The 56,383-nt window shown below is 65.4% G+C and carries 58 protein-coding genes, 1 tRNA gene and 1 pseudogene (1 of these 60 cut by a window edge); 26 read left to right on the top strand and 34 right to left on the bottom strand.

Annotation, left to right across the window (positions count from 1 at the left end; translation table 11 throughout):
- Positions 1–68: 68 nt before the first annotated feature.
- From pth to M0534_RS13815, 8 genes and pseudogenes are all read right to left on the bottom strand, one after another.
- Complete coding sequence (gene pth, locus M0534_RS09295; RefSeq protein ID WP_428348658.1) at positions 69–653, bottom strand: aminoacyl-tRNA hydrolase; 585 nt, start codon at positions 651–653, stop codon at positions 69–71.
- 12 nt (positions 654–665) lie between these two features.
- A complete protein-coding gene (locus tag M0534_RS09300) occupies positions 666–1,355 on the bottom strand; it encodes a 50S ribosomal protein L25/general stress protein Ctc (RefSeq protein ID WP_248568157.1) in 690 nt (229 codons plus the stop codon).
- 168 nt (positions 1,356–1,523) lie between these two features.
- Positions 1,524–2,462 carry a ribose-phosphate pyrophosphokinase gene (locus M0534_RS09305; protein ID WP_248568158.1) on the bottom strand — a complete coding sequence of 313 codons (939 nt, stop codon included), beginning with the start codon at positions 2,460–2,462 and terminating at the stop codon, positions 1,524–1,526.
- A gap of 68 nt (positions 2,463–2,530) precedes the next feature.
- Positions 2,531–2,605, bottom strand: a tRNA-Gln gene (locus M0534_RS09310).
- A 30-nt stretch (positions 2,606–2,635) separates the two neighbouring features.
- Positions 2,636–3,529, bottom strand: a complete 894-nt coding sequence (gene ispE / locus M0534_RS09315) for a 4-(cytidine 5'-diphospho)-2-C-methyl-D-erythritol kinase (RefSeq protein ID WP_248568159.1) — start codon at positions 3,527–3,529, stop codon at positions 2,636–2,638.
- On the bottom strand, positions 3,522–4,118 hold the full coding sequence (gene lolB / locus M0534_RS09320) for a lipoprotein insertase outer membrane protein LolB (protein ID WP_248568160.1): 597 nt from the start codon (positions 4,116–4,118) through the stop codon (positions 3,522–3,524). The genes ispE and lolB overlap by 8 nt, the downstream gene beginning before the upstream one ends.
- Positions 4,118–4,828, bottom strand: coding sequence for a tetratricopeptide repeat protein (locus M0534_RS13810; protein WP_428348735.1), 711 nt, complete (start codon positions 4,826–4,828; stop codon positions 4,118–4,120). The genes lolB and M0534_RS13810 overlap by 1 nt, the downstream gene beginning before the upstream one ends.
- 54 nt (positions 4,829–4,882) lie before the next feature.
- Positions 4,883–5,830: pseudogene (locus M0534_RS13815) on the bottom strand (tetratricopeptide repeat protein); the annotation flags it as partial.
- Positions 5,831–6,230: 400 nt separating this feature from the next.
- On the opposite strand from M0534_RS13815, the gene hemA reads away from it, so the two are divergent.
- A complete protein-coding gene (hemA, locus tag M0534_RS09330) occupies positions 6,231–7,502 on the top strand; it encodes a glutamyl-tRNA reductase (protein ID WP_248568162.1) in 1,272 nt (423 codons plus the stop codon).
- Positions 7,503–7,509: 7 nt separating this feature from the next.
- Entirely contained in the window at positions 7,510–8,595 is a 1,086-nt protein-coding gene (gene prfA / locus M0534_RS09335) for a peptide chain release factor 1 (protein ID WP_248568163.1), read from the top strand.
- A gap of 79 nt (positions 8,596–8,674) precedes the next feature.
- Here prfA and M0534_RS09340 read toward each other — a convergent pair whose 3' ends face one another.
- From M0534_RS09340 to M0534_RS09360, 5 genes are all read right to left on the bottom strand, one after another.
- Positions 8,675–9,508, bottom strand: coding sequence for a metal ABC transporter permease (locus tag M0534_RS09340; RefSeq protein WP_248568164.1), 834 nt, complete (start codon positions 9,506–9,508; stop codon positions 8,675–8,677).
- Positions 9,501–10,256: a metal ABC transporter ATP-binding protein gene (locus M0534_RS09345; protein ID WP_248568165.1), complete on the bottom strand. Its 756-nt coding sequence runs from the start codon at positions 10,254–10,256 to the stop codon at positions 9,501–9,503. Before M0534_RS09345 ends, M0534_RS09340 begins: the two co-directional genes overlap by 8 nt.
- Before the next feature lie 2 nt (positions 10,257–10,258).
- On the bottom strand, positions 10,259–11,146 hold the full coding sequence (locus M0534_RS09350) for a metal ABC transporter solute-binding protein, Zn/Mn family (protein ID WP_248568166.1): 888 nt from the start codon (positions 11,144–11,146) through the stop codon (positions 10,259–10,261).
- A gap of 188 nt (positions 11,147–11,334) precedes the next feature.
- The gene (dksA, locus tag M0534_RS09355; RefSeq protein WP_248568167.1) at positions 11,335–11,766 is read right to left on the bottom strand and encodes an RNA polymerase-binding protein DksA; all 432 of its coding nucleotides are present in this window, start codon (positions 11,764–11,766) and stop codon (positions 11,335–11,337) included.
- 138 nt (positions 11,767–11,904) lie between these two features.
- Entirely contained in the window at positions 11,905–13,002 is a 1,098-nt protein-coding gene (locus M0534_RS09360) for a 3-deoxy-7-phosphoheptulonate synthase (RefSeq protein ID WP_428348664.1), read from the bottom strand.
- Positions 13,003–13,212: 210 nt separating this feature from the next.
- Here M0534_RS09360 and M0534_RS09365 point away from each other — a divergent pair, with 210 nt between their 5' ends.
- Both M0534_RS09365 and prmC read left to right on the top strand, forming a co-directional pair.
- Positions 13,213–13,482, top strand: a complete 270-nt coding sequence (locus tag M0534_RS09365) for a Trm112 family protein (protein WP_248568168.1) — start codon at positions 13,213–13,215, stop codon at positions 13,480–13,482.
- Between the two features lie 43 nt (positions 13,483–13,525).
- Complete coding sequence (prmC, locus tag M0534_RS09370) at positions 13,526–14,338, top strand: peptide chain release factor N(5)-glutamine methyltransferase (protein ID WP_282571381.1); 813 nt, start codon at positions 13,526–13,528, stop codon at positions 14,336–14,338.
- 355 nt (positions 14,339–14,693) lie between these two features.
- On the opposite strand, the gene M0534_RS09375 is transcribed toward prmC, so the two are convergent.
- From M0534_RS09375 to gatC, 5 genes are all read right to left on the bottom strand, one after another.
- Positions 14,694–15,461, bottom strand: coding sequence for a HesA/MoeB/ThiF family protein (locus M0534_RS09375; protein WP_248568170.1), 768 nt, complete (start codon positions 15,459–15,461; stop codon positions 14,694–14,696).
- 101 nt (positions 15,462–15,562) lie between these two features.
- Positions 15,563–16,603, bottom strand: a complete 1,041-nt coding sequence (hslO, locus tag M0534_RS09380) for an Hsp33 family molecular chaperone HslO (protein WP_345894717.1) — start codon at positions 16,601–16,603, stop codon at positions 15,563–15,565.
- 283 nt (positions 16,604–16,886) lie between these two features.
- Complete coding sequence (gene gatB, locus M0534_RS09385; RefSeq protein ID WP_248568347.1) at positions 16,887–18,323, bottom strand: Asp-tRNA(Asn)/Glu-tRNA(Gln) amidotransferase subunit GatB; 1,437 nt, start codon at positions 18,321–18,323, stop codon at positions 16,887–16,889.
- 52 nt (positions 18,324–18,375) lie between these two features.
- A complete protein-coding gene (gene gatA / locus M0534_RS09390; protein WP_248568348.1) occupies positions 18,376–19,830 on the bottom strand; it encodes an Asp-tRNA(Asn)/Glu-tRNA(Gln) amidotransferase subunit GatA in 1,455 nt (484 codons plus the stop codon).
- 94 nt (positions 19,831–19,924) lie between these two features.
- Positions 19,925–20,212, bottom strand: a complete 288-nt coding sequence (gatC, locus tag M0534_RS09395; protein ID WP_248568171.1) for an Asp-tRNA(Asn)/Glu-tRNA(Gln) amidotransferase subunit GatC — start codon at positions 20,210–20,212, stop codon at positions 19,925–19,927.
- 238 nt (positions 20,213–20,450) lie between these two features.
- Between gatC and M0534_RS09400 the strand changes: the two genes are divergently transcribed.
- From M0534_RS09400 to lipB, 10 genes are all read left to right on the top strand, one after another.
- Entirely contained in the window at positions 20,451–21,494 is a 1,044-nt protein-coding gene (locus M0534_RS09400) for a rod shape-determining protein (RefSeq protein ID WP_248568172.1), read from the top strand.
- Between the two features lie 180 nt (positions 21,495–21,674).
- A complete protein-coding gene (gene mreC / locus M0534_RS09405) occupies positions 21,675–22,685 on the top strand; it encodes a rod shape-determining protein MreC (protein WP_345894719.1) in 1,011 nt (336 codons plus the stop codon).
- Positions 22,682–23,170: a rod shape-determining protein MreD gene (gene mreD, locus M0534_RS09410; protein ID WP_248568173.1), complete on the top strand. Its 489-nt coding sequence runs from the start codon at positions 22,682–22,684 to the stop codon at positions 23,168–23,170. The genes mreC and mreD overlap by 4 nt, the downstream gene beginning before the upstream one ends.
- A gap of 36 nt (positions 23,171–23,206) precedes the next feature.
- Positions 23,207–25,132: a penicillin-binding protein 2 gene (gene mrdA, locus M0534_RS09415; protein ID WP_248568174.1), complete on the top strand. Its 1,926-nt coding sequence runs from the start codon at positions 23,207–23,209 to the stop codon at positions 25,130–25,132.
- Complete coding sequence (rodA, locus tag M0534_RS09420; protein WP_248568175.1) at positions 25,125–26,243, top strand: rod shape-determining protein RodA; 1,119 nt, start codon at positions 25,125–25,127, stop codon at positions 26,241–26,243. The genes mrdA and rodA overlap by 8 nt, the downstream gene beginning before the upstream one ends.
- A gap of 79 nt (positions 26,244–26,322) precedes the next feature.
- Positions 26,323–27,321: a lytic murein transglycosylase B gene (gene mltB / locus M0534_RS09425; RefSeq protein ID WP_248568176.1), complete on the top strand. Its 999-nt coding sequence runs from the start codon at positions 26,323–26,325 to the stop codon at positions 27,319–27,321.
- The gene (locus tag M0534_RS09430; RefSeq protein ID WP_248568177.1) at positions 27,318–28,217 is read left to right on the top strand and encodes a septal ring lytic transglycosylase RlpA family protein; all 900 of its coding nucleotides are present in this window, start codon (positions 27,318–27,320) and stop codon (positions 28,215–28,217) included. The genes mltB and M0534_RS09430 overlap by 4 nt, the downstream gene beginning before the upstream one ends.
- 7 nt (positions 28,218–28,224) lie before the next feature.
- The gene (locus tag M0534_RS09435) at positions 28,225–29,439 is read left to right on the top strand and encodes a D-alanyl-D-alanine carboxypeptidase family protein (protein ID WP_428348739.1); all 1,215 of its coding nucleotides are present in this window, start codon (positions 28,225–28,227) and stop codon (positions 29,437–29,439) included.
- 12 nt (positions 29,440–29,451) lie between these two features.
- Entirely contained in the window at positions 29,452–29,721 is a 270-nt protein-coding gene (locus M0534_RS09440) for a YbeD family protein (RefSeq protein WP_248568179.1), read from the top strand.
- 214 nt (positions 29,722–29,935) lie between these two features.
- Complete coding sequence (gene lipB / locus M0534_RS09445) at positions 29,936–30,595, top strand: lipoyl(octanoyl) transferase LipB (RefSeq protein ID WP_248568180.1); 660 nt, start codon at positions 29,936–29,938, stop codon at positions 30,593–30,595.
- Here lipB and M0534_RS09450 read toward each other — a convergent pair whose 3' ends face one another.
- From M0534_RS09450 to M0534_RS09465, 4 genes are read right to left on the bottom strand one after another with little or no spacing between them, the layout of a single operon-like run.
- Complete coding sequence (locus M0534_RS09450; protein WP_248568181.1) at positions 30,596–31,654, bottom strand: M14 family metallopeptidase; 1,059 nt, start codon at positions 31,652–31,654, stop codon at positions 30,596–30,598.
- A gap of 4 nt (positions 31,655–31,658) precedes the next feature.
- Positions 31,659–33,095, bottom strand: coding sequence for a glutamate-cysteine ligase family protein (locus M0534_RS09455; RefSeq protein ID WP_248568182.1), 1,437 nt, complete (start codon positions 33,093–33,095; stop codon positions 31,659–31,661).
- Entirely contained in the window at positions 33,085–33,759 is a 675-nt protein-coding gene (gene murU, locus M0534_RS09460; RefSeq protein WP_248568183.1) for an N-acetylmuramate alpha-1-phosphate uridylyltransferase MurU, read from the bottom strand. The genes M0534_RS09455 and murU overlap by 11 nt, the downstream gene beginning before the upstream one ends.
- The gene (locus M0534_RS09465) at positions 33,747–34,736 is read right to left on the bottom strand and encodes an aminoglycoside phosphotransferase family protein (RefSeq protein WP_486875122.1); all 990 of its coding nucleotides are present in this window, start codon (positions 34,734–34,736) and stop codon (positions 33,747–33,749) included. Before M0534_RS09465 ends, murU begins: the two co-directional genes overlap by 13 nt.
- Before the next feature lie 274 nt (positions 34,737–35,010).
- Here M0534_RS09465 and M0534_RS09470 point away from each other — a divergent pair, with 274 nt between their 5' ends.
- The 4 genes from M0534_RS09470 to M0534_RS09485 all read left to right on the top strand — a co-directional run bounded on the left by M0534_RS09470 (position 35,011) and on the right by M0534_RS09485 (position 41,124).
- Positions 35,011–37,326, top strand: coding sequence for an LPS-assembly protein LptD (locus M0534_RS09470; RefSeq protein WP_248568184.1), 2,316 nt, complete (start codon positions 35,011–35,013; stop codon positions 37,324–37,326).
- A 10-nt stretch (positions 37,327–37,336) separates the two neighbouring features.
- Positions 37,337–38,620, top strand: coding sequence for a peptidylprolyl isomerase (locus M0534_RS09475; RefSeq protein WP_248568185.1), 1,284 nt, complete (start codon positions 37,337–37,339; stop codon positions 38,618–38,620).
- Between the two features lie 5 nt (positions 38,621–38,625).
- On the top strand, positions 38,626–39,603 hold the full coding sequence (pdxA, locus tag M0534_RS09480; protein WP_248568186.1) for a 4-hydroxythreonine-4-phosphate dehydrogenase PdxA: 978 nt from the start codon (positions 38,626–38,628) through the stop codon (positions 39,601–39,603).
- A gap of 288 nt (positions 39,604–39,891) precedes the next feature.
- Entirely contained in the window at positions 39,892–41,124 is a 1,233-nt protein-coding gene (locus tag M0534_RS09485; RefSeq protein ID WP_248568187.1) for a pyridoxal phosphate-dependent aminotransferase, read from the top strand.
- Positions 41,125–41,147: 23 nt separating this feature from the next.
- Here the strand turns inward: M0534_RS09485 and M0534_RS09490 are convergent, their stop codons facing one another.
- Positions 41,148–41,888, bottom strand: coding sequence for an anti-sigma factor (locus M0534_RS09490; protein ID WP_248568188.1), 741 nt, complete (start codon positions 41,886–41,888; stop codon positions 41,148–41,150).
- Positions 41,885–42,430, bottom strand: coding sequence for a sigma-70 family RNA polymerase sigma factor (locus tag M0534_RS09495; RefSeq protein ID WP_248568189.1), 546 nt, complete (start codon positions 42,428–42,430; stop codon positions 41,885–41,887). The genes M0534_RS09490 and M0534_RS09495 overlap by 4 nt, the downstream gene beginning before the upstream one ends.
- A gap of 329 nt (positions 42,431–42,759) precedes the next feature.
- Here M0534_RS09495 and M0534_RS09500 point away from each other — a divergent pair, with 329 nt between their 5' ends.
- The 3 genes from M0534_RS09500 to M0534_RS09510 all read left to right on the top strand — a co-directional run bounded on the left by M0534_RS09500 (position 42,760) and on the right by M0534_RS09510 (position 45,646).
- Complete coding sequence (locus M0534_RS09500) at positions 42,760–44,709, top strand: transglycosylase SLT domain-containing protein (RefSeq protein WP_248568190.1); 1,950 nt, start codon at positions 42,760–42,762, stop codon at positions 44,707–44,709.
- Positions 44,710–44,867: 158 nt separating this feature from the next.
- Positions 44,868–45,083 (top strand): DUF1289 domain-containing protein, encoded by a 216-nt coding sequence (locus M0534_RS09505; protein WP_248568191.1) that lies wholly within the window; start codon positions 44,868–44,870, stop codon positions 45,081–45,083.
- Positions 45,083–45,646 (top strand): cob(I)yrinic acid a,c-diamide adenosyltransferase, encoded by a 564-nt coding sequence (locus M0534_RS09510; protein WP_248568192.1) that lies wholly within the window; start codon positions 45,083–45,085, stop codon positions 45,644–45,646. The genes M0534_RS09505 and M0534_RS09510 overlap by 1 nt, the downstream gene beginning before the upstream one ends.
- Positions 45,647–45,723: 77 nt before the next feature.
- On the opposite strand, the gene M0534_RS09515 is transcribed toward M0534_RS09510, so the two are convergent.
- Complete coding sequence (locus tag M0534_RS09515; RefSeq protein ID WP_248568193.1) at positions 45,724–46,104, bottom strand: hypothetical protein; 381 nt, start codon at positions 46,102–46,104, stop codon at positions 45,724–45,726.
- Between the two features lie 173 nt (positions 46,105–46,277).
- On the opposite strand from M0534_RS09515, the gene purU reads away from it, so the two are divergent.
- Positions 46,278–47,150 carry a formyltetrahydrofolate deformylase gene (gene purU, locus M0534_RS09520; protein ID WP_248568194.1) on the top strand — a complete coding sequence of 291 codons (873 nt, stop codon included), beginning with the start codon at positions 46,278–46,280 and terminating at the stop codon, positions 47,148–47,150.
- An 87-nt stretch (positions 47,151–47,237) separates the two neighbouring features.
- Here the strand turns inward: purU and phaP are convergent, their stop codons facing one another.
- The 3 genes from phaP to M0534_RS09535 all read right to left on the bottom strand — a co-directional run bounded on the left by phaP (position 47,238) and on the right by M0534_RS09535 (position 48,735).
- Complete coding sequence (gene phaP, locus M0534_RS09525; RefSeq protein WP_248568195.1) at positions 47,238–47,600, bottom strand: TIGR01841 family phasin; 363 nt, start codon at positions 47,598–47,600, stop codon at positions 47,238–47,240.
- 108 nt (positions 47,601–47,708) lie between these two features.
- Positions 47,709–48,167 (bottom strand): hypothetical protein, encoded by a 459-nt coding sequence (locus M0534_RS13820; RefSeq protein WP_428348675.1) that lies wholly within the window; start codon positions 48,165–48,167, stop codon positions 47,709–47,711.
- A complete protein-coding gene (locus M0534_RS09535; RefSeq protein ID WP_248568196.1) occupies positions 48,142–48,735 on the bottom strand; it encodes a hypothetical protein in 594 nt (197 codons plus the stop codon). Before M0534_RS09535 ends, M0534_RS13820 begins: the two co-directional genes overlap by 26 nt.
- Before the next feature lie 41 nt (positions 48,736–48,776).
- On the opposite strand from M0534_RS09535, the gene M0534_RS09540 reads away from it, so the two are divergent.
- From M0534_RS09540 to M0534_RS09555, 4 genes are all read left to right on the top strand, one after another.
- A complete protein-coding gene (locus M0534_RS09540; protein WP_248568197.1) occupies positions 48,777–49,862 on the top strand; it encodes a DEAD/DEAH box helicase in 1,086 nt (361 codons plus the stop codon).
- Positions 49,863–50,102: 240 nt separating this feature from the next.
- Positions 50,103–50,663, top strand: coding sequence for a 1,6-anhydro-N-acetylmuramyl-L-alanine amidase AmpD (gene ampD / locus M0534_RS09545; protein ID WP_248568350.1), 561 nt, complete (start codon positions 50,103–50,105; stop codon positions 50,661–50,663).
- Entirely contained in the window at positions 50,663–51,502 is an 840-nt protein-coding gene (ampE, locus tag M0534_RS09550; protein WP_248568198.1) for a regulatory signaling modulator protein AmpE, read from the top strand. The genes ampD and ampE overlap by 1 nt, the downstream gene beginning before the upstream one ends.
- A gap of 1 nt (position 51,503) precedes the next feature.
- Positions 51,504–52,391: an ROK family protein gene (locus M0534_RS09555; protein WP_248568199.1), complete on the top strand. Its 888-nt coding sequence runs from the start codon at positions 51,504–51,506 to the stop codon at positions 52,389–52,391.
- Positions 52,392–52,427: 36 nt separating this feature from the next.
- On the opposite strand, the gene M0534_RS09560 is transcribed toward M0534_RS09555, so the two are convergent.
- The 6 genes from M0534_RS09560 to M0534_RS09585 all read right to left on the bottom strand — a co-directional run.
- A complete protein-coding gene (locus M0534_RS09560; RefSeq protein WP_248568200.1) occupies positions 52,428–53,261 on the bottom strand; it encodes a symmetrical bis(5'-nucleosyl)-tetraphosphatase in 834 nt (277 codons plus the stop codon).
- A gap of 18 nt (positions 53,262–53,279) precedes the next feature.
- Positions 53,280–53,681: a Co2+/Mg2+ efflux protein ApaG gene (gene apaG / locus M0534_RS09565; RefSeq protein WP_248568201.1), complete on the bottom strand. Its 402-nt coding sequence runs from the start codon at positions 53,679–53,681 to the stop codon at positions 53,280–53,282.
- 100 nt (positions 53,682–53,781) lie between these two features.
- Positions 53,782–54,606 (bottom strand): 16S rRNA (adenine(1518)-N(6)/adenine(1519)-N(6))-dimethyltransferase RsmA, encoded by an 825-nt coding sequence (gene rsmA, locus M0534_RS09570; RefSeq protein ID WP_248568202.1) that lies wholly within the window; start codon positions 54,604–54,606, stop codon positions 53,782–53,784.
- Positions 54,603–55,169: a phosphoribosyltransferase family protein gene (locus M0534_RS09575; RefSeq protein ID WP_248568203.1), complete on the bottom strand. Its 567-nt coding sequence runs from the start codon at positions 55,167–55,169 to the stop codon at positions 54,603–54,605. Before M0534_RS09575 ends, rsmA begins: the two co-directional genes overlap by 4 nt.
- A gap of 1 nt (position 55,170) precedes the next feature.
- Positions 55,171–55,527 (bottom strand): metallophosphoesterase family protein, encoded by a 357-nt coding sequence (locus M0534_RS09580; RefSeq protein WP_248568204.1) that lies wholly within the window; start codon positions 55,525–55,527, stop codon positions 55,171–55,173.
- Positions 55,524–56,383: the 3' portion of a carbohydrate kinase family protein gene (locus M0534_RS09585; protein ID WP_248568205.1), read on the bottom strand. It continues 91 nt past the right edge of the window; 860 of the gene's 951 nt are visible here — the last part of the coding sequence; the start codon falls outside the window, past its right edge — the gene reads right to left on this strand; it ends in the stop codon at positions 55,524–55,526. Before M0534_RS09585 ends, M0534_RS09580 begins: the two co-directional genes overlap by 4 nt.

Raw genomic sequence — 56,383 nt, forward strand, 5'->3', positions numbered from 1 at the left:
TTTAGGTTTTAGGACAACGTCATTTTTTTTCGTAAAACATTAAACATTAAACGTAAAACTTAAACCGGTCATTTCGCGTGGAGCTCATTCATCACCCGCTCCAGGTCGCCGGCGATAAGTCTGGGCATGGCGTCGGCGGCGCGGTCGATGGCCTGTTCGATGGCGACGCGGTCATCCGCGGCGGGCTTGCCCAGGACCCAGGGCGTGACCAGCCTGGCGTCGCCCGGGTGGCCGATTCCGAGCCGCAGGCGCAGGTAGTCGCGGCCGCCTAGCGCGCGTTCGGTATCGCGCAGGCCATTGTGTCCACCGTGACCGCCGCCACGTTTGAGACGCGCGGTTCCGGGTGCCAGATCCAATTCATCATGCGCCAGCAGGATGGCGGAGGTCGGCAGCTTGAAAAAGTTGGCCAGCGCGGCCACCGCCTGGCCGCTGCGGTTCATAAAGGTCATCGGCTTGAGCAGATGCACATCGCGGCCTTCGACAGTGATGCGGCCGGCCTCGCCAAAGAATTTCGCCTCGGAACGCAGCGACCCGCCATGGCGCCGGGTCAGTTCATCCAGGAACCAGAACCCCGCGTTATGACGGGTCGCCGTGTACTTCTCACCAGGATTGCCGAGTCCGACAATAAGCTGTATCGCGTCGGCCATCGGCATCCGGAAGGACGATTACTCTTCGCCCTTTTCCTCCGCGTCGCCGGCGTCCTTCGTGTCCTCGGCGGCCGGTTCCTCGGCTTCACCTTCGGCTTCGTCCTCGTCTTCCTCACGGGCGATGCGCGGCATCACGATGCTGACCACCGGATGGTCGTGATCGTGCACGTCGCCGCCGTGGCTGAAGGCCTCGAGTTCGACACCTTCCGGCACGTTCAACTCGGACAGGTGGACGGCCTCGCCCACATCCAGGTCGGCCAGATCCACTTCCAGGTATTCCGGCAGGTCCTTCGGCAGGGCGATGATCGCCACTTCAATCATGTCGCGATGGACCACGCCACCGGCCTTGACGCCCTTGCACTTCTCTTCGTTGACGAAGTGGATCGGCAGGCCGACGTGCAGCTTCTCGCCCGCCTTGACGCGCTGGAAGTCGATATGCAGCACGCGATCCTTGTACGGGTGGCGCTGCAGGTCCTTGACCACCGTCTGCTGCTTCTTGTTGCCGACACTGAGGTCGATGATCTGCGAGTAGAACGCCTCAAGCTCCATCAGACGGGCCAGCTCGAAGGCGCTGAGTTCGATCATTTCCGGTTCCTTGCCGGCACCGTACACGATACCAGGAACCGCCTTCGCACGACGCAGGCGGCGGCTCGCACCTTTCCCCGTGTCCGTGCGCTTCTGCGCGGTCAGTTTCATTTCCACAGACATTGTCGATTACTCCGATGGTTAACCGGAACCCCCCGCGACCAGAGCGGTTCCAGAGTTGGCATCGCTCGTGTGAGGGATGCAAATAAGGTTGAAGTTTTCAGTGTTCAGTTTTCAGACAAGACGAGGGCACCGGCTGTCTGAAAACTGAACACTGAAACCTGAAAACTTTTACTCAACGAATAATTCGCTTACAGATTCATCCGAGCTGATCCGGCGCATGCTTTCGCCGAGGATCTCCGCCATGCTGACGACGCGGATCTGCTTGCAGGCGGTGGCGGCTTCGGTGAGCGGGATGGTGTCGGTCACCACCAGTTCGTCCAGCGCCGAACCGCTTATCCGTTCTATGGCGTTTCCGGACAGCACGGCGTGGGTGATGTACGCCACCACCCGCTCGGCACCGGCATCCTTCAGCGCGGTGGCCGCCTGGCACAGGGTACCCGCGGTGTCGACGATGTCGTCGACGATGATGCAGGTCTTGCCGCGCACATCACCGATGATGTTCATCACCCGCGCCTCGTTGGCCTTCGGCCGGCGCTTGTCGATGATCGCCAGTTCGGCGTCGCCCAGACGCTTGGCGATGGCCCGGGCCCGGACCACGCCGCCGACATCCGGCGAGACCACGATCTTGTTCGGATAGACCTGGCGCCAGATGTCGCCGAGCAGGATCGGCGAGGCATAGACATTGTCCACCGGGATATTGAAGAACCCCTGGATCTGGTCGGCGTGCAGGTCGACGGTCAGGACCCGGTTGATGCCGGCTGCCTGGATCATGTCGGCGACCAGCTTGGCGGTGATCGGCACCCGCTGCGAACGCGGCCGCCGATCCTGCCGAGCGTAGCCGTAATACGGGATCACCGCCGTGATACGTGCGGCCGAGGAACGGCGCAGCGCATCGGCGATGATCAGCAGTTCCATGATGTTGTCATTGGTGGGCAGGCAGGTGCTCTGCACGATAAACACGTCCTTGCCGCGGACATGCTCGTCAATTTCCACCATGATCTCGCCGTCGCTGAACTTGCTGACGACCGCATAGCCGGGGCGACTTCGGAGATGGTCGGTGATCGCGGTAGCCAGTTGCGGGTTGGCGTTACCCGCAAATACCATCATGCGTCCGTTTTCGCTCACGCTGATCCCGCTATGCTGCGCCCGGCCCCTGTTCGGACCGGTCAAGAATGTGGCTGGGGTGCCAGGATTCGAACCTGGGAATGACGGGATCAAAACCCGTTGCCTTACCGCTTGGCTACACCCCAGTAGATTGAATGCCTAATTGACTGAACGTATTACCCGACATCGTGCGCCGTCGCACCAGCCTCGGCATCAATGCGGGCGTGCACATCGGAGCGATCACGGCCCCGCGCCACACGCACCGGCCATCCCGCCTGCCGCGCGGACTCGGCAACGCTGCACGCCTGCTCCTGATCAACACAGGCCAGGAACACGCAGGCGCCGGTACCACTCATGCGGGCCGAACCGAACCCGCCAAGCCACTCAAGCGCTTGCGCGACTTCCGCATGCTTTCGGCTCACCACCGGCTCGCAGACATTCCGACCACCGCCGGCCAGAAAGGCCGGTATTCTGATTGGCGCACTATCTCTTGTCAATTCAGGGTCGGCAAAGACTTCGGCGGTACTGACAGGGCATTCGGGGCACAGCACCACATACCATGACGGCGCCAGATCGAGCGGCTGCAGTCGCTCGCCAACGCCCTCGGCCCAGCTGCTCCGGCCATGCACGAAAACCGGAACGTCGGCACCCAGACCGAGGCCGATTTCGGCCAGTTCCTGCAGCGACAGACCGGTGCGCCAGAGGTGGTTCAATGCCAGCAGGGTGGTGGCGGCGTCGGAACTGCCACCACCCAGGCCGCCACCCATGGGCAGTTGCTTGTGGAGCCGGATGCACGCGCCCCGGGATGTGCCGGTGGCGTCACGCAGGGCCTGCGCGGCGCGCACGGTCAGATCCTGCTGCTCGGCGATGCCGGGCAGCGGCACGGCCCGCCGGATACGACCGTCATCGCTAACCGCGAAGTCCAGCAGGTCGGCCATGTCCAGCAGGCGGAACACGGTCTGCAGCTCGTGGTAACCGTCGACGCGGCGGCCGGTGATATGCAGGAACAGGTTGAGCTTGGCCGGCGCCGGCCAGCCCCGCGACCAGACGTCGGCGGTCGGCTCAGTCACGGCCGAGCTCCCAGCTACGCAGCGAGGCCCGCAGATTAATATCCGGCCCGTCCAGGGTCATGCGCGACGGCAACTGCAGGCCGTCGGATTCGGTCCAGCCGGTGTAGCGAATGCTCCAGCCAAGCTGGTCCAGGCTTTGCGGGCGGCCATGGTCGTCGAGTTCCATCTCATGGTCGTGGTCGGCGGCCGGCAGGCCGCGCACCCAGTCCCGCAACACGGCCATCGGCAACTGGTAGCCGGTGTAGTGGTAAAGGAGTTCACCGGCGTCGACGGCAAAGTCCTCGCGGCCGTCGGCGGTCCGCAGCGTCACGCCCTGGGCATTGCCCTGCAGCTGGACGGCGCCGCTGCCGAACGGGCCACGCATGTCCAGCCGCCAGGACTCACCGGTTTCACGCCAGTCCAGCGACACTGTGACATTGTCGGACGGGGTATTGATGGCCATACGGCCACTGGTTTGCCAGCGGTCCTTGGCCGCCAGTGCCTGCACACGCTCGGCGAACAGTTCATCCGCTGGCCTGTCCGGCGGCGGTGGTTGCGTGGCGCAACCGGCGAGCACGATCGCCAGCAACAGGAACAGCAGAATTCGCATCAGGGATCCAGCCGCTCCAGCGTCTCGCGCAGCGTGCGGTGCTCGGCATCCAGCTCTTCCCCGCGGCGCCAGATCTCGCGCGCCTCGTCGCGGCGATCCATGGTCCAGAGCACCTCGCCCAGATGCGCGGCCACCTCGGCATCGGGCATGCGCTCGAAGGCACGCTCCAGGTAGTCCAGCGCCTCTTCGTAGTTACCCAGCCGGAAGTGGGCCCAGCCCATGCTGTCGAGTATCGCGGCGTTCTCGGGTTCCAGCGCATGGGCGCGGCGCACCAGGTCGAAGCCTTCCTCGTAACGGTCGGTCAGGTCCACCAGCGTGTAGCCAAGTGCATTCAGCGCATTGGCGTTGTCCGGTTCATCCTCGAGCACGCGGCGCAGATCGCGTTCGGCGGTCTCCACGTCACCGCGGTAGACGGCGATCAGGGCACGGCCGTATAGCAGGTCGACGTTGCCGGGATGGCGGCCGATGGCTTCATTATAGAGATCGCGCGCTGCGTCGAATTCCTCGTTCCGCCGCAGCACCTCGCCCTCGATCAGGTAACTGCGCACGGCTTCCTCGGGAAATTCCTCGCGCAGTTGACGGACTTCATCACGGGCCGCGGCAACCCGCCCCATGTCACCGAGCAGAATCGCCCGGCGCACGCTGGCGGCGACGAAATTGTCGCCCTCGACCTTTTCGTACCAGTCCAGCGCCTCACCGGACTGGTCCATGTCCTCGGCAATCTGTCCCAGCAGAAAGCGGGCGTCATCCAGCCGCCTGCCCTGCTCGTTGAGCTGCAGGAAATACTGCCGGGCATCCCGCACATTGCCCGTCTCCAGGGTCAGGATGCCGGTGGCGTAGAGCAGATCGGGGTTTTCGGGATCGTTGCGCAGGGCGCGCCGGAATTCACTGAGGGCTTCGACACTGCGCCCGGCCCGAACCAGGGTCCGCGCCAGATACAGACGCAGGTCATGGTCGTCCGGGTCCGCCTCGCTCAATGCCCGCAGGGCGGACACACCGGCCTCGACACGACCCGCCTCGACCAGGGCCTGGGCGCGCAGCATCGCCAGTTCGCGCGAATCCGGTATCCGCTTGAGTCCGGCCTCGGCGGCGTCAATCGCGCGCCGGGCGTTGCCGGTGCGCAGCGCCAGCTGTGCGTAGGACAGATGCGCCTCCGGCACGTCACGGTAACCCTCAACCAGGCTCTGCAGCGTATCCAGCGCCCGACGGCGATTGCTCTCGCCCGCCAGTACGGTCCCCAGTTGGGCGAAGGCCATGCCCGGGTCGTCCATCAGGATGATGACCTGCCGGAACGCGTCCTCGGCGCCCTTGCTGTCATCATCGCGGAGCCGGAACACGCCCACCGCCTGCCAGGCCGCAACGGTCTCCGAATCCAGGGCAACCCAGCGTTCCGCCGCCTGCAGGCCCTTGGCATCCTGGTTTGCGTACATGGTGATGCGGGTCGCACGGGCGGCGATCTGCGGATCGTCGGTCAGGTGCATGGCCTTGAGGTAGGCGTCCAGTGCCGTGGAGACCTGGCCGCGGGAGCCGGCAAATTCGGCCAGCAATACCTGGTAGATAAGGTCCTCGTCCTCGGCGATGCGGGGCTGCATCTCAAGGATGCGCGGCCGGTCCTCGGCGCTGGCGGCACCGTCAGCCGAGCGCTCCTGGACAACGGCACAGCCCGCCAGCAGCAGGCCGAACAGACTGACCGGAACCGCCCATTTCCACATGCTATCTACTCTGAGAACCCGTTCGCGTGTGCTGTCTCCGACCGCGCACGGAAGACCCCGTTCCCGGATCTTCCCGGTGCGCGGCGCACCAACACACACAGTACAATAATCCGGTCCCGTCGTGGCGCCCTTCCTTGTATTCGGAACGACGATTCCCGACAATTCACGGCCTTGTGGGCCGATGACCGCAGAAATGCTGTCATTGGCGAGCCATGCCGGGCGCGTCAGGATGTCCGGCAGCGACGCGGAACAGGGCCACGTCAACAGGATTCGGCCGGAGCCGTGAACGCGGGGGGTTCCGAACGAGTCTGACGCGGGCGTTCATGATGTGCCGGGAGTGCCGGTCGTACAGCCGGTAACCGAATCCTCCGCCATTGCAGCGTGCCAGCCAACAGCAAAAATGCTCCTGTGTGCCCTCGGTCTCAATCACATGACCGCACCTGTCGAGGTGCGGGAACGCGTGGTCTTTCCGCTGGAGACCCTGCAGGAGTCCCTGCGGACACTCACCGCGCGCTCGTCCGTGCGCGAGGCTGCGGTGATCTCGACCTGCAACCGGACCGAGGTCTATGCGGTGTTGCAGACCGACGGCGATCCGGACCAGGTGCGCCGCTGGCTTGCCGGCTCGCACGGGGTGGATCCCGACTGGCTGGCACCATTCCTCTACCAGCACACCGGCCGCGACGTGGTGCGTCATCTGCTGCGGGTTACACCGGGGCTGGACTCGCTGGTGCTCGGCGAACCGCAGATCGCCGGACAGACCAAGACCGCCTATCTGGAGGCGGCATCCGCCGGCACCATCGGCCCGGTGCTGGACCGCTTGTTCCAGCATGCCTTCACGGTGTCCAAGCAGGTTCGCACCGAAACCGAAATCGGCGCACACCCGGTGTCGGTGGCCTTTGCCGCGGTCTCGCTGGCGCGGCAGATCTTCGGCGCCCTGGACGATTCCACCGCCCTGCTGGTCGGTGCCGGCGAGACCATCGACCTGACCGCGCGGCATTTGTACCAGCAGGGCGTGCGCCACTTCATCGTCGCCAACCGCACCCAGGCGCGGGCCGAGGAGCTGGCCGGTCTGTACCAGGGTCGAGCCATCGCCCTTGGCCAGCTGCCCGACACGCTGGTGGAGGCGGATATCGTCGTCTCGTCCACCGCCGCGCCGCTGCCGATCCTGGGCAAGGGCTCGGTGGAACGGGCCCTGCGCAAACGGCGCCACCAGCCCATCTTCATGGTCGATATCGCCGTGCCCCGCGACATCGAGCCCGAGGTCGGTCAACTGGACGACATCTACCTGTATACCGTCGACGACCTGCGGGGCGTCATCGAGGCGAACCTGCGGTCCCGCAACCATGCCGCGACGGAGGCCGAGGAAATCATCGAGCTGCAGGTCGAGCGTTTCATGAGCTGGCTGCGCAGCCTGGAATCGGTGCCCACGATCAGGGGATTCCGGCAGCGCGCCGGCGCCCACCGTGACGAGGTCCTGGAGCGGGCACGGCGGCGCCTGGCGAACGGCGAATCCGCCGAGGAAGTACTCGAGTATCTGGCGCATACACTGACCAACCGCCTGCTGCATCTGCCGACCACCCGGTTGCGCGATGCGGCGGCCGAGGGCGAGCGGGCCCTGCTTGAGGCTGCACAGCGATTGCTCGACGTGGGCGAGGAACAGGACCGGGAATGAGTCGACGATGAACGCATCCATACGCGCCAAGCTGGAACGGCTGATCGATCGCTTCGAGGAAGTCAGCGCCCTGCTGTCGGATCCGGACACCATCGGTGACCAGAACCGGTTCCGGGACCTGTCCCGGGAATACGCCAAACTCGAGGCGGTGGTCAGCACCTTCAACCGCTACCGTCAAGCGGAAGAGGACCTGGCAGCGGCACGCGGCATGGCCGAGGACAGCGATGCGGAGATGCGCGAACTGGCAGATGAGGAAGCCAGTGCCGCCGGGGAAACGCTGGAAACGCTGGAACGTGAGCTGGAACTGCTGTTGCTGCCGGAAGACCCGTTCGACGAGTCCAACATCTATCTGGAGATCCGCGCCGGTACCGGCGGCGACGAGGCGGCGCTGTTCGCCGGCGATCTGTTCCGGATGTACGGCCGCTATGCCGAACAGCAGGGCTGGCGGCTGGAGACCATCAGCGAAAGCGAAGGCGAGCACGGCGGTTACAAGGAAATTGTCAGCCGGGTGGTTGGCCAGGGTGCCTATTCCCGGCTCAAGTTCGAATCCGGCACCCATCGCGTGCAACGCGTGCCGGAAACCGAATCCCAGGGGAGGATCCATACCTCCGCCTGCACCGTGGCCGTGCTGCCGGAAGTCTCGGAGGTCGACGCAATCACGATCAACCCCAGCGAACTGAAGGTCGATACCTTCCGTGCCTCCGGCGCCGGTGGCCAGCACGTCAACAAGACCGACTCGGCGATCCGCATCACCCACCTGCCCAGCGGCGTGGTGGTGGAATGTCAGGATGAGCGCTCGCAGCACAAGAACCGGGCCAAGGCCATGTCGCTGCTACAGGCCAAGCTGCTGGGCGCGGAACGTGATCGCCAGGCCGCCGAGCAGAGCGCCCAGCGTAAGCTCCAGGTGGGCAGCGGCGACCGCTCGGAACGCATCCGCACCTACAACTTCCCCCAGGGCCGCCTGACCGACCACCGCATCAACCTGACCCTTTATCGACTGGACGAGGTAATGGCCGGCAGCCTTGACCAGGTGATCGGCCCACTGGTGCAGGAACATCAGGCGGAAGAGCTGGCGAGGATGGCGGAGGCGTAATTCGACGTTTTACGTTTTACGTTTTACGTTTTACGTTTTACGTCAACAGCTTAAAACCTAAAACGTTAAACTTTAAACGTTAACTGTTACCCCGAAACCTGAAACGCAAGGCTTTAACCCCCCAAACCCCCACCCCGATAACAATCCCGGTCAGGACGATCGCCGGGCCCGTCGGCAGGTCCATGGTCCAGGAGGCGGCGATGCCACCGGCGGTCATCAGCATGCCCACCAGAACGGCCGCCAGCAGGACCAGGCCGAAGCTGCGGCTGACCAGCATCAGGCCGATCATCGGCGGCAGCGTGAACAGGGCCAGCAGCAGGACGATGCCGACCACCTGAATCAGCAGGATAACCGCCAGCGCCACCAGCACCAGCAGCAACAGGGTCAGCACGCGCACCGGCACGCCTTGGACCCGGGCGAAGGTCTCGTCGAAGGCAACCGCGACCAGACCGCGATGCAGCACCGCAAGCAGGACCAGGGTTATCGCGGTGAGGATGGCCAGCAACACCACATCGCGGGGCGCGACGGTGAGGATGTCGCCGAACAGATAGGTCATCAGATTGGGCGCATAGCCGGGCGTCATGTGGATGAACAGCACGCCGACCGCCATGCCGCCGGCCCACAGTACACCGATCATCGCGTCCTGCGACCGGGCCTGGCCCTCGCTGAAGAGCCCCAGGAACAGCGCCGCGGCAACAGCCACAAGCACGGCGCCAATCAAGGGGTCATGGCCCAGCCAGTAGAAGAAACCCAGGCCGGCGAACGCCGCATGGCTGATGCCACCGGCGATGAAAACCAGCCGCTTGACCACGACGAAGGTCCCCAGCACCCCACCGAGAACGCTGGCAAGCAGCCCCGCCACCAGGGCCAGCAACGTGAACTCGTAGCTGAAGAACAGCGCGAGTTCACTCATTCCCGCACTCGTCATGGGCGTGCAGCAGCCGGTGCGGTACACCGTGGGCGATCAGTTCCACCGGGCAGCCGTAGGCCTCCTCGAGCTGCGAATGACTGAGCTGCCCGCTGCCATGGTAGAACAACCGACGATTGACGCAGGCGATCTGTTTTACGTGCACGGCCATGGCCGTCACGTCATGCGTGACCACGACCACCGGGATTTGCCGGTTCAGTTCGGCCAGCAGATTGGCCAGGGTGCCGCGGGTCTCGGCGTCCACCGAGGCGGTGGGTTCGTCCAGGAACAGGATTTCCGGTTCGCAGACCATGGCCCGCGCGATCAGGGCGCGCTGCAACTGGCCCCCGGACAGGTCCGCAATCGGCTGTTCGGCGAACGCCGCGAGGCCGAGATCCGTCAGCACCCGGTCGACCGCCTCGCCATCGGCACGTGTTCGGCGCCGCAACCAGCCGCGATGGCCGATGCGCCCCATCATCACGGTCTCGCGCAGGCGCAGCGGAAAGTTGCGATCAAAGGTGGAGAACTGCGGCACATAACCGATACGCGGCAGGCCGCCGCCGGCCCAGTGGACCCGTCCGCTCCAGGGGGTTTCCAGGCCGAGGATTAGGCGCAACAGGGTCGTCTTGCCACCACCATTGGGGCCGATGATGGCCAGGAAGTCGCAGTCGTGGATCTGCAGGTTCACGTCGCGCAGTACCGGCTCGCGATCGTAACCGAAGGTGACGTCCTGCAACTGCAGCAAAGGCACCATGCTCAACTGTCCTGCTCCGCCAGCGCCCGGGCCAGCTTGCGCAGGGACTCCGGCCAGTCCGGTGCCAGCGGATCCACCTCGACGCTGCGGGTATCCAGTTCGCGGGCAATCAGGTCGGCACCGCGGCTGGAGAAGCCCGGCTGGACGATTACCGTGCGAATGCCGGCCTCGCGTACTTCCTCGATCAGTCGCGCGAGCTGCGCCGGCGACGGGTCCTTGCCCTCGTGCTCGATGGCGCGCTGGGTCAGTGCATACTCGTCGGCAAAATAACCCCAGGCCGGATGGTTGACCAGGAAGCGGCGCTGCTGCAGCGGCTCCAGCGTGGCGGTCAATTCCTGATCCAGGGCATCGATGTCGAGCAGCAGTTGCGCCAGGTTGCGCTCGTAGTGGCCACGGCCGTCTGGGTCCAGCCCGATCAGCGCTTCGGCGATCGCCTCGGCGCTGCGGCGCATGACCCGCGGCGAAACCCAGAGGTGCGGGTCAGTATCACCGTGGGCGTGATCGTGGTCGTGGCCGTGTCCATGATGGTGATCCTCCAACCCCCGCAACTCGGCGTGGTCGGCCATGCTGACCACCTGGACGTCGCCGTTGCCGTCCTGCAGCCGGCCGAGGAAACGGCGTTCATAACTGTATTCCGGATGCCCGACCTTGACGTACAGGCGCGTGTCGGAGAGCGCACTGATCCGCCGCGGCGACGGCGAAAAGGTGTGACTGGACTGCCCCGGATCGACCATCACCGAAACCCGCACCCGGTCACCACCGATGGCCTCAACCAGTTGTCCCTGGGGCGCGACGCTGACCGTCACCGGGATTTCGGCAGTCATGACCGGCGAGGCGCTGGCCAGCAACATGGCGGCCAGGCTGGATAGCATCAGCCGACAATTGATCATGTTCGGTATTCCATGTAACGCCGTTTCGGCACCGCAGGTCTGCAACGTTACAGGATAACATTACCTGCAAGGTCGCGGACCCGGCGGCGTGGAAATCGATCAGTGTTTCCGCAAACGTCGGGGTTCAAACAGAACGGGCCCGCACTGGCAGCGGGCCCGGATCATAGGCAAGGCGGGGCGTGGTGGAATCAGGCGACGCGCTGCTTCTCGCGGATTTCTTCCAGCGTCTTGCAGTCGATGCACAGGGTCGCGGTGGGGCGCGCCTCCAGCCTGCGCAGGCCGATCTCGACCCCACACTGTTCGCAGAAGCCGTAATCGTCCTTGCGGATTGCCTCCAGCGTCTGGTCAATCTTCCGGATCAGCTTCCGCTCGCGATCCCGCGTACGCAATTCCAGCGCGAACTCTTCTTCCTGAGTCGCACGGTCGGCGGGATCGGCGTAGTTGGTGGCATCGTCGCGCATGTGATGCACCGTGCGCTCCACCTCCTCCTGCAATTGCCGTTTCCAGGCCAGCAACAGGTCCCGAAAGTGGGCAAGCTGGTCCTCGCTCATGTACTCCTCGCCCTTTTTCTCCTTGTACGGCGTGAAGTCTTTCACCGGGAGCGCGTGCTTCTGTTCCATGGTCCTTCTCCTTCAAAACCGATCGGCAAACGCGATCAAGCACTCCTTATAGCAGCGTCGTTCACTGAAGGCAAAACGGCAAACCAGAGTCCGCATCAGGGCAATCTGTCCGAGGATTGAACAGCCGGCAATCGGGGTTCAGGCCGGCGCCTTGGACCGTTCCGGTAGCGCCTCCCGAACCTGCTCGGCGAACTCGCGCACGCATTTCTCGGTGGTCTCCCAGTCGATGCAGGCATCGGTGATCGAGACGCCATACTGCAGCTCGGCCGGGTTCGCGGTCAGCTTCTGGTTACCCCAGCCGAGGTTGCTCTCCACCATCAGGCCGACGATGGATTCGTTGCCCTCGCGAACCTGGCGCGCAATATCTTCCAGCACCAACGGCTGCAGCGCCGGATCCTTGTTCGAATTGCCATGGCTGCAGTCCACCATGATGTTGGCCGGCAGCCCCGCATCGGCCAGCGCCTTCTCGCACAAGGCAATGCTGACCGAATCATAGTTCGGCTTGCCGCCGCCACCGCGCAGCACGACATGACCGTAACGGTTGCCCCGGGTCCGCGTGATCGCGCACTGCCCCTGGCCGTTGATGCCGAGGAAACTGTGCGGATTGGCGGCCGACTGCAATGCATTGATCGCCACATCGAGGCTGCCATCGGTGCCGTTCTTGAACCCCACGGCCGTGGACAGGCCGCTGGACATTTCGCGGTGGGTCTGCGATTCGGTAGTGCGCGCACCGATCGCGGTCCAGCTGATCAAGTCCTGCAGGTACTGCGGCATGATCGGGTCCAGCGCCTCGGTTCCCGCAGGCAGCCCCATTTCCGCGATATCCAGGAGCAGCTTGCGTCCCAAATGCAGGCCTCGCTGGATCTGGAACGAGTCGTCCATGCCCGGATCGTTGATCAGGCCCTTCCAGCCGACCGTGGTCCGCGGCTTTTCGAAATAAACGCGCATGACCACGAAAACGCTGTCCTGCACCTCGTCGGCCAGCGCCTTCAGCCGGCGTGCATAATCCAGCGCCTGGTCCGGGTCATGGATCGAGCACGGACCGATCACCAGGAAGATGCGCGGATCCCGACGATCCAGGATGTCTTCGATGACCTGGCGCCCATGGAGCACGGTTTCACGCGCGACACCGTCGACCGGCAGTTCGCGGTGCACCTCCTCGGGCGTGGGAAGTAGCTCCTGGGTCAGGATATTCAGGTTGTCCAAGGTTTTCTGATCCGCCATTGCGTTCGCCATGTTCGCTCCCACTGATTCACCCGGTTATCACGCCCGCCGGAATGGCGGCGGACAGCGCGATGTGCGGGTGCAGCATAAATCGCGCGTTCGAGTGCGGCAATGGTATAGGCAGAGCGGTTTCGATTCACCTCCGGCGGGCCGGAACAGCAGTCGGCTCGCAGGACGGGTATCATCACGCCGCATACCTCGTTGCACTCGGAGTAAGCCGATATGTCCGTCGACCGCCACCTGCTGCAGGTTCTTTGCTGCCCGATCACGCACCAGCCGGTCAGGCCACTGCGCCGGGACGAATTGCGCCTGTTGAACGAACGCATCGACACCGGCGAACTGCTCTACCAGGACGACACGCCGGTCAGCGGCCCCGTACGCGATGGATTGATCACCGAAAACGGGGAACGCATCTACCTGGTCGAGGACGATATCCCGGTGATGCTGGAGGAGCGCTGCATCAGCGCCCGCGCGGCCGGCCTGAAAACCTGAGGACAGCGTCACGGTGTCGGAAGGTGTCACTCTCGGACAGGGCCTGCATGCTGCCATTCGGCGACTGGCCGGCAAGTCACCGAGCCCGCGCGTCGATGCCGAGATGCTGTTCTGCCATGTTCTGCACTGCTCGACCGTGCGCCTGCGCCTCGATTCGGAGCAGCCGCTTGACCGGGCGACCTGGCAGCGCATCGACCACCTGGTCGCGCGACGCCTGGCCGGTGAACCGGTCGCCTACCTGATCGGCGAGCGCGGTTTCTGGACGCTGGACCTGAGCGTCGACCCCCGCGCGCTGATCCCCCGGCCGGAAACGGAATTGCTGGTCGACCGCGCGTTGCACCGGGTGCCCCGCCCCAGCGCACGCGTGGCGGATCTCGGCACCGGCACGGGGGCCATAGCCCTGGCCCTGGCCAGCGAGCGTCCGGGCTGGCAGATCACTGGCATCGAACGGGATCCGGACACCCTGGCCCTGGCCCGCCGCAACAGTATCCGCCTGCAATTCAGTGTCGACTGGCGCGAGGGTGACTGGCTGAAACCGCTGGCCGGCGAACGCATGGACCTGATCGTCTCCAACCCGCCCTACATCGCCGACGGAGACCGCCATCTGGAACAAGGCGACCTGCGCTTCGAACCGCGCCACGCCCTGGTCTCCGGGCCGGACGGCCTGGACGCCCTGCGCATCATCATCCGCGACGCCCCGCGACACCTGCGGCCAGGCGGATGGCTGCTGCTCGAGCATGGCTACGACCAGCAGGCAGCGGTCCAGGAGCTGATGCGCCGAGAGCGATTCCGCGACATCACCAGCCACAAGGATCTGGGCGACCAGCCGCGCGTCACCGAGGGCCGAATCGCGTAGTCCAATCCCTTTGCCGGGGGCCGGGACCTCAGCCCAAAAACATTGATGACTGGAATAGGAATCTCTCGCTCCTATGCCGAGCCCCGTGCCGGGGAGGACAAGCTTTTCCCCGGACTGACCTACCTTCGGCCCAACAGGTCCGGCAAAAACCTTTTCCTCCCCCGGCACTCGGCGGCAACCGGATTGAGGCTTCCTGACCGAACCGCTTCGTATCTCAAGGCCCTATCCGATCGGAGCCACACCATCCGCAGCCTGGCAGGGGCAGTGGAAGTTTTCGGCTGGCCCTGTTGAACGGAACGTTCGTCAGGCCAGACGAAACCTTGCACTGGCCCCGAAACTTCCGGATAGAGACCGATCAGCCCGACACTGACAAACCAGAACCACAAACCGGACAGGCCGGATCACGATCGAACTTTACCGTCTGCCAGACACCATCCAGTGCCGACCACAGGGTCAGGCGGCGGCCATCGGCCTCGGAAAAGCCGGTCAGCAGGCGGATCACCTCCACGGCCTGAAGACTGCCGACCACCCCCACCACCGGCGCCAGCACACCGGACTCCGAGCAGCTCAGGCGGGCATCGGCGCCGTCGGCCGGCGGATACAGGCAGGCATAGCAGGGGCGATTTCCCAGATCGGGACGGAGCACCGCGAGCTGGCCCTCCAGCCGAATCGCCGCGCCGGAAACCAGCGGTGTGCGGGCCTCCACGCAGGCGGCATTGACCGCGAACCGGGTGCTGAAATTGTCGCTGCCATCGACCACCACATCCGCTGCCCGCACCTCGCGCAGCAGCGCTTCCGGATCGAGCCGCTCGGACAATGCCGTGAGCTGAACCTCGGGGTTGAGGTCGCCAAGCCGCGCCGCGGCCGAAGCCACCTTGGTCTGCCCGATCGACCCGGTGCCGTGGACGATCTGGCGCTGCAGGTTACTGATTTCGACCACATCGTCGTCCACCAACACCAGATGCCCGACCCCCGCCGCCGCCAGATACATGGCCGAGGCCGACCCCAGCCCCCCCAGGCCGATAATAAGCACCCGCCCCGCCAGCAACCGCTCCTGCCCGGCGTAATCCACCTCGGGCAGCATCAAATGGCGGGAGTAACGGAGAAGTTGGGAGTTGTTCATAAAACCCGCTGTTTTAGGTTTAAAGTGTTAGGTTTTAGGTGGTTATGTACTCACGTAAAACGTAATACCTAAAACGTAAAACGCCGCGAAAGCTCGCGGCCTCAATGCCTCGTCCTTCCGGGCGGCGTGGTGTCGCCTTCGCCGCTGAACAACTGCTCCACATCGACTGGGTCGAACACATAGGACTGGCCGCAGAAGTCGCAGTGGGTTTCGATTTCCCCCTGTTCGGCAACGATCGACTCCGACTCGGCGCGGCCCAGTGAAAACAGCGCCTCGGCGACCCGTTCGCGGGAACAGGGGCAGTGGAAGCGCATGGGCTCCGGGGCATAGAGGCGGATGTCTTCCTCGTGAAACAGGCGGTGCAGGATGTCGGGGATCGGCAACTGCAGCAGTTCCTCGGGCCGAATGGTCCCGGCCAGGTGCTCGGCACGATCCCAGGCGTCCGCGTCGGGGTTCGGCGCATCCGGCAGGCGTTGCAGCAGCAGTCCGGCGGCCGATTCGCCGTCACAGGCCAGCCAGATGCGGGTCGGCAATTGTTCGCTCTGGGCGAAGTAGCCGTCCACCGCCTCGGCCAGGCTCTCGGATTTCAGTGGCACGATGCCTTGATAGCGGTCGTTGGATTCATCGGGGTCGATGGTAATCGCCAGATAGCCCTCGCCACAGAGCTCAGCCAAGGGACCATCCGCCACATCCGGCTCGCCATGCCGGGCGACCGCGCGCAGTTCCGATGCGTGACTGGCACTGGCCACCGCCATCGTCACCGGCCCCTCGCCCTGGATCTGCAGGATCAACGAGCCCTGGAACTTGACCGTCGCGGCAAGCAAACCGGCTGCGGCCATGGCCTCGCCCAGCAGCCGCGCCACCGGCGCCGGGTAGTCGTGCCGACGGAGTACTTCCTGATAGCTGTGATCCAGATGAATCAGTTCCCCTCGCACATTGGCGTGCTCGAAAATGAAACGGCGGCGTTGATCGGGATCGGCGGACAAGGACACACCTCGCATTATGAATTGCGGCTCGACACTGCCAAGGAGACTGCCGCCAGCGCTCGCGGTCAAGCCGGGGCTCCGACGCCATTCGTGAAAAAAGCGGTGCCGGGTCGGGCCGGGGTCTTCCCGCTCCGGGATCGCTACAAGTTCATCCATGAACGCTCGACGGCCGCATCCCTGCGGCCGACGTCCCTGCGCGGGAACACCCCGACCCGACTCCACTGCATTTCAGGATTTCCCCCTGGGCGATTATCGCCGCGATGACCCAAAGCGAAGCCGTCACGGTGACGCACCGAAAGGCCCAAGGCGGGCGGGCGGAGGACGGCGGAGGAATGTCGATCGCAAGGATGCGATCGTCAAGGCCCCACGGATGGGTTAACGCCGCTTCCTCCGCCGTCCTCCGCCCGCCCGCCGTCGAAGCCACAAACCCAACGCGCACTTAGCCGGACAGCTTCTTCTTCAGCAGTTCGTTGACCTGCGCCGGATTGGCCTTGCCCTTGGAGGCCTTCATCACCTGACCGACGAAGAAGCCCAGCAGCTTGTCCTTGCCGGCGCGGTACTGTTCGACCTGGCCCGGATTGGCGGCGATGACCTCGTCGATCATGGCCTCGATGGCACCGGTGTCGGTGACCTGCTTCAGGCCCTTGGCCTCAATCACGGCGTCGGCATCGCCCTCGTCGTTCCACATGGCCTCGAACACGTCCTTCGCGATCTTGCCGGAGATGGTGTTGTCGCTGATGCGCTTCAGCATTCCGCCGAGCATGGCCGGCGTAACCGGACTGTCGCCGACTTCGCGGCCGTCGCGGTTCAGCGCACCGGACAGATCGCCCATGACCCAGTTGGCGGCCAGCTTGGCCTCGCCGCCGGCTGCCTCGACCACCGCTTCAAAGTAGTCGGCCTGGTCGCGGCTGGCGGTGAGTACGCCGGCATCGTAGGCGGACAGGCCGTAGTCGGCCATGAACCGCTGCTTCTTCGCGTCCGGCAGTTCCGGCAGCGTGGCGCGGATCCGTTCCACCTCTTCGCTGGTGATCTCCAGCGGCAGCAGGTCCGGGTCCGGGAAGTAGCGGTAGTCGTTGGCTTCTTCCTTGGTCCGCATGGAGCGGGTCTCGCCCTTCACCGAGTCATACAGGCGGGTTTCCTGGACCACGGTGCCGCCCGACTCGACCAGATCGATCTGGCGTTCGATCTCGTGGTTGATGGCCTTCTCGACGAAGCGGAACGAGTTCAGGTTCTTGATTTCGGCACGGGTACCGAACTCGGCCTGCCCCTTCGGCCTGATCGAGACGTTGGCGTCGCAGCGGAACGAGCCTTCCTGCATGTTGCCGTCGCAGATCTCCAGGTAGCGCACCAGCGAGTGGATCTTCTTCATGTAGGCGACGGCCTGCCTGGCCGAGCGCAAGTCGGGTTCGGACACGATCTCCAGCAACGGCGTGCCGGCGCGGTTGAGGTCGATGCCGGTGACGCCCTCGAAACCCTCGTGCAGCGATTTGCCCGCATCCTCTTCGAGATGCGCGCGGGTCAGGCCCACCCGCATCGTCTCGCCGTCATCCAGCTCGATCGTGACCTCGCCGTCGTGCACCACGGGCAGCTCGTACTGGCTGATCTGGTAGCCCTTGGGAAGATCGGGATAGAAGTAGTTCTTGCGCGCGAACACCGAATGCGGGGCGATGCTGCAACCGGTGGCCAGGCCGAAGCGGACCGCCATGTTCACGGCCTCGCCGTTGAGCACCGGCAACACGCCCGGTAGCCCCAGGTCCACGGCACAGGCCTGGGTGTTGGGGTCCGCGCCGTAGGCGGTGGAGGCGCCGGAGAAGATCTTGCTGCGGGTGGCGAGCTGGGCGTGAATCTCCAGCCCGATGACCGTTTCCCATTCCATCATCATTACCTTCTTGTCAGTCCATCGCGCGCGATGGCGTTGAACAGCAGCCTCAGGCGAACGCCTCCGGCACCCGGGTGTGCCAGTCGGTGACCTGCTGGTAGGCATGGGCGGCGCCCAGCAGGCGCGCCTCATCGAAGTAATTGCCGATCAGTTGCAGCCCCACCGGACGTCCGCCGGCGAATCCGGCGGGCACGGAAATTCCCGGCAAGCCAGCCAGGTTGACCGCGATGGTGTAAATGTCCGACAGATACATGCTGACCGGATCGTCGCTGCGTTCACCGATATTGAAGGCCGCGGTCGGCGAGGTCGGGCCGAGGATCAGGTCCACGTCCTCGAAGGCACTGAGGAAATCGTCGCGAATCAGGCGCCGGACCTGCTGCGCCTTCAGGTAATAGGCGTCGTAGTAGCCGGCAGACAAGGCGTAGGTGCCGACCATGATCCGCCGCTGCACTTCGTCGCCGAAGCCCTCGCCACGGGAGCGTTTGTACAGGTCCTCGAGATCCTTCGGTGCGTCACAGCGGTGTCCGAAGCGCACGCCATCGAAACGCGACAGATTGGACGAGCATTCAGCCGGCGCAATGACGTAATAGGCCGGCACTGCCAGGTGGGTATTGGCCAGGCTGATCTCGCGGAATTCGGCCCCCAGCTTACGGTATTCGGTGACAGCCGCGTCGATTGCCGAGGCCACGGTCGGATCGAGTCCTTCGCCGAAGTATTCCTTCGGCAGACCGATCGTCAGGCCGTTCAGATCGGTCGCCAGGTGCTGGCTGTACCGCGGCACCTCGCGCTCGACACAGGTGGAATCCCGCATGTCGAAACCGGCCATGGCCTCGAGCAGCAACGCACAATCCTCGGCGGTGCGGGCCATCGGCCCGGCCTGATCCAGGCTGGAGGCGAAGGCGATCATGCCGTAGCGGGAGACGCGACCGTAGGTGGGCTTCAGTCCGGTAATGCCGCACAGGGCCGCCGGCTGCCGGATCGAGCCACCGGTGTCCGTGCCTGTGGCCGCCGGTGCCAGGCCGCCGGCCACGGCGGCTGCTGACCCGCCCGACGAACCACCGGGTACGGCGTCCGTGTCCCAAGGGTTCTTCACCGGACCATAGAAACTGGTTTCGTTGGACGAGCCCATCGCGAACTCGTCCATGTTTGCCTTGCCCAGGCAAACCATGCCGGCCGCCGACAATCGGTCGACCACATGAGCGTTGTACGGCGAGATAAAGTTATCCAGCATCCGCGAACCGCAGCTGGTGCGCACGCCCCGGGTGCAGAAAATATCCTTGTGCACCATCGGCACACCGGTCAACGGCCCGGCCTCGCCGTCGGCTCGCGCCCGGTCGGCTGCATCGGCCGCCGCCAGGGCCTGCTCCGCGGTCACGGTAACCAGAGCATTGAGCGCGACACCCTGGCCCTGAATGCGCTGCAGGAAGGCTTCGGTCAGTTCGCGGCTGGAGTGATCGCCACGGGCAAGCGCCGTGGAAAGCTCGGCAACGGTGCTGGTGTGAATGCTCACTATCGATTCCCGTAATGTGGTTGTGTCGTCGTCGGTGCAGCGGCCCGCACCCCGGGGGTATTAACCGCATTCTTGGCGCTACGGAGTCTTACTCGATCACGCGGGGGACGAGGTACAGGCCGCCCTCGACGGCAGGCGCGACGCTCTGGAAAAGCTCGCGCTGGTTCTCTTCGCTGACCTGGTCGGGACGCAGCCGCTGGCGCATCTCCAGCGGATGGGCCAGCGGCTCGACGGCAGCAGTGTCCACCGCATCCATGGCCTCGACAAATTCCAGGATGGCGGAGAGGTTGCTGGCATGTTCGGGCAAACGCTGGTCGTCGACGGCCAGCCGGGCCAGGTGCGCAATCTGCCGCACATCGTCTTTATCCAGGGACATAATTCTCTCCAACACGATTTCGACGGTCCGGTCACGGAGCAGGTGACAGGCAGGTATGATGGCGCCGACGGCGACGTCATCCGACGACAGTTTCCGGCGGGCCGCCAAACCGCGGATTTTCAATCAATGACAACGGGATGGCAAACCCGGCGCGACTGCACCCAAACCCCGCTTTGCTTGTTGCCGAAAGCAGGGCCCGTTGTTAGATTACACGCCTTTCATCGGGGGGACGGTCTACATGTTCAAGGGAATTCGCGGGCTCTTTTCCAATGATCTGTCGATCGACCTGGGCACCGCAAACACCCTGATCTACCTCCGGGGCCAGGGCATCGTGCTGAACGAGCCCTCGGTGGTCGCGATCCGGCAGGACCGGGACGGCGGACCGAAATCGATTGCCGCGGTAGGCGTCGAGGCGAAAAACATGATGGGCCGCACACCGGGCAACATCCGGGCGATCCGGCCGATGAAGGACGGCGTCATTGCCGATTTCACGGTCACCGAAAAGATGTTGCAGCACTTCATCAAGAAGGTTCACGAGGCCCGCTTCTTCAAGCCCAGCCCCCGGGTTCTGGTCTGTGTTCCCTGCGGTTCGACCCAGGTGGAGCGCCGCGCGATCAAGGAGTCGGCGATGGGAGCCGGCGCCCGCGAAGTTTACCTGATTGAGGAACCCCGGGCGGCAGCAATCGGCGCCAACATGCCGGTGGACGAGGCGCGCGGCTCGATGGTGCTTGACATCGGCGGCGGCACCTCGGAAGTAGCGGTCCTGTCGCTTAACGGCATTGTCTACTCCGCCTCGGTGCGCGTCGGCGGTGATCGCTTCGACGAAGCCATCACCAATTACATTCGTCGCAACTACGGCATCCTTGTCGGCGAGGCGACCGCGGAACGGATCAAGCACGAGATCGGCACCGCGTTCCCGGGCAGCGAGGTTCGCGAGATCGACGTCAAGGGCCGCAACCTGGCCCAGGGCGTGCCGCGCAGTTTCACACTGAACAGCAACGAGATCCTGGAAGCCTTTCAGGAGCCGCTGTCGGCGATTGTTGGCGCGGTCAAGAGCGCGCTGGAGCAGACGCCGCCCGAGCTTGGCGCCGACGTGGCCGACCGGGGCATCGTGCTCACTGGCGGCGGCGCGCTGCTGCGCAACCTTGATCGCCTGATCATGGAAGAGACCGGGCTGCCGGTGGTGGTTGCCGATGACCCCCTGACCTGTGTTGCCCGGGGCGGCGGCCGCGCCCTCGAGCTGATGGACGAACAAGGTCTGGACCTGTTTACCGCCGAGTAGCCTGCACGCAGCATAGCCGGGGAAAACCCGGGTATTACGCAAACTGTGGGCCTGGCAATAGATTTGGCGCTTCGCTGCGGTACCCTTTTCGGAACGGTCAGGGAAACGTGGAGGAGATGCGGCCTTGGCTCCGCATTTCTCTGCAGACCACGTGGCAGCCATTCAAGTCCGGGGTAGGCCATCAAACCGTTATTCGCGCAAGGTCCCTCAGCGACCACCCGCATCATCCTGCTGGCCATCGTGTCGGTGGGAATCATGACGCTCGACCATCGCGACCGCTTGACCGAGCCGGTTCGCGAGGCGGTGCATACGGCTGTCTCTCCGGTTCACTTCACGGTCAATCTGCCGTTCGAGATCAGCGATTATCTGAGCGAGACCTTGGCGACGCGGCGCGCCTTGCAACAGGAGAATTCCCGGCTGCGCGATCAACAGCTGCTCAACGCCGCCCGGCTGCAACGCCTGGATGAACTGGAGCGGGAGAACATCCGCCTGCAGGGCTTGCTGGATTCATCCTACGAGGTCGAGGAATCGGTGGTGATCGCCGAACTCATGCGTCTCGACCTGAACCCCCATCGGCATGTGATTCAGCTGGACAAGGGCAGCCGCGATGGCGCCTTTGCCGGCCAGCCGGTTCTGGACGCGCATGGCGTTGTCGGCCAGGTCGACACCGTGGGCCGCGGCACCTCGGTGGTCCGGCTGCTTACCGATCCAAGCCACGGCATCGCGGTCCAGGTGACCCGCAACGGGCTGCGCACGGTGGCCATGGGCAGCGGCAACCTCCGCAAACTGGAGCTGCCGCATCTGCCGAACAACGCGGATATCGAGGTCGGCGACCGGCTGGTGACCTCCGGACTCGACGACCGTTTTCCGCGGGGCTATCCGGTGGCAGAAGTGACCGAGGTCCGGCGTGAGCCCGGCCTGCCCTTCGCCCGGGTCATCGCAAGACCCTATGCCGAACTGGACCGCAGCCGGGAGATGCTGCTGGTCCGCACCACCCGGGAACAGGCGGAGGATCCGGAGCTGCCCGCGCCCCAGTTGCCGGCCGAGCAGCCACCGGAGGACACTGTGCCGCCGGCAGAAGGCCTGCTGCCCGGCATGACACCGCAGGATCGCGGCACACCGGACACCAGCGAACAGCCCGATGCGGGGCGGGCACCTCCGGCCGGCGGTGCGACTGAGGGCCAGCCGTGAGCGAGCTTGCCGGCCGCGGCCGACTGGTGATTGTGGTCACGATTCTCGTGGCATACGTGCTGGTGATCCTGCCGCTGCCGGCCTGGGCGCAACTGGCGCGGCCGGAATGGGTGGCGCTGGTGATCATTTACTGGTGCATGGCGGTACCACAACGGGTCGGTGTCGGCGTCGCCTGGCTGGCCGGCCTGGGCCAGGACGCCCTGCAGGCGGGCCTGCTGGGCCAACAGGCCCTGGCCTTCGCGCTGCTGGCGTTCGTCGTGCTGAAACTGCATCAACGGGTGCGCGTCTACCCGCTGGGCCAGCAGGCCCTGATCGTGCTGGCGCTGTTGTCCCTGGTCACGCTGGTCCAGATCTGGACCAATGGTCTGATTGACCGGCCCATGTCGATTCACAGCTACTGGCTGCCGCCGCTGGCGGGCATGCTGCTCTGGCCCTGGCTGGTCGTACTGCTGCGTGCGGTTCGCCGGTATTATGGTGTGCGGTAATCAATCAGTGTTTCCCTAGAGGTCGCAGAATCAGGCATGGCCAGCAAGAAGGGACAAGGCGAGAACAGGCTCCGGGACCAGATCCAGGAAAAGCGGCTGTTCAACCGCCGCGCCATACTCGCCGGCGCCGGCGTCCTCGGCCTGATGGGACTGCTCGGCGGGCGCATGGCGCACCTGCAGATCACCGGTCACCAGCACTACGCGACCATGTCGCAGGCCAACCGCGTGCGGCTGGTTCCGGTGCCGCCGAACCGGGGTCTGATTCATGACCGGAACGGCGTGATCCTGGCCGAGAACCGGCCCACGTACCAGTTGATGGTCATCCCGGAGCAGGTGCAGGACCTGGAGGCCACGCTGGAAGGTCTGGGCAGCATCATCAAGCTGGAAGAAGCCGACATTGCGCGGTTCCACACGCAGCGGCAACGGCAACGGCGGTTCGACGCCATTCCCATCAAGTTCCGGCTGGATGAACGCGATGTCGCGATTTTCGCGGCAAATCGCCACCGTTTCCCCGGCGTTGAGGTGGAAGCCCGGCTGAGCCGGGTCTACCCGCAGGGCGAACATGCGGTGCACGCCATCGGCCACGTCGGGCGTATCAACGAACAGGAACTGCAGCGGATCGATTCCTCCCGCTACCGCGGCAGCACGCATATTGGCAAGTCCGGCGCCGAACTGCAGTTCGAGGATCTGCTGCACGGTCATTCCGGTATCGAACGGGTGGAAGCCAATGCCCTGGGCCGGGTGATCCGGCCGCTGGAACGGCTCGACCCGAACCCGGGCAATGATGTCTACCTGACAATCGACAGCCGCTTGCAACGGGTCGCCGAGGAAGTCCTGGGCGACTGGCAGGGAGCCATCGTGGCCCTCGATACGCGCAACGGCGACATCCTGGCCCTGGCCAGCAAACCAATGTTCGATCCCAACCTGTTCGTCCACGGCATCGACCGCGACACCTTTCAGGCGTTGCAGGCGGATCCCTCGCGGCCGCTCTACAACCGCGCGATGCGGGGCCAGTACCCGCCCGGATCGACCATCAAGCCGTTCGTCGCCCTGGCCAGCCTGGAAAACGAAATCAAGCGCGCCAGCGAGCGGGTGTTCTGCCCCGGCTTCTACACCCTGCCGGGGGTCAGTCATCGCTGGCGCTGCTGGCAGCGGCGCGGGCATGGCCACATGAACATGGAGGACAGCCTGGTCCAGTCCTGCGACGTGTACTTCTACGATGTCGCCTACCGGCTCGGCATCGACCGCATGCAGGAGTACCTGGGCGGATTCGGCTTCGGCCGCCGGACCGGTTCCGGCATCCCCGGCGAACTGCCCGGCGTGCTGCCGTCGCGCGAGTGGAAGCGCGCCGCACGGGGCGAGGGCTGGTACCACGGCGAAACCCTGATCACCGGCATAGGCCAGGGATTCTTCCTGACCACGCCGATGCAACTGGCACACGCCACTGCCGTGTTCGCGAACAAGGGCTCGGCGCACCCGCCACGGTTGATCAAGCGCATCGAGCGCAATGACAACGGCGAGGTCAGCGATCTGCCACCGGAAGACAAGGAAACCCATTTCAAGCTGCGCAACGAGGCCAACTGGCAGGAAGTGGTCGACGGGCTGATCGCCTCGATCCGGGGGCCGCGGGGAACCGCGCGCAGTATCGCCCCGGGCCTGGATTACGAAGTCGCCGGCAAGACCGGGACGGCGCAGGTCTTCAGCCTGGGGCAGGACGAGGAGTACGATGCCGATGCCATTCCCACGCATCTGCGCGACCACGCCCTGTTCAACTGTTTCGCGCCGGCCGAGGACCCGCGCATTTCCGTGGCCGTGGTGGTCGAGAACGGTGGCAGTGGCGGCGGCGTTGCGGCACCAATGGCACGGCAGGTGATGGACGCCTGGCGCGCCCTCGAGCGCGGCGAACCGGTGCCGCGGCCTGACCCGCCGGACGAGGACGAAGCGGAGGTCCCCGATGGCTGATGCCAGCCTGGTCGATCAGCGGATGACACGGGTGCAGCGCCATCTGCACCTGGACGGCCAGCTGCTGACCGCGCTGGCACTGCTGTCCGGCGTCGGCCTGGCGATTCTCTACAGCGCCTCGAACCAGGACATGGCCGAGTTGCAGCGCCAGTTGATCCGGCTGGGCCTGGCCTTCGCCGCGATGGTGGCCATTGCCCAGGTGCCGCCGGAAACCCTGCAGCGCTGGACGCCCTGGGTGTTCCTGGCCGGGTTGGTGATGCTGGTGCTGGTGTTGCTGGTGGGCACCTATGGCAAGGGGGCGCAACGCTGGCTCGGCTTCGGCCCGGTGCGTTTCCAGCCGGCGGAGCTGATGAAGCTGGCGATCCCGATGATGGTCGCCTGGTATCTCAGCAGGCGGCCGCTGCCGCCCAGCTTTTCCCAGGTGCTGGTGGCGCTGTTCATGACCGCGACACCCACCGCGCTGATCATCCTCCAGCCCGATCTCGGCACGGCCGTCCTGGTCACCGCCGCCGGCCTGTTCGTGGTGTTCCTGGCCGGCCTGCGGTGGCGGGTCCTGATCGGTGCGCTGCTTGCCATCGTGGCGGCGATCCCGGTGTTCTGGATGTTCCTGATGCACGAGTACCAGAAGCAGCGGGTGCTGACCCTGTTCGATCCGGAACGTGATCCGCTGGGCGCCGGCTACCACATCATCCAGAGCACTATCGCGATCGGTTCCGGCGGGGTCTACGGCAAGGGCTGGCTGAACGGCACCCAGTCGCAGCTGCAGTTCCTGCCGGAACGCAATACCGATTTCATCTTCGCCGTGTTCAGCGAGGAATTCGGCCTGGTCGGCGTCGTGCAACTGCTGGTGCTTTACCTGTTCATCATCTGCCGCGGGCTGTATATCGCCTGTCAGGCGCAGGACAATTTCTCCCGCCTGCTGGCCGGCAGTCTGGCACTGACCTTTTTCGTCTACGTGTTCGTCAACGTGGGCATGGTGTCGGGCCTGATTCCGGTGGTGGGCCTGCCGCTGCCGCTGATCAGTTACGGTGGCACATCGATGGTGACGCTCATGGCCGCCTTCGGTATCCTCATGTCGGTGCATACGCACCGCCGGATGTGGTCGTCATGAGACCGTTGCCATGACCTGCGGGAAAGGTTCGACGGTGGCGGAATTTGGCACGCGCCGTTTGTCTTGCGAGAGATCGTCCATGAACCGCACTCCCCTGCTTCACCTGCTGCTGGCCGCGCTGCTTTTCATCAGCATGCCCGCCGTGGCGGATTCGTTCGCGGAAAAGCGCGCCGACATCGACGCCTTCGCCGACCAGATGGCCGAACGCCATGGGCTGTCGCCGCGCGATCTGAAGAACATCCTGCAACATGCCGAACATCGCCAGGACATCATCGACGCCATCTCGCGACCGGCGGAAGCCATGCCCTGGTACCGCTACCGTCCGATCTTCATTCGCGAGGACCGGATCGACGCAGGCATCGCCTTCTGGGAGGAGTACGCCGTCGAAATCCAGCGCGCCTCCGAGGAGTTCGGCGTCAGCGAGGCGATCATCGTTGCCATCATCGGCGTGGAAACGCGTTACGGCGAACACCAGGGCCGGCACCGGGTGCTGGACGCCCTGACCACGCTGGCCTTCGATTACCCACCGCGGGCTGACTTCTTCCGCAGTGAACTCGAGCACTACCTGTTGCTGGCCGAAGAAGAGGGCTTCGACCCGCTGACCATCCGCGGTTCCTACGCCGGCGCCATGGGCATTCCCCAGTTCATTTCCAGCAGCTACCGCGCCTATGCGGTGGATGGCGACGGCGATGGCCGCCGCGACCTGCTCAGCAACACGGCGGACGCCGTGTCCAGCGTTGCCAATTATTTCGCCGAGCACCGCTGGCGCGAGGGTGATCCGGTGGTGTTCGAGGCCAGCCTGGAGGACGATGCCGAGATCGACGGCCTGGCCAATCAGGGGCGGCAACCCTACACCACGGTTGGCGAGCTGCGTGCGGCCGGCGTGGTGGTGGACGAATCGCTGGATGACGAACTGGGCGCCGTGCTGATGGAACTCGACGGTGAACAGGGCAAGGAATACTGGGTGGGGCTGCATAACTTCTATGTCATCACCCGTTACAACCACAGTCCGCTCTACGCGCTGGCCGTCTGGCAACTCAGCGAAATGATGCGGGAACGCCGGGAGACCGACGCGTGACTCATCGCTCCGTCCTGCCACTTGTCATGCTCTGCGGCCTGATCCTGGCCGCCTGCAGCAGCACACCGGATGCCCCGCCGGACAAGGAACGAGATCGGGGGCCCGAGGTGGCACCGGACACCTCCCAGCTGGAGGACGTCGTGCCGCGCAACGAGCCGCGCAGCCGCTATGGCAACCCGGAGTCCTACGAGGTCTTCGGCCAGACCTACCACGTCATGGCGGAGATGCCGCGCACCTTCGAGGAGGAGGGTATCGCCTCCTGGTACGGCAAGAAATTCCACGGACGGCGCACCAGCAGCGGCGAACCCTACGACATGTACAAGCTGACCGCCGCGCATCGGGAACTGCCGATCCCGGCCTATGTACACGTGACCAACCTGGACAACGGCCGCGAACTGGTGGTGCGGGTCAATGATCGCGGCCCGTTTGCCCGCAACCGGATCATCGACCTGTCCTACGCCGCGGCCCAGCGCCTGGACATGGTCGATGCCGGGGTCGCGCCGGTGCGCATCGAGCTACTGCATGCGGATGACGACGTGCCAGCGGTGGCCGACTCTGGCGACGGCGTAAATGAAGCCGGTGGAAACGTGGTCCAGGCAAGCGCCGCCGAGCGTCTGCCCGGCGAGGTGGAGGAAGCCACTGGCAACCGCGGCAGCAACGGCGATCCGCGCTATTTCCTGCAGGCCGGTGCCTTCTCCGAACGCGGCAATGCCGAACGCCTGAAGGAGCGATTGCATCAGGCGCGGTTCGACGAGATCCGCATCGACAATGCCGGAGACGGCGGTCTTTACCGGGTTCAGCTCGGCCCCGTGAGCTCGGTGGAGGCCGTGGACCAACTGAGCCGGGAACTGGAGGATCACGGCATCACTGCCTCGCGGGTCGTCATCGAGCCCTGACCCGACCATAACGGACGACGGCCGCACCCCGGCCGTCACTGCTTTCTTGCCAACGACAGACCAGGATGTACCAAACCCGATGAATGCGCCCCGTCTTGCCCTGCTTTCGCTCGTCCTCCTGTTGCTGACCGGATCTGCAATGGCGCAGTCCATGCCGGTGCCCTCACCGCCCTCGCTGGGTGCCCCGAGCTACATCCTGCTGGATTTCGAGAGCGGCAACGTCCTGGTGGAGCGCGAGGCCGACACACCGCGTGAACCCGCCAGCCTGGTCAAGCTGATGACCGCCTTCGTGGCATTCAACGAGCTGGAAGAGGGTCATCTGCAGCTCGACGAAAAGGTCATGATCAGCGAGACCGCCTGGCGCATGGGTGGCTCGAAGATGTTCGTCGAAGTCGGCAAGCAGGTGGCGGTAGAGGACCTGCTCCGCGGCATCATCATCCAGTCGGGCAACGACGCCAGCGTGGCCATCGCCGAACATATCGCCGGCAACGAGCAGACCTTTGCCCAGTTGATGAACAACCATGCCGAGGAGATCGGCATGTACAACACCAATTTCACCAATTCCACCGGCTGGCCGGATGAGGCGCAGACCACCACCGCCCGCGACATGGCCCTGCTGGCGGCAGCGATGATCCGCAACTTCCCGGAGTCCTACCAGTACTACTCGGAACGGGAATTCACCTACAACGACATCACCCAGGGCAACCGCAACCTGCTGCTGACCCGTGACAGTTCCGTGGACGGGCTGAAGACCGGTCACACCAGCAGCGCCGGCTACAACCTGGTGAGTTCCGCCAAGCGCGACGACATGCGTCTGGTGTCGGTGGTCATGGGCACCGACGGCCCCCGCGACCGCGCCGATCAGTCGCAGGCGCTGTTCAATTACGGCTTCCGCTTCTTCCGCAGCTATGCGCTGTACGAGGGAAATACCGAACTGGCCAGCCCGAAGCTCTGGAAAGGGGCCTCGGACACGATCCCGGTGGGCCTGGAGCGGACCCTGTACGTCACCATTCCCCAGCGGGAGTACGAGAACCTGGATGCCAATATGCGTATCGACAGCCCGGTCATTGCACCGGTCAGTCGCGGGGACAAACTGGGCGAGGTGACCGTCAAGCTGGACGGCGAGGTGATCATGGAAGCACCGCTAATCGCACTGGAGGACGGTGACACCGGTGGCTTCTTCGGCAGCCTGGTGGATGAAGTCCTGCTGTTCTTCCAGTAGCCGGAGCGCCGAATGACGGAAACCCGCGACACGATTATCGAATTTCCCTGCGAATTCCCGGTCAAGGTGATGGGCCGGGCCGAGCCGGACTTCGTGCTGCGCGTGGCCGGCATCGTGCGCGAACACGTGCCCGAATTGCGCGACGCCGATATCGATACCGCCGCCAGCCGCCGCGGCAACTACGTCTCGGTCACCGTTACCTTCACCGCCCGCAGCCAGCATCAGCTCGACCAGGTCTATCGGGCGCTGAATGCGGATGAGCAGGTGTTGATGACGCTTTAAACAGCGTCATCGTTTTACGTTTAACGTTTTAGGTTTAAAGAACGAGCCGCTTTGTTCGCGGGCTTCGGTCTGGAGCGGGGTGTCGGGGTGCCTGTCGAGGGGACGCCGTGAACTCATCCATGAGGGCTTGACGGTCGCGTCCCTGCGACCGACACCCCACGACAGGCACCCCGACACCCCGCCCCGCAAGCTTCGACGACGAATCGGAAAACGCATGTCCAGTCACACCGCCCGCGATACCCGCCCGCAACCACCGCTGCTGCGGCGGTTGGGGCTGCGCGATTATCGGCAGACCTGGCGGGCGATGCAGGACTTTACCGACGGGCGCGGGCCGGGGACGCGGGATGAACTCTGGCTGGTGGAACATCCGCCGGTGTTCACGCTTGGCCTGAATGGCAAGCCGGAACACGTGCTTGATGCCGGCGACATACCGGTGGTGCCGGTGGACCGGGGCGGCCAGGTGACCTATCACGGGCCGGGCCAGGTGGTGCTTTACACGCTGCTGGACGTGCGCCGCCGCGGACTGGGCGTGCGCGCCCTGGTCATGCTGCTGGAGCAGGCGATGATCGACCTGCTGGCCGAACTGGACATCCGGGCACGCGCCCGTCGCGATGCACCGGGGGTGTATGTCGGCGACGACAAGATCGGCGCCATCGGCCTGCGGGTCCGGCGCGGTGCCAGCTATCACGGCCTGAGCCTGAACGTGGACATGGACCTGGCGCCGTTCGAGCGCATCAATCCCTGCGGATACCCCGGGCTTGGCGTAACCCGAATACGCGACCAGGCCGCCTTCCACGATGCCAGCGTCGACACCGTCGGGCCGCGATTGGCAGAGCGCCTGCAGTTGCTGCTGGAAAAACGGAACAGGGACTGATCAGACGGGGTCCGGGGAGACTTTCGAACGCCTGGCATCAGCGATCCGTTCCGCGGCCACCGGCAGCATGATGTAGCACAGGCAGTCCTGACGGATCACCGTGCCGTCCAGGGTCAGCATGCTTGGCATCATCGGCCGCCGGGTCACCAGTTCGCCATCGCGCAGCTGAAAATACGCCTCGGCGTCGGCTCCGTCCGGGTCGTCCACGACCACCGGCATCGACTCGCCGCTGAAACGGCCCAGCGCGGTGCCCTTGGGCAGGACCTGGAAATTCAGGCGATCCAGATCCTCCAGCAGATCCAGCCCCTGACCGCTGCCATCGAATCCGAAGTCCTGGTGCGGCGGAATGCGAACGCGCGCCACGGTCTCGAACAGATCCACCTGATCCCTGGGCGGCAGCTCCGGAAGTTCCGACAAATGCAACACATCCTCGATGTACTGCTCCACATACGCGACCCCCGCCTCCAGGCCCGGCTTGCCGCATTCCAGTGTCACCGCCGGGCACAGGTCCGCCATCGCCAGCGATTGCACGCCGCGCGGACGCGTGAAATAGACCATCGTCCGGCTGAACAACGAGGCCAGGGCCATGTAGCGCCCGTCCAGCCTGTTGATGCAGCCGTAATAGGGGTTGCGGCCGGTGTTGTTGTGAACATCGATGCTGGCAAACAGCTCCCGCCGCCGCAGACGTTCCACCAGGGCCGCCATCAGCCGGGTCTCCGGGCAATCCGGCAGTTCGGTTTTCGGCCAGACCCGGTTGAAATCCACCTGGCCCTCGAGCCGGCGCACATCGAAGGCGGCGGCGTCCACATTGCCGATGAACAACAGCAGGCTGCGCGGCAGCGGGCGGTCACGATACCGGCGCAGCAGCCGCTGCAGGGCCAGGAAACCGGTGGTTTCATTGCCGTGCAGAAGCACGGACAGGAACACCGGCTGCTGCCGCCGCCCGGGGAACTCGAGCAGGCTCGGCCCGCCCAGCAGATCCCGCAACGCCGTGGGCGGCACGTCCAGCAATTCGGCAGGTGGCGTCTCGTAATGGTGCAGGCGCAGCGGTTCGGACACGCGTTCAGATCTCCCAGTCGTGTACGGGTCGGCCGGCCTGCTGGGCGGCGCGGTAGGCGCAGACCAGGCCCTCCATCGGTCCACCGTGACGATCCAGCCAGAGCTGTTGCCAGACGGCGCCGGTACGTCCGCGCACCACACGCTCGCGCATCAGCTCAAGCCAGGGCCGCCATGCCGCCTCATCCAGGCCAAAGCGGCGCAAGCCGTCGGCCGCCATGGGCAACAACTGCTCAAGAATCAGCTCGCGCAGCGGGCCGCGCTGGCCGCCCAGCCATTCCACCCGGGCATCCAGACCATCGCGCGCAGCCCGGTAGAAATTGCGCGCCGCCATCTGGAACGGCACCTCCGCCTCCAGCGGTTCCGGACGCTGCGCGCAGGCCTGGATCAAGCCGTGAAAGAAGCAGGCATTGGCCACCACATCCGGCACGGACGGCCCGGCGGACATCACCCGGTGTTCCAGCCGCAGATGACAGCGTCCCTGGCCATCGACGCCGACCAGCGGCCGGTTCCAACGCCAGATGGTGCCATTGTGCAGCGACAGATGGGACAGTTGCTCCGGTGCCTCGCCGGTAACCTCCGGCAGCAACACCGGATAATGCTGGCGATTCTCGACGAACAGCGGATACAGCCCGTCGCGGGTATAACCGGTACCGAAGGTTACCCGGTCCAGCCCGCGTGCCGACCCGGCCCCCGGCGGGTCCACCGCCACCGCCTGCTCGAACAGCGGGATCCGGGTGTCATGCCAGAGGCGGCGGCCGAACAGCGTTGGTGCATTGGCGGCCACGGCAACGCTGGCCGCGGACATCAGCTGCGCGGCATTGAAGCAGCGCGCCGCGTTATCCGCCGTCAGCTGCAGATGCAACTGCAACGAGGTGGCCGCCGCCTCCAGCATCACTGTCTGCTGCTCCAGTTCCAGCGCCTCCTGCGGACCCTGGATGGCAACCCGGAACGGCTGCTGGTTGCGCAGCGCGAGCACCTGTTCGTTCAGTGCCCGATAACGCACCGCATCGGTCATCTGGGGCAGGCCGAGATGCTCCGGTCGCACCGAAGGCAGGATTCCGATCATGACCGGGTGCAGACCCATCGATTCGCCGGTCGCGTTACACCGCTGCCACAATCCCTGCAGGTCATCCATCAAACCGGAGAACGGGTTGTCCGCCAGCCAGCGGGGCGGGCCGTTGAGCTCGACGTTGAAACGAGCCAGCTCGGGCACCACCATCGGGTCGCTCATGCGTTGCAGGAAGGCCTGGTTTTCCGGCACCGGCTGACCGCCCGCATCGACCAGCCAGGCCTCCAGCTCGAAACCGATGCGCGGCGGCTCAGCCAATAATCGCCCCTGCTGCAACCATTGCCGCAGCAGCTCGGTCTCCTGGCGCAGGCGCTCGCCGAAGGCGTGAAAATCCGCCGGTCCGTAACGCCCCAGCCCGACATCACGCCCCATCAGTCAGCCCCCGCAGCGCCTGGTCCAGTTGCTGCAACCGCTCCGGCGTCCCCACGTCACACCAGCGGCCGCGGTGCAGTTCCCCGCCGACACGTCCCTCCGCCGCTGCCGCGCGCAGCAGCGGCGCCAGGGCAAAGGCTCCAGGGGCACAAGCGGCAAACAGCGCCGGATCGTAGACGCCAACGCCGCTGAAGGTATAACGCGGGCCAGAGCCGGCCACGCGCCCATCGTCGAGCGGGAAATCACCGACCGGGTTGTGGCCGGGATTCTCGACCAGTACCAGATGCGCCAGATCACCGGCCGACAGCTGCAGCCCGGCGAAATCGATGTCAGTCCAGATATCACCATTGAGCACCAGAAATGGCGCCCCACCAAGCATCGGCAGCGCGCGGTGAATCCCTCCGCCGGTCTCCAGACCCGCCGCGCCTTCATCGGAATAACGGATTCGCAGCCCCCAACGACTGCCATCGCCCAGGGCCGCCGGGATCTGCTCTCCCAGCCAGGCATGGTTGATCACGACATCGTGCAGACCGGCGCGCGCCAGGCGTTCCAGGTGCCAGACAATCAGCGGCTTGCCCGCCACCGGCAGCAGGGGCTTGGGCACGCGATCGGTCAGCGGCCGCATCCGCTTGCCGCGACCGGCAGCCAGGATCATTGCGCGCATCCGGCCTCGCCATGCCAGTCATGGATCCGCTGCACCAGGGGTTCCAACTCGGGTTCGGCTACGGCAGCCTCGTCCAGGTATCGGAGGAACCGCGGCGCATCCTCCAGGTAGCGGGGCTTGCCATCACGGTGACGAATGCGGGCGAATATGCCCAACACCTTGAGGTGGCGCTGCACGCCCATCCAGAAGCAATCACTGCGAAACGCGGCGAACTCGGCAGGCACGGCGATTCCGGCCTTGCCGGCACGCTCCCAGTACAGCGCCAGCCAGGCATCCACCTTATCCGCCGGCCAACTGATGAAGGCATCCCGGAACAGACAACTGATGTCATAGCTCACCGGGCCGTAGACGGCATCCTGGAAATCCAGCACGCCCGGGGGCGGCATGCTGAACATGAGGTTTCGCGGCATGTAGTCGCGGTGGACGAAGACCCGCTCCTGATCCAGGGCACGGTCGACAAGGCGATCGAACCAGACCTGCAGCCAGTCCTGGTCCGCCGCAGCCAGTTCCAGACCCAGCGCGCGCTCCAGGTACCAGTCGGGGAAAAGCCGAAGCTCGCGTTGCAGCAGCGACGCATCGTACGCCGGCAGTACCCCGGCCCGGCTGGCCTTCTGCCAGCGCACCAGCGCGTCCACGGCCATCTCGAACAGGGCGTCGGCGTTCTTGTCCGACAGCACATCCAGGTAGGTGTGGCGGCCGAGATCCTCGAGCAGCAGGAACCCCCGCTCCAGATCCTGCGCCAGGATTTCCGGCACCCGCACGCCGGCGCCCCGCATCAGGCCGGCGACGGTCACGAACGGCCGGCAATCCTCGGTGTCCGGTGGCGCATCCATCGCAATCGCCTCGCCATCGGCATGGCGCACGCGGAAGTAGCGTCGGAAACTGGCATCGCTGGATGCCGGGATCATGTCCCGGATCTGCAAGCCCTGATCGTCGACCAGCCAGTCGCGCAGCGCCGTCAGCCGCGGGTCGTCCATGCTGTCCTCGTTCGCCTGTTCGGCCACGGCATTCCCTCCTTCTGAATGTTTCGCAGTGTATGTCAGGCACCGCTGCCGCTCGACCCCCGTCACCGGGAACGGCAGCCGACCGGCGGAATGCAGGTTCGCGTTGGCGGCCTCTGCTGGGCGGCGGTAGCATGCGTGATAACAGAGAATGCGCGTCTGACCGGATGCAGACCGGTGAAGCACCGGCCGGACCGCGAGAACAACGACATGGCGCGGGACCTGCCCGGCGCGCACCAAGGGGACCACAGTGATTCGCAGCATCCGCATCCGCCCTCGCCTGCCGGCTCTGGCGCTGGCCATGCTGCCCTGCCTGGTGTTTGCCGATACCCCCGAGCCATGGCCGGTGCTGGAGGAAGAGCGCCAGCGCTGGGACGGTTGCGCCGATGCGCCACCTGCTTTCGAGATGACGCCGCTGGTGCTGCCCGACGACCCGGACACGCCGATGGTGATCGATGCCGACCGGGCCACCTTCGACAACCGTCGCCGGGTGCATGATCTCGAGGGCAATGTCGAGGTGGATCATGGCGGGCAAAAACTGCGCGCCGATGCCATGCGCTACCTCGAACGCGAGGACCGGGCCGAGGCCCGCGGCCGCATGCGCTACCAGCAGGATGGCCTGATCCTCGGCGGCAGCCAGGGGCACATGCGGCTGGCCTCGGATCAGGGCGAAATGGACGATGTCGAATACGTGTTCGCCGAGACCCTGATGCAGGGCCGCTCCCGGCACCTGGAACTGGAAAGCCGGCAGGTGGTGGTGTTGAGCGACGCCAGCTACTCCACCTGCGAACCGGGCGATGAACTCTGGAACATGCGGGCCAGCCGGATCCGGCTCAATCGCGAGACCGGCCGCGGTGAAGCCTGGCACGCCCGCATGGTGATGTTCGGGGCCCCGGTTTTCTATACGCCCTACGTCAATTTCCCGATCGACGACCGCCGCAAGACCGGTCTGCTGCCACCGACACTGTCGCAGTCGGACCGCACCGGCACCGACATCAGTGTGCCCTTCTACTGGAATATCGCGCCGAACTACGACGCCACGATCATCCCCCGCTACCTGAGCAAGCGCGGGCTGATGCTGGACAACGAATTCCGCTACCTGCAGCGGCGTTTTAATTCGGAGGGCGAGGCGCGGGTCGCCTACCTGCCGGACGACGACGAGTTCGGCAGCGACCGCTGGAGCGTGGCCTTCAACCACCGCATGCGCCTGGCCCGCAACCTGCGCTTCCGGGGTGAGTTCAACCGGGTCAGTGATGACGAGTATTTCCGCGACCTCGGCACCTCACTGTATCGTTCCAGCAGCAACAACCTGCCCTCCGAAGGCACGTTCACCTACAGCACCACCGATGTGCGGGCCCGCCTGCGCACCCAGGTGTTCCAGAACCTGAACCCGGACCTGAACGTCGCCAACCGGCCCTATGAACGGGTACCGCAACTGGATTATCTGTACACGCCGGCGCGGACCGAGCTCGGCGAGGTGCCCTTGCAGGGCACGTTCTACGGCGAGGCGGTGCGCTTCGACACGCCGGGCCGGAGGATCCGCGACACCGGCAACCGCTTCGACATCGCGCCCCGGGTCAGCATGCCGTTCGAATCGGCGGCCGGCTACATCCGTCCCGCCCTGACCCTGCGCGCGACCAACTATGACCTGGACCGCGGCAGCCGGAACGAGGGCAAGGACGCCAGCGTAAACCGGGTGCTGCCGCTGGCCAGCATCGATTCGGCACTGTTCTTCGATCGCCATTTCGAGGGCTTCGGCCGGGAGCTGACCCAGACCCTGGAACCCCGTTTGTTCTACGCCTTCGTGCCGTACACGGACCAGGACGACATCCCGCTGTTCGACACCGGCCGTCCGGAGCCCAGTCTGTTCCAGCTGTTCAGCGAGAACCGCTTCATTGGTGGCGACCGGGTCGGTGACACCAACCAGATCAGCCTGGGCCTGAGCAGCCGCTTCCGGAACCGGCTCAGCGGTCGCGAGTACTTCCGGATCGGGGTCGGCCAGGCCTACTTCTTCACCGACCGCCGGGTGACCGCCTTCGCCGATGACGAACCGGACACCCGCAACCGTTCGGACATCATCACAGAAACCCAGGCCCTGCTGCCGGCCGGCTTTCAGGCCCGCACCGAATTCCAGTGGGACCCGGACACCAGCAAGACCTCACTGGCCGGCGCGCGGCTGAGCTGGATGCCGCCGCGGACCTCGGCCAGTCATGGCCTGCGCCCGGTGATCACCACCGGCTACCGATCGCGATACCGCGATGATCAGCGCCGGCTGGAAATCGGCGACGTGGCCGCCGTGTTCCCGATCAGTCAGCGCTGGAGCGGCCTGGGCGGCTGGCGCTATGACTCGCTGGAAGGGCAAACCATCGAGGCGTTTGGTGGTCTGGAGTACAGGGACTGCTGCTGGAGCATCCGGCTGGTCAGCCGCTATTTCCGGGAAGAACCGCAGGAAGAACCCGATCGCCAGATCCTGTTGCAGTTCGAGTTTCGTGGATTGGGCAATATCGGTGACAATGTGCGCGATCTTCTCGACGAAACCGTTTTCGGTTACGAACGCCTGAGGTAAATCCGTTCCCATGACAGCAATTTTCCAATCGCTGCGCGCTGCCGTCAGCCTGGCCGTGGTCCTGTTTGCAGGTGCCGCCCTGGCCGAGCCGATCGATCGCATCGTCGCCGTCGTCAACGACGACATCATTCTCGAATCGGAACTGCGCGCGGAAACCGTGTCGGTGCAACAGCAGTTTGCCGGCCAGAACCTGCCCACCGGCCGCGAGCTGGAACGTCAGGTGATGGAGCGCCTGATCATGAAGCGGCTGCAACTCAACCGGGCTGCGCAGATGGGTATCACCGTCGACGAACAGACCCTGAACGCTGCGGTCCGCCGGGTCGCCCAACAGAACAACATGGGCCTGCCGGAGTTCCAGCAGGCACTGCAGGCGGAAGGCATTCCGTTCGAGCGCTTCCGCCAGGACCTGGAAGAGGAAATCATCATCAGCCGGCTGCACCAGCAACAGGTGGAGCGGCAGGTTGAGGTGAGCCAGCAGGAAATCGACGAATTCCTGGCCACGGCGGCCGGCTCCGAAGACATGGAATACCGGGTCAGCCTGATCCAGATCTCGACCCCGGACGCGGCCTCCTCCGATGCCATCGCCGAAGCCCGCGAGCAGGCGGAGAGCGCGCTGGCCGAAATCCGCGATGGTGAAGACTTCAACCAGGTGGCAGCCCGGGTTTCCGATGGCCAGCAGGCACTGGAAGGCGGTGATCTGGGCTGGCGCCAGGCGGGCCAGTTGCCGAGCGCGATTGCCGAGGACGTGATGGCCATGGAAAGCGGCGAGGTGTCCGAGGTGCTGCGCGGCGGCAACGCCTTCTACATCGTCAAGCTGGAGGACCGCCGTTCCGAGGATACCCAGATCGTGACCCAGACCCGTGCCCGGCACATCCTGATCCAGCCCAGCGAGGTGGTCAGCGACCAGGATGCCCAGGCACGGCTGCGCAGCCTGCGCGAACGCATCGTCGAGGACGGCGAATCGTTCTCGGCACTGGCGCAATCCCATTCCGATGACCGCGGCACCGCATCAGGCGGCGGCGACCTGGACTGGACCTCGCCGGGCCAACTGGTGCCCGACTTCCAGCGCGCCATGGACAGCCTGGAGATCGGCGAAATCAGCGAGCCGTTCCAGAGTCAGTTCGGCTGGCACATCGTCGAAGTGCTGGACCGGCGCGAACACGACAGTACCGAGGATTACCGGCGTGCCCGAGCCGCCTCGCAGATCCGCGAGCGCAAGGGCGAGGAAGCGCTGGAGGGCTGGCTGCGCCGCCTGCGTGACGACGCCTTCGTCGACAACCGCCTGGAGAGTTGAGCGGCGTGGCCGACCGACTGGCGCTGACTGTCGGTGAACCGGCGGGTATTGGCCCTGACCTCGTCGTGCAGATTGCCCAGCAGGCCCGCAGCCACGGGCTGGTTGCCATCGGCGACCACGATGTCCTGCAGGACCGCGCGCGTGACCTGGGGCTGCCTCTGGTGCTGCGGGAGGATGACGGCGGTCCGGCCTGCAGGCAAGCCGGACGGTTGACCCTGCGGCATTGCCCCGTTGCCGCCAGCGTCCGCTGCGGCCGGCTCGATCCCGCCAACGGCCCCCACGTGCTGGAGATGCTGCGCCTGGCCGGCCGGGGATGCCTGGACGGCGACTTCGATGCCGTGGTCACGGCGCCGGTGCAGAAAAGCGTGATCAACGAGGCCGGTGTCGCCTTCAGTGGCCACACCGAATTCTTCGCCGAGCTCTGCGGCCGCATGCGCCCGGTAATGATGCTGGCCGCCGGCGAGCTGCGGGTGGCGCTGGCCACCACGCATCTGCCGTTGCGGGATGTGGCCGATGCGATTACCGGACCACTGCTGGCCGAGGTGCTGGAAACCCTGGACCGTGACCTGCAACGCTGGCTGGGCATCGAACGACCCCGGATCCTGGTCTGCGGACTCAACCCGCACGCCGGCGAAGGCGGCCACCTGGGTCGCGAGGAGCTGGACGTGATCAATCCAGCGCTGGATTCGTTGCGGGCCAACGGCTTGAACCTGGTGGGGCCCTTGCCCGCCGATACCCTGTTCACGCCACGTTCGCTACAGGGTGCCGACGCAGTGCTGGCCATGTACCACGACCAGGGCCTGCCGGTGCTGAAACACGCCGGCTTCGGTGAGGCGGTCAACATCACCCTGGGCCTGCCGATCGTCCGCACTTCGGTGGATCATGGAACGGCCCTGCCTCTCGCCGGCAGCGGCCAGGCCGAGACCGGCAGCCTGCAGGCGGCGATCGACTACGCGGCGCGCATGGTGCAGGCGGCCGCCTGATTGTCAGTGCTGGTCTCAGCGCAGACTCGCGAATAAATCAGAGTTAAGACCTTCCGGCGCGGCGGGGGCAGGGGAGCAGCAGCTCCGGAAACGCCGTAAACGCGTCCATGCGGGCTCGACGGCGGCATCCCTGCCGCCGACGTTCCTTCGCTGCTGCTCCCCTGCCCCCGCCTTCGTGCAGAACCTCTGCGATTTGCAAGTGCCGTGCTGGTTTCCGCCGCTATCGCGGCGATCCCTGCGTCTCGTTATACTGCTCGGCTTGTTTCACGCACCAGTATTGGGTGGGCCATGCGCACGCTTCGCAAATCGCACAAACTCGCGGACGTCTGCTACGACATCCGGGGCCCCGTTCTGACCGAAGCCACCCGGCTCGAGGACGAAGGCCAGCGCATCATGAAGCTGAATATCGGCAACCCGGCCGCATTCGGCTTCGAGGCGCCGGACGAAATCCTGCAGGACGTGATCCGCAACCTGCCGCGGGCCCAGGGCTATTCCGATGCGCGCGGCGTGTTCGCCGCGCGAAAGGCCGTGATGCAGCAATGCCAGCAGCAGGGCGTGCGCGATGTCGACGTTGACGATATCTGGCTCGGCAACGGTGTCAGCGAACTGATCGTGATGTCGATGCAGGCGCTGATCAACAACGGCGACGAGGTGCTGATCCCGGCGCCGGATTATCCGCTGTGGACCGCCGCGGTCAGCCTGTCCGGCGGCCGTCCGGTGCATTACCTGTGCGACGAGACCCAGGACTGGGAACCGGATCTGGCGGACATGGAGGCCAAGATCACCGAGCACACCCGCGGCATCGTCGTGATCAACCCGAACAATCCCACCGGCGCCGTCTACAGCCGCGAGACGCTGGAGCAGATCGTGGACATGGCCCGACGCCACCGACTGGTGCTGTTCGCCGACGAGATCTACGACAAGATCCTCTACGACGAGGTCAAACATCTGCCGATGGCCTCGCTCAGCGACGATGTGCTGACCATCAGTTTTTCCGGACTGTCCAAGGTCTACCGTGCCGCCGGCTTCCGTTCGGGATGGATGTTCCTCAGCGGCGATCGCAGCGGCGCCGAGGACTACATCGAAGGGCTCAACATCCTGGCATCCATGCGGCTGTGTGCGAATGTGCCGGCGCAGTTCGCCGTACAGACCGCCCTCGGTGGCTACCAGAGCATCCGCGACCTGATCGTGCCCGGTGGCAGGCTCTACGATCAGCGGACCATGGCCTACGAGCGGGTCAATGCGATCCCGGGACTGTCCTGTGTCAAGCCACAGGGGGCCTTGTACCTTTTCCTGCGACTGGATCCGGAAATCTACCCAATCAAGGATGACCGCCGGATCGTGCTGGACCTGCTGCGCCAGGAACATCTGCTGCTGGTAGAGGGAACGGCCTTCAACTGGCCGACGCCGGACCACCTGCGGCTGGTGTTCCTGCCCCACCGCGAGGATCTGAATATCGCCCTGGACCGGCTGGACCATTTCCTCGGACGACTGCGGCGGCAATACGGCACCGCCGCCTGAGGCGATTTACCGCCGAATCGGGGTCAGAACGGAAGCACCGGCGCCACCAGCACGACCTCCCCGGTCGGCGCTCCGGTGGGCGAGCCGCCCTCGGGCTCGATCGAGACCGCGAATGCACCGGCCTGGCGCAGGTCCTGCAGGTCCTCCTCGGCCAGCGAAATGGTGCGGTCGCCGACCCGGGGCAGCAGCCCCATTGAGCGCGGCACCGGATCCTCCTCGGGTGGCAGCAGCCAGAGCTCGTAATCCTGGTCGGGCAAGGTCTCCAGCGGTTCGACGGCGGTGATGCGCAGCCGCTGCTCGGCCTCCTGGGCCGCCAGCATCCAGTGCTGCCGGCCGCCCTCGCCGGAGAGCACGGCCAGATAATCCGCCGACGGCACTTCCACCGGGGCCGGCGGCGGATCCGGCGGCATCATCATGGGCTGGAACACCAGCAGGGCGGCGACGCCGACCGCCCCGGCCAGGGCCAGCGTCCGCCAGACGCGGATGCTCGCGCCCAGTTTCTCCCGGATGCCTACCTCGGCTTCGCTGCGTCCTGCCATATTGATCCGCGCCAGTATCCCCAGCCAGACCCGCTCGGTGGGACGGCGCTCGGGCAGCAAGGCATGCAATGCATCGAAGTGCCGCTGCCAGCCGAGCACGCGCTCACGCAACTCCTGCTCGCGCTGCATCCGGCGCTCGAACCGCAGCCGCGTGCGGCCGGTCATCGTGCCGAGCACGTAAGCTGCGGCCAGCTCGTCGTCCAGCTTCTGCGTCCTGTCGTTCATTCCGCCAGGCACCTGCGAAGGCTTTCCAGACCGCGCCGTATCCAGCTCTTGCCGGTGCCCAGGGGCCGTTTCAACTGGCGCCCCAGCTCCGCATGGGTAAAGCCATGCAGGAAACTGAGCACGATGCTGCGTTGCTGGTCAGGGCTGAGTCGTTCCATGCAGTCTGCCAGGCGCCGGTTTTCCTGGGCCACTGCGGACAGGTCCATCGGGCCGTCATCTGCCGATACCAGCAGTTCCACCAGGCCGTCGTCGCCGTCCGGCCGACGTCCGCGCTGGCGCACCACATCGATCGCCCGATGCCGTGCAATGCTGCACATCCAGGCCATCGCGCTGCCATGCCCCGGATGATAATCGGCGGCCCGGTGCCAAATACGGACATAGGCCTCCTGCAACACCTCCTCCGCAAGTTCGCGCTGATACAGCACGTGCAGGCAAACGGAGAACAGTCGCGGCGACGTCTGCCGATACAGGCGCTCGAATGCCTTCTGGTCGCCATGGCTCACCGACACCAGCAGATCGATCAGTTCGTCCCTTTGGCCCATATCCCCCGGTTCCGTATCCTGAGCGACCAATGTCGCACCCATGATGGAAGGTCGAGGCGACAAGTGCCACATCAGACGGCTGTCACCCTGACCGCCAGCCGGTGCAAGGCAGTACGAACCCTGCCCGGAACCGGATGCGGCGCCCACTCGATCCGTGCCCTTATTTCCTGCCCTGGCCGGATTGCGGTGCCGGACCGGACTGCCTGCGGCCGGACGGGAGGCACCCCGTTACGGGAGCCGCACGGAGCAGAGTGGAAATCCGCGTTTCCCGCGGCAACTTCTGTTGTATTGTTCTGCCTGATGACCATGCCCGAACCCGGAGCCGACCCATGCGCCTTGTGCTTTTCGCGCTGATGCTTCTCCTCCTCCAGCCCGCCATGGCCGGCACCGCGCTGGCCGCGGAGCCACACGCCGAACGCAGCCTGTTCATTGCCACCTGGGACCGGCTTGGACGCGGCAACCGGGATGTGGACCTGGATCAGGTCCTGCAGCGTCTGGGAGACTACCCGCTGGCACCGTACCTGGAATGGCGTGCATTACGTCAGGGTCTGCCTGATGCCAGCGGCGAGGACGTTCGCCGATTCGTGGAACGGCACCCCAACCTGGCAGTGACACCGCTTCTGCAGCGACAATGGCTGAACCATCTGGGCCAGGAACGCCGCTGGGCGGGGTTCCTGGCCCACTGGGATGGTCAGGGCGGTACGACAATGGACTGCTATCGCCTGCGTGCGCTGCGCATGGAACAGGGCGTGGATCAGGACTGGGTCGAGGAGGCCGTTGCGCTGTGGACCGTGGGCCATTCCCAGCCGGATGCCTGCGATGCCGTGTTCGACGTGCTCTACGACCGTGAGCTGCTGAGCCGGGAGCAGCGTTGGGAACGCATCCGGCTGATCATGGCGCGGGACGATCGTCAGTTGGCACGCGCACTACGACCCCGCATCGACCGTCGGGATCGGGACTGGCTCGATGACTGGCTACGCCTTGCCGGCAACCCGGAACGCCGGTTGCGGGATCCGCATTTCGACACCAAATCGGATCGCGGGCGCGAGCTGATTGCCGATGGCATCCGCCGGCTCGCGATACGCGAGCGGGACGTGGCCCGCGAACTGCTCGACCGGTTCCGCGAACGCCAGGTCCTGGACCGCGAAACGGGCCTGGATCTGCAACGCCAGATCGCGCTGCGCGCGGCCTGGTCACGCGACGGGGAGGCCGCCGAGTTGCTGGCCGGTCTGCCGGCCGAGGCGGTCAACAACGACGTCTACGAGTGGAGTGCCCGGATCGCGGTGGGGCAGCAGCAGTGGGAGCGGGTGCTGCGGCTCACCAGCATGATGCCCGGCGAACTCGCCGGCACCGGCGAGTGGCGCTACTGGCGCGGCGAGGCCCTGGCCCGCAACGGACGCCGCGAGGAGGCCGAGGGGCTACTTGAGGAACTCGCCCGGGAACGCAGTTACTACGGTTTCCTGGCCGCGGATCGGCTGGAACTGCCTTACGCGATGAACGATGCCACCGCCGCCCCGGACCAGGAACGGCAGCAGGCGCTGTCCGAGCGCATCGAGTTCCTGCGCGCACGGGAACTACGGGCCGTCAACCTGGAAACCGAAGCCCGCCGCGAATGGCTTGCCGGCATCGACCGCATGAATTCGGCCGAGGACCTGTTCCAGGCCGCGGCCATGGCCATAGACTGGAACTGGTACGACCGCGCCGTGTTCACCGCCAACCGGGCCGGACTGAACGATGCCGTGCGCCTGCGATTTCCGATCGCCTGGCGGCAGGATTTCCAGCGCAGTGCCGAGGCGGAAGGCCTGGACCTGGCGCTGATCTACGCCATCAGTCGAAAGGAAAGCGCGTTCATCGCCGATGCCCGCTCGCATGCCGGCGCGCTGGGTCTGATGCAGGTCATGCCCGGCACCGCACGCCAGACCGCGGCCGGCCTCGGCCTGCCCTCACCCAGTGACCGGGATCTGCGCGAGCCGACCGCAAACCTGCGGCTCGGCGCCAACTACCTGGCCGAAATGCTGGATCGGTTCGACGGCAACCTGATCATGGCTTCGGCCGCCTACAATGCCGGCCCCAATCGGGTGGATGGCTGGGTTCGGGACAATGCCGGACAACCGGCTGCGGTCTGGATCGAAAACATCACCTTCGGCGAGACGCGGGACTACGTGAAGAGTATCCTCGCGTTCCGCGCGGTCTATGACTGGCAGCTGAACGGTGAGCCACGCCGCCTGCGCGATGTCATGCCCGAGCGGATGCCCGGCCCGCGCCGCAGCGAGGGCTGACCCGCAAGCTTAGCAACAGCTTGTGTTTTTCGGTTGCTGGAAGCAGCATATGTTGGGCGCTGCGGAAGTCACAGCAACTCGCAGCCCACCCCATTCGCACCGTTGTCTCGTGCCGCCGGAGCGGCGATGGGCGCGGTTTGCCCGGAGCCTGACCTGTCATGTCCGACAACGGCTATCCCGCCTCACCCTGCGTTGGCCGCTGCCAGATGGATGCGCAGCGCCAGTACTGTCAGGGTTGCCGTCGCACGCTGGCCGAGATAGCTGGCTGGAGCACGATGGACATTGCCAGTCGACGGCGCGTACTGCAGGAGCTGGATGATCGCGGCCAGATGCCACTCGATACGCCTGCTGGATCCGGCCGAGGACTTGCCTGATGGTCAAGCTCACGCGCATCTACACGCGAACTGGTGATACCGGCGACACCGGCCTGGGGGATGGGCAGCGGGTGCCCAAGCATGGTGCCCGCGTTACCGCCTACGGCAGCGTCGACGAGGCGAACGCGGTGCTGGGACTGTGCCGGCTGCATACCGACGGCGAGCTGGACCGGGAACTTGCCCGGGTCCAAAATGACCTGTTCGATCTGGGTGCGGACCTGTGCACGCCGGAGGTGGACAACCCGCCCTACCCGCCGCTGCGTATCGTCGCCGAGCAGATCGACTGGCTTGAGCAGGCGATTGATCGGCACAATGCAGAACTGCCGAGCCTCCGCTCGTTCGTGCTGCCGGGGGGTACGGCGCTGGCCGCACACCTGCATCAGGCACGGACCGTGGCGCGGCGGGCGGAACGGGATGTGTCGGCGCTGGCCGCAGCCGACGAAGTCAATCCACTGACCCTGACCTACATGAATCGCCTGTCGGATTATCTGTTCGTGCTGGCGAGGAAGGCCAACCGGGATGCGGGTGGGGACGTGCTCTGGCAGCCGGGCGCCAATCGGTAAGGGCCGAACGCCCATTCCCAGGGCAGGACAGAGCAACACCACCCGCAGCCTGGTAGGGGCAGTGCCTTAAGCCGGACTCAGTCGGCGGCGTCGAGTTGATTGCGGAGCTCCGCGGCATCGGCGAAGGAAATCACGTTTTCGCGGGTGATGCGCTGCCATTCCTCGGCCAGGTCTCGCTGCAGATTGGCCATGCCATCGGCGTCACCGGACAGGCGCTGTGACAGCTCGCCGATCAGGGCTTCGCGCTTGCTGAGAAAATCCCGGCAGGCCGGGGAATCGACAAATGCCTGAAGTGAACGGCATTGCCCCAGAGCAAATTGACTGTAGGCACCCATCACATCCAGTTGCAGACTCACCATGTGCATCGCGTGGTCGAGCACCATACCGTAAATGCGCTGGCCGGCGACGGTGGCCAAGGCCGCCTGGCGGTGACTCAGGACATACAGGTCCTTTGGCATAAGCGAAGCTCCTGTCGACGTCCGGCGCGGGACCAGTGGTTACCGAGCGTAACACCGTAATCGGATCCCCAACAGCGCCAGTTGCAAATTTGCGAAATCGTCGACTTTTCGCCGTCGACGCCGGCACCGGTGATAAACTGCGGACCGTTTTCCAGCAGCAGGGAAGCCTTGCCATGTCCAGCGCCAGTGATCCGCACTCCGCCATTCTTCTGGTCCACTGCCGGGACCAGCGCGGCCTGATCGCCGCGGTGACCGAATTCCTGTCGCGGCATGGCGGCAACATCCTCGACCTGGATCAGCATGTGGATGCCGTCCGCGGTGTGTTCTTCATGCGGGTCGAATGGGATCTGGAGCGCTTCGCGCTGGCCCGGGACGCGATTGGTCCGGCTTTTGCGAAGGAAATTGCCGACCCCTTCGACATGCACTGGCGCCTGCATTTCTCCGATGAGCGACCGCGCATGGCGATCTTCTGTTCGCGCCTGTCGCACTGCCTGTTCGACCTGCTGGCGCGATGCCAGTCCGCCGAATGGCAGGTCGACGTGCCATTGATCATCAGCAACCATGACGAGCTGCGGCCGGTGGCGGAGAGTTTCCGGATACCATTCGAGCACATCCCGGTCAGTGCCGAGACCAAGTTCGAGGCCGAGGCCCGACAACTCGACCTGTTGCGGCAGCACGACATCGACTTCGTCGTGCTGGCCCGCTACATGCAGATCCTGTCCGCGGATTTCATTAGCCACTATCCAGAACGGGTGATCAATATCCACCATTCCTTCCTGCCGGCCTTCGCCGGCGCGCGGCCCTATCACGCGGCGCATGACCGGGGTGTCAAGGTCATCGGCGCGACCAGCCACTATGTCACCGCCGAACTGGACGCCGGCCCCATCATCGAGCAGGACGTGGCCCGGGTGACACACAAGGACTCGGTCCAGGATCTGGTGCGCCAGGGGCGGGACCTGGAGACCGTGGTGCTGTCCCGCGCGGTCTGGAAGCATCTGCAGCGCAAGGTGCTGTGCTACGACAACCGCACCGTCGTATTCGGCTAACCGGGTCTGTCTCAGTATTTCCCTGTGGACATAAAAAAGCCGCCGGTCCGGTGACGGACCGACGGCTTGTTACCGCTTACCGGAGTCTTAGGCGGCCTTGGCGGCCTTGCTCACGGTGGCGACATTTTCCTGGGTCAGCTTCTGCAGCTCGGCAGTCAGGTCCTTGCCGAAACCGGCCAGCGTGCTGGCATCTTCGTTCAGCTTTTCACCGACGGTCTTGGCAACCTTGGTCTGGTTGCTCAGGAAGTCCTGCAGGCTCTTGGCATCGCTGACCTTGGCGGCAGCGCGCAGCTGCTCGACGCTCAGGTCGGAATAGGCCTTGAGGGCTTCCAGCTGGAACTCGGAGACCTTGGCGAAGTGCTCGATCACCAGGCTGCTGGCCTTGCGAGCGGGGGCCAGATAGGTTTCGAACTGGGCATTGGTTTTGTTCAGGATTTCATCGTACAACATGGTCAAATCTCCTACGATTCAGGGTTATCCGCAGGGGACCTATCCCCTGATGCAATGCAACATAGCACCCTGATTTGTGCTTTGCAACATTTTTGTTGCGCCGCGTCATCACTCCATTCCAGCGAATCCGGATGACAATTCGATGCTCGTCGCGAGATCTTCATCCGGCGTCGTCGCGGAACCCTCGGCAGTCGCCAGAACGCCACCGCTGCCGGCGATTTCCATATCGATCCCTGGCGGCCCGCGCCGCGCGCCCACGGCGATAACGCCCGCAGTGGCAGCGGCGTCTATTTCGCCCAGCGGGATAAGGAGATCGAGCAGCTGGACCGCTGGATCCGGCGGCACACCACCGAGCGTTTCGGATCGGTGCGCGCTGTGGAAGCGGTACAGGTGTTCAAACGCGCCTTCGAGGGCATTGCGCCGTCCAGCCGGCACAAGTCCGGCATCGCCCTGCGCTTCCCCCGGATTGCCCGCTGGCGGCAGGACCTGGCGCCGGGGGATGCGGATTCGCTGGAACAGGTGCATGCCCTGCCCCGGCAGATCAGAAGCGCAGGTTGACCCCGCCATGCACCAGACGTTGATCCCGGACCCGCACCGTGCCGCTGGCGGCATCTCCGCTGAATCGGTCACTGATGCCGGTAACAAGATAGCGATAGCCGATTTCAACCTCGACCCGGTCGGTGACTTCGATCAGACCACCCAGGCGCGGCCCGAGCACCCAGGAACCGGCGGTATCGCCGCTGACCCCGAAATGCTCGCCGCCGTCCAGGGGGTCGTTGCCGCGCCAGCGCACCTGCCCGTAGCCGGCAGCCGCACCCAGGTACCAGGAGAAGATGTTACCCGCCGAACGCACCCAGTCCGCATAAACGGTCACCACCCGCATCCGCGCCTCGTCGTAGCTGACCTGCACTGCATCACCGCCGTAGCGCCAGCCACCCTGCAGCCGCGTGACCCGCAGCAGGACCGAATCATCCATGCCGTTACTGTTGCCGCCGAGGTCATTACCGGCGCGAAACCGGCTTTGCACCGTGGTTCCGGAAATACCCAGCGACCAGCTCTTGTCGCCGCCGTCCGCCGATGCCGGAGCCACCGGCAGCATCAGGGCGCAGGCAAGCCCGATCCATGCAAGACGCATCGTTTCTCCCATAATTCCCGCAAACCATCGGTGAGCCAATAATGCCAGCAAATCAGTCGACGGACCCGATCGATGGCTGGTTCCGCAGGCAGGGCTGGCAAATCCAGCCGTTCCAGCGCCAGGTCTGGCAGGCCTATGCCAACGGCGACAGCGGCCTGATCCATGCGCCCACCGGCACCAGCAAGACCCTGGCGGCCTGGTTCCGCCCGGTATGCGAGGCACTGCAGGCCGAGGGCGCCAAACACCAGAACAAGGAAGCGCCGCTGACCGTACTGTGGATCACGCCGCTACGCGCCCTCGCGGCGGACACCACCGGTCACCTGCAGACCACGGTCGAGCAACTCGGGTTGCACTGGCGGGTTGAACGCCGCACCGGCGACACGCCGCAGCACATCCAGCGCTTGCGGCTGGCCCTGAGCGACGCCTCACTGCTCGACAATCTGCGCCAGTGCCTGAACGCGGCGGAGATGGCGCGCCGGCACTTTCGCGAAATCGCCCGCATCGCCGGGCTGGTCTTCCAGGGCTACCCGGGGCAATCCAAGTCCACCCGCCCCGAACGACTGGCGCCACTGGGTTTCCTGCTCTCGGTCAGCCGCATTCAGAGCCAGTTGAGCAGCGAGGACTGGCAGACCCGGGCCCAGGCCATGCTGGAGCGGCTGAAATCAAGAACGCCGGGCCGGCTGAGGCAACAACCGGCCCGGCGTAATCGACGATTCGGCCGACCCCCTGCGAGATCAGGCCCGCCGCTCAGTACCAGTGCCGCCGACCATGCCGCGGCGACTTCGAGCGGTGGTAGCGCGGCGCGCTGCGGTAGTGCCGCGGCGGTGCGTAACGCTTCGGTGGCGCGTGGTAATGATGGTGGTAGACCACGGTCCGCCGCGGTGGCGCGTAGTGCCGGGCACGAGGTGGGGGTGCCGAATAGTAATGGTAATGCCTGCGGGACGAATAATGATGCCGAGGCGGGTGGTAATGGCGCGCCGTCCGATAATGCGGCGTCGCCACGGCAACCCCGGAGCCGGCGCCCAGCATGCCGCCCAGGATCGCGCCTTCACGACCACCAAGCTCGGCGCCCAGATACCCCCCGAGGGCGCCGCCGACAGCACCGCCAACCAGCGCCCGCTCACTGAGCCGATGGTCGGCCAATACGGCACCCGCCGGCAACAAAAGGCAAACTACGGCAATCAGCGAGCGTCCGGCCAGGACATGGATGAATCGTCGACCAGCTGCCATGACAGCAACTCCTGTATCGCGTTGAATGAAGAGACGCGTGCGAGGGGACGGAATGCCCCTCATCACACCACCCATGATCCACAACGAAACTGAACGGAGGCTGAAGCGCGGTGCAGGACGGAACGACCCAGGAACCGATGGACTGGCACATTGACGTCAAACGCGGGCGACTCGCGGCCGCACGACAACAGCCGTCACCCAACCAGGATGCCCGCCCGGATCCGACCGACATCGATCTGCTGATCCTGCACGGGATCAGCCTGCCGCCGGGAGAATTCGGTGGCCGCTGGATCGAAGATCTGTTTCTCAATCGACTGGACCCCGATGCCGACCCCTACTTCGCCGGCATTCACAGGCTGCGTGTCTCGGCGCATCTGCTGGTGCGGCGCGACGGCCGCCTGATACAGTTTGTGCCGTTTCACCGCCGCGCTTGGCATGCCGGTGTGTCCTGCTGGCGGGGCCGTAAACGCTGCAACGACTACTCCATCGGCATCGAGCTGGAAGGAACCGATGACACGCCTTATGACGACAGGCAATACCGGACCCTCGAGCACCTGCTGCCGTCGCTGCGCGCCGCCTATCCGGGCATCACGGCCGAGCGCATTGTCGGCCACAGTGACGTGGCCCCGGGCCGCAAGACGGATCCAGGGCCGGCATTTGACTGGCAGCGGCTGCGCCGAAGCGGAGGCATGAGCTGATGGATGTGATCGCGATCCTGCTGGCGCTGCTGATCTGCCACTACTGGCCGGTCAGCCGGGACTGGAACATGCGCGCTCCTTTCCTTCGCTACGCGGACTGGCTGCAGGTCCGCCTGGACCTGGCGAACGACTGGAACAGGACGCTGCCGGTGCTGCTCCTGCTGCTTCCTCCGGTGTTGCTGACCGCGCTGCTGCAACTGCTGCTGGGATACCGGCTGGCGGGCATCCCGGCGTTGCTGTTCGGCGTCCTGGTGCTGCTGTTGTGCCTGCCGCCGCTGCGTGCGGATCAACTGCTGAGCAAACTGATCCGCACGCTGGAGCGGAGCCGCGAGGACCAGGCACAACAGCTGGTTGACGAGAACCTGCCGGCGGACCGGGAGCGCTTCGGCGAAACCGCGTCCGAGCAGGCCGAACGGCATGCGCTATCCGAGGGCGCGCCGGATCTGCTGGCGCTGGCCTTCTGGTTCATCGTCTTTGGCCCCTTTGGCGCGGTGGCCTGGCGGCTGGCAGACCTGGCCCGCGGCCTCGCCGAAGATCATGAGAGCGGCGGCCAGGCGTTGCGCGTCTGGCATGATTGGCTGGGCTGGCTGCCGGCGCGCCTGCTGCTGTGTGCCTACGGCTTCATGGGCAGCCTGCAGGCGGTACTCGCGAGCTGGCGCGGTCTTGGCCCCCATGTCAGTAACCGCGAGCTGCTCGACCGAAGTGGCCGCGCGGCACTGCACCTGCCGGCGGATGCCACGCCAGTGCAGCGTCTGACCACGAGCCGGCAACTGATCCGACGGGCGCTGATCGGATTGTTCGCGGCGCTGATCGTGCTCAAGCTGATCCTGCCAATCTGAGATGCGGATCGGAATTGACCTGGGCGGGACCAAGATCGCGGCCATCGCCATGGGCGATGCCGGCGATGAACTCGAGCGGCTGCGCGAGGCCACACCACAGAATGACTATGCAGGCATCCTTGCCTGCATCCGTGGGCTTATCACCCGCCTGGAACAGTCGCATGGCCCCGCCGCCCGGATCGGCATCGGCACGCCCGGCTCCGCATCACCGGCCACCGGCCTGATCCGCAACGCCAATTCTGTGGTGCTCAACGGCCAGGCGCTGCAACAGGATCTGGAGAAGGCGCTGGGCCGCCCACTGCGGCTGGCCAATGATGCCAACTGCTTTGCACTGTCCGAGGCCCGCGACGGGGCCGCCGCCGGCGCCGACTGCGTGTTCGGCGTGATCGTCGGCACCGGCACCGGTGCCGGCATTGTCGTCCGCGGCGCGCTGCAGCAGGGCGTCAACCGGATCGGTGGCGAATGGGGTCACAATCCCCTGCCCTGGCCGCGCGACGAGGAGTGGCCGGGACCGGCCTGCTACTGCGGTCGCCGGGGCTGCATCGAGACCTGGCTCAGCGGCCCCGGGCTGAGCGCCGCCCACCATCGCCAAACCGGAATCGCGCTGAGCGCCGCCGAGATAGCCGCCGCCGCGGCCGGGGGTGATGCCGCCGCATGCCGTAGCCTGGAGGATTACGCAGATCGCATGGCACGCGGTCTGGCGACGGTGATCAATGTGCTGGATCCGGATGTGATCGTACTCGGCGGCGGCCTGGGGCAGATCCGGGCCCTGTATCAACTGGTGCCGGACCGCTGGGGGCAGTACGTGTTCTCGGACGTGGTCCGCACGCGCCTGCTGCCGCCCCGACATGGTGATGACAGTGGTCTGCGAGGTGCCGCCTTGCTCTGACGGCAGCGGACCACAGGGCGACTGAAACGACGAGAATCAGCCCGGCCGCTTGGCCCCGGGGCAGGGCTGACTGATGCGCTGGCGCTCGCCATCCAGGCGGATGGCCGTCAGACAGCCACCCCAGAGACAACCGGTATCCAGCGCCACCAGATCCCCCTGCTCGAGATAGCCCAGGGTCGACCAGTGCCCCACAACCAGGGTCAGACCCGCCGGCATGGGCTTGCGCCCGGGAACCTGGAACCAGGGCACGAGGCCGTCGGGCTGGCCGCCCGGTGGACCCTTGTAATCCATCCGCATCCGGCCCTGCATGTCACAGAAACGCATGCGGGTGAAGGCATTGATGATGCAACGCAGCCGGTCCCAGCCGGTCAGGTCGTCCGACCAATTGTCCGGGGTGTCACCGTAGATGTGGTCGAAAAGCTCCCTGTAGCCCTCGCCAGCCAGTGCCGTCTCCGCCTCTCGCGCGCGCTCCCGCGCCTGCTCCAGGGTCCAGGCCGGCAGCAGCCCGGCATGCAGCATCACGTAACCGAGCCCAGGATCCTCGTGCAACAGGGGCTGCCGACGCAGCCAATGCATCAGCTCGTCGGCATCCCGTGCATCCAGCACATGCTGCACGGTGTCGTTCTTCTTCAGGTTCGACGCCCCGGCCCAGGCGGCCAGCATGTGGATATCGTGGTTACCCAGAATCACCGTGGCGCAGTCGCCGAGGTCGCGCACATAGCGCATCACGGCCAGCGAGCGCGGGCCACGGTTGACCAGGTCGCCGGTCAGCCAGAGCCGGTCACGCTTCGGGTCGAATTGAAGGCGGTCGAGCAATGCCAGAAACTCATCATGGCAGCCCTGAATATCGCCAATGCAGTACGTCGCCACGGTAGTATCCGTCAGGCCTCAGTGCAGGGTGTTGGGCATGGCCAGCGTGAACGGCTGGATTTCCGCGACGAAGCTCACACCATCATCGGCCAGCATCTCGTAGCTGCCGCGCATGCTTCCGACGGGTGTTTCGATCATCGCGCCGCTGGTATAACGAAATCCCTTGCCGGGCGACAGGTGCGGTTGTTCGCCAACCACACCTTCACCGCGCACTTCGCGCTCTTCGCCGTTGGCATCAGTTATCACCCAGTGGCGACTGATCAGGCGGACGGCCACCTCGCCGACGTTGCGGATGGTGACGGTGTAGCTGAAGACGTAACGGCCGTTGTCCGGATCGGACTCGTGATCCAGATAGGTCGGGGCCACATCCACTTCCACGTTATATTGCTTGAGTTCGTCCATCACCGCCCTGGTATGCATGGTTTTGCCGACATAACGCGCCCCGAGTAGCGCGCCGGCACCTGGGCCGGCTTCCGCCCAGCGTCGGTCGGATGTTTTTTTCGAGCTTCAGTCTAACGCGTCACTTCGGCGACATGAAGGCAGCCAGGGCATCGGCAAGTGCCACAAACGCGGCCACCCCGAGTTGCTCCGGTCGCGCACTGGGGTCGACGCCGGACGCCCGCATGTCGGTTTCGTCGAGCAGGCCGGCCAGGCTGCGCCGGAGCATCTTGCGACGCTGGCCGAAGGCGGTTGCAACGATCCTGGAAAACACGGCTTCGTCCACTGCCCGCAACGGTTGTGGACGCAGCGGCAGCAGGCGCACCACGGCTGACTCGACCTTCGGTGCGGGTCTGAAGGCCCCCGGCGGGACGGTGAACAAGCGGTCCACCTGGCAATGGTACTGCACCATCACCGACAGGCGGCCGTAGATCCGGCTGCCGGGTGGAGCCGCCATGCGATCCACAAGTTCCCGCTGCAGCATGAAATGCATGTCGCGGATCAACTCGCGCTGTTCGAGCAGATGAAAGATCAGTGGTGAGGAGATGTTGTAGGGCAGATTGCCGACCACCCGCAGGCTGGCGGCCTCGGTGGCAAACTGGCCCAGGTCCGCCTGCAGGGCGTCGCCCTGGCGCAGGGCCAGCTCGCCGAACTCCGCCGCCTGCGCCGCCTGCGCCGCCAGCGGCGCGACCAGATCCCGGTCCATCTCGATCGCATGCAGCCGCCCGGCGGCCCGCAGCAAGGGCAGGGTCAGCGCGCCCTGGCCCGGGCCGATCTCCAGCAGTTGGTCGTCGGGTTGCGGCCCGATCGCCCGCACGATCTGTTCCACAACACGCTGGTCATGCAGAAAGTTCTGGCCGAAGCGCTTACGCGCGCGGTGGCCCGGCGGCTTCGCCCCGGCATTCACCGGGAAGATGCATCCGAGTCGGAAAACACCGGCAGATGCGCCAGTGCGATCACCCCGTCATGCGCCTGCACATCACCCTCGGTACAGATCGCCGCGGTGCCCACGACGCGGCCACCGGCTTGCTCCACCAGCTCGCGCATGCCGGCCAGCGTGGACCCGGTGCTGATGACGTCGTCCAGCAGCAAAACGCGTTGACCACGGAGGACTTCGCGGTCCTTCTGGTCCAGATACAGGCGCTGCTCACGGCCGCTGGTAATTGACAGGGTCGTGGCCTGCAGCGCATTGCCCATATAGGGCTTCCAGGCCTTGCGCAGAACCACCGAGGCCTTGCGGCAACGCAGGGCCAGGGCGTGAATCAGGGGAATGCTCTTGGCCTCGGCGGTCAGCAGCACGTCGAAGCTGACAGCCCTGAGCTGTTCCGCCAGGGCATCGGCGGCGGCCTCGGTGAGTTCCGGGTCGCCGAGGATATTGAGCACCGCAATGCGTACGCCGGGTGCGACCTCGAACAGGGGCAGCTCGCGCTGCAATGTGCCGATGTTCAGCCGAAAGCTCGATGCGCTCATCTCACCCTCCGTTGACCAGGACTCCGGTTCGCCGGGACGTCGGCCGGCCCCGCAGTCGCAGTACCGGGTGCAGGTGTCCGGCCAGCACGCAGCCCTGCCGCATCGGTTCGGGCTCATGCCGGAACACGAACGGCCCATCGGCCAGTGGCCTGTGCCGCCAGTCCAGCATCCAGTCCTCCGGCAGGCGGTCAAGACCCCGATCGTGATTGCCCGCCACCAGGGTGGTCTGCAGCTGACGGTGCGCATCCGCCAGGATCAGCGTCCGCCGGGCCGGCCACCAGATCGCGCGACGCGGCAACTGGTGCAGGGTCTCGCCCTGCAACCGTATGGCCAGCCCCTGCTCCGCCGCGCCGGTCATCCGAAAGCCGCGTCCGGCAGTGGCGTCGCGTATGCCCGCTGATAGGCGGCAGCGAACTGCTCACGGCTGAAGTGGTGATTCTGGGTGCCGTGGTGGGCGATCTTGATACTGCCCATCAGCGAGGCGATGCGGCCGGTCAGTTCCCAATCCAGATCGTGCAACAGCCCGTGGATCAGGCCGGCACGGTAGGCATCGCCGCAACCGGTGGGGTCGTTTACCGCGCTTGCTGTTGCCGCCGGGATTTCGAGACAGCGACCGCCGGTGTAGATCCGTGAGCCATGGGCACCGCGTGTCACCACCAGTGCCTCCACCCGGGCCGCCATCTGCTCCAGACTCAGGCCGGTGCGCTGCTGCAGCAATTCCGACTCGTAATCGTTGACCGCCAGCCAGGTCGCCTGCTCCATGAAGTGGCGCAGTTCCTCGTCCTGGAACATCGGCAGGCCCTGGCCGGGATCGAAGATGAACGGCAGGCCGGCCTCACGAAACTCGCGGGCATGCTGCAGCATGCCGTCACGGCCGTTCGGCGCCAACACCCCGAGCCGGGCACCACTATCGGCCGGCACATGCACCTGGTGCGCCTGGTTCATCGCACCGGGATGAAACGCGGTGATCTGATTGTCGTCCAGGTCCGTGGTGATGTAGGCCTGGGCGGTGTAGTGCTGGTCCAGCTCGAGCACATGGTCACGCGGTATCTGCCAGCGATCCATCCACTCCCGATAGGCCGGGAAGTCACGACCGACGGTCGCCAGACAGATCCCCTCATCACCCAGCAAGCGCATGTTGTAGGCGATATTGCCGGCACAGCCGCCGAATTCCTTGCGCATGTCGTCGACCAGGAAAGCCAGGTTCAGGATAT

Source organism: Methylonatrum kenyense (assembly GCF_023195885.1).
GTDB classification, from domain to species: Bacteria; Pseudomonadota; Gammaproteobacteria; order Nitrococcales; family Aquisalimonadaceae; genus Methylonatrum; species Methylonatrum kenyense.

Bases quoted from the DNA above. Each gene is read 5' to 3' on its own strand.
- M0534_RS09555 (WP_248568199.1), top strand. From the start codon at position 51,504: ATGCGGATCGGAATTGACCTGGGCGGGACCAAGATCGCGGCCATCGCC.
- M0534_RS09345 (WP_248568165.1), bottom strand. From the start codon at position 10,256: ATGGTGCCTTTGCTGCAGTTGCAGGACGTCACCTTCGGTTACGATCGC.
- phaP (WP_248568195.1), bottom strand. From the start codon at position 47,600: ATGTTGTACGATGAAATCCTGAACAAAACCAATGCCCAGTTCGAAACC.
- M0534_RS09510 (WP_248568192.1), top strand. From the start codon at position 45,083: ATGGTCAAGCTCACGCGCATCTACACGCGAACTGGTGATACCGGCGAC.
- M0534_RS09400 (WP_248568172.1), top strand. From the start codon at position 20,451: ATGTTCAAGGGAATTCGCGGGCTCTTTTCCAATGATCTGTCGATCGAC.
- M0534_RS09340 (WP_248568164.1), bottom strand. From the start codon at position 9,508: ATGAGTGAACTCGCGCTGTTCTTCAGCTACGAGTTCACGTTGCTGGCC.
- pth (WP_428348658.1), bottom strand. From the start codon at position 653: ATGCCGATGGCCGACGCGATACAGCTTATTGTCGGACTCGGCAATCCT.
- M0534_RS09500 (WP_248568190.1), top strand. From the start codon at position 42,760: ATGCGCCTTGTGCTTTTCGCGCTGATGCTTCTCCTCCTCCAGCCCGCC.
- M0534_RS09440 (WP_248568179.1), top strand. From the start codon at position 29,452: ATGACGGAAACCCGCGACACGATTATCGAATTTCCCTGCGAATTCCCG.
- M0534_RS09475 (WP_248568185.1), top strand. From the start codon at position 37,337: ATGACAGCAATTTTCCAATCGCTGCGCGCTGCCGTCAGCCTGGCCGTG.
- dksA (WP_248568167.1), bottom strand. From the start codon at position 11,766: ATGGAACAGAAGCACGCGCTCCCGGTGAAAGACTTCACGCCGTACAAG.
- murU (WP_248568183.1), bottom strand. From the start codon at position 33,759: ATGCGCGCAATGATCCTGGCTGCCGGTCGCGGCAAGCGGATGCGGCCG.
- M0534_RS09515 (WP_248568193.1), bottom strand. From the start codon at position 46,104: ATGCCAAAGGACCTGTATGTCCTGAGTCACCGCCAGGCGGCCTTGGCC.
- M0534_RS09365 (WP_248568168.1), top strand. From the start codon at position 13,213: ATGTCCGTCGACCGCCACCTGCTGCAGGTTCTTTGCTGCCCGATCACG.
- lolB (WP_248568160.1), bottom strand. From the start codon at position 4,118: ATGCGAATTCTGCTGTTCCTGTTGCTGGCGATCGTGCTCGCCGGTTGC.
- M0534_RS09540 (WP_248568197.1), top strand. From the start codon at position 48,777: ATGCCAGCAAATCAGTCGACGGACCCGATCGATGGCTGGTTCCGCAGG.
- prfA (WP_248568163.1), top strand. From the start codon at position 7,510: ATGAACGCATCCATACGCGCCAAGCTGGAACGGCTGATCGATCGCTTC.
- M0534_RS09375 (WP_248568170.1), bottom strand. From the start codon at position 15,461: ATGAACAACTCCCAACTTCTCCGTTACTCCCGCCATTTGATGCTGCCC.
- M0534_RS13820 (WP_428348675.1), bottom strand. From the start codon at position 48,167: ATGGCGGGGTCAACCTGCGCTTCTGATCTGCCGGGGCAGGGCATGCAC.
- lipB (WP_248568180.1), top strand. From the start codon at position 29,936: ATGTCCAGTCACACCGCCCGCGATACCCGCCCGCAACCACCGCTGCTG.
- ampD (WP_248568350.1), top strand. From the start codon at position 50,103: ATGGACTGGCACATTGACGTCAAACGCGGGCGACTCGCGGCCGCACGA.
- M0534_RS09495 (WP_248568189.1), bottom strand. From the start codon at position 42,430: ATGGGCCAAAGGGACGAACTGATCGATCTGCTGGTGTCGGTGAGCCAT.
- M0534_RS09300 (WP_248568157.1), bottom strand. From the start codon at position 1,355: ATGTCTGTGGAAATGAAACTGACCGCGCAGAAGCGCACGGACACGGGG.
- apaG (WP_248568201.1), bottom strand. From the start codon at position 53,681: ATGCATACCAGGGCGGTGATGGACGAACTCAAGCAATATAACGTGGAA.
- mltB (WP_248568176.1), top strand. From the start codon at position 26,323: ATGAACCGCACTCCCCTGCTTCACCTGCTGCTGGCCGCGCTGCTTTTC.
- M0534_RS09465 (WP_486875122.1), bottom strand. From the start codon at position 34,736: ATGGACGACCCGCGGCTGACGGCGCTGCGCGACTGGCTGGTCGACGAT.
- hslO (WP_345894717.1), bottom strand. From the start codon at position 16,603: ATGGATGAACTTGTAGCGATCCCGGAGCGGGAAGACCCCGGCCCGACC.
- M0534_RS09575 (WP_248568203.1), bottom strand. From the start codon at position 55,169: ATGAGCGCATCGAGCTTTCGGCTGAACATCGGCACATTGCAGCGCGAG.
- rodA (WP_248568175.1), top strand. From the start codon at position 25,125: ATGGCTGATGCCAGCCTGGTCGATCAGCGGATGACACGGGTGCAGCGC.
- M0534_RS09455 (WP_248568182.1), bottom strand. From the start codon at position 33,095: ATGGGGCGTGATGTCGGGCTGGGGCGTTACGGACCGGCGGATTTTCAC.
- M0534_RS09360 (WP_428348664.1), bottom strand. From the start codon at position 13,002: ATGGCGAACGCAATGGCGGATCAGAAAACCTTGGACAACCTGAATATC.
- M0534_RS09535 (WP_248568196.1), bottom strand. From the start codon at position 48,735: ATGCGTCTTGCATGGATCGGGCTTGCCTGCGCCCTGATGCTGCCGGTG.
- M0534_RS09485 (WP_248568187.1), top strand. From the start codon at position 39,892: ATGCGCACGCTTCGCAAATCGCACAAACTCGCGGACGTCTGCTACGAC.
- M0534_RS09505 (WP_248568191.1), top strand. From the start codon at position 44,868: ATGTCCGACAACGGCTATCCCGCCTCACCCTGCGTTGGCCGCTGCCAG.
- hemA (WP_248568162.1), top strand. From the start codon at position 6,231: ATGCTCCTGTGTGCCCTCGGTCTCAATCACATGACCGCACCTGTCGAG.
- M0534_RS09350 (WP_248568166.1), bottom strand. From the start codon at position 11,146: ATGATCAATTGTCGGCTGATGCTATCCAGCCTGGCCGCCATGTTGCTG.
- gatB (WP_248568347.1), bottom strand. From the start codon at position 18,323: ATGGAATGGGAAACGGTCATCGGGCTGGAGATTCACGCCCAGCTCGCC.
- purU (WP_248568194.1), top strand. From the start codon at position 46,278: ATGTCCAGCGCCAGTGATCCGCACTCCGCCATTCTTCTGGTCCACTGC.
- M0534_RS09305 (WP_248568158.1), bottom strand. From the start codon at position 2,462: ATGATGGTATTTGCGGGTAACGCCAACCCGCAACTGGCTACCGCGATC.
- mrdA (WP_248568174.1), top strand. From the start codon at position 23,207: ATGGCCAGCAAGAAGGGACAAGGCGAGAACAGGCTCCGGGACCAGATC.
- M0534_RS09580 (WP_248568204.1), bottom strand. From the start codon at position 55,527: ATGACCGGCGCGGCGGAGCAGGGGCTGGCCATACGGTTGCAGGGCGAG.
- gatC (WP_248568171.1), bottom strand. From the start codon at position 20,212: ATGTCCCTGGATAAAGACGATGTGCGGCAGATTGCGCACCTGGCCCGG.
- ampE (WP_248568198.1), top strand. From the start codon at position 50,663: ATGGATGTGATCGCGATCCTGCTGGCGCTGCTGATCTGCCACTACTGG.
- M0534_RS09490 (WP_248568188.1), bottom strand. From the start codon at position 41,888: ATGAACGACAGGACGCAGAAGCTGGACGACGAGCTGGCCGCAGCTTAC.
- M0534_RS13810 (WP_428348735.1), bottom strand. From the start codon at position 4,828: ATGGACCAGTCCGGTGAGGCGCTGGACTGGTACGAAAAGGTCGAGGGC.